The organism is Paenibacillus sp. yr247 (assembly GCF_900103825.1).
GTDB lineage: Bacteria > Bacillota > Bacilli > Paenibacillales > NBRC-103111 > Paenibacillus_E.
The window spans coordinates 57,672-107,827 of sequence record NZ_FNIF01000016.1 but is presented as its reverse complement, the minus strand read 5'-3'; the positions used below and the strand labels follow the sequence as shown (position 1 = coordinate 107,827).

The 50,156-nt window shown below is 45.2% G+C and carries 42 protein-coding genes, 2 pseudogenes and 1 riboswitch; of the genes and pseudogenes, 14 read left to right on the top strand and 30 right to left on the bottom strand.

Annotation, left to right across the window (positions count from 1 at the left end):
- A partial coding sequence (locus BLT91_RS21555; protein WP_141225053.1) for an RHS repeat protein occupies positions 1-5,607 on the bottom strand: 5,607 nt, incomplete at its 3' end.
- 96 nt (positions 5,608-5,703) lie between these two features.
- Positions 5,704-5,794: riboswitch (cyclic di-GMP riboswitch) on the bottom strand.
- A gap of 243 nt (positions 5,795-6,037) precedes the next feature.
- On the opposite strand from BLT91_RS21555, the gene BLT91_RS21550 reads away from it, so the two are divergent.
- The gene (locus BLT91_RS21550; RefSeq protein ID WP_090824754.1) at positions 6,038-7,198 is read left to right on the top strand and encodes a stalk domain-containing protein; all 1,161 of its coding nucleotides are present in this window, start codon (positions 6,038-6,040) and stop codon (positions 7,196-7,198) included.
- Between the two features lie 82 nt (positions 7,199-7,280).
- Here the strand turns inward: BLT91_RS21550 and BLT91_RS21545 are convergent, their stop codons facing one another.
- The 16 genes from BLT91_RS21545 to BLT91_RS21470 form a co-directional block, all read right to left on the bottom strand.
- Positions 7,281-9,584 (bottom strand): DUF4962 domain-containing protein, encoded by a 2,304-nt coding sequence (locus tag BLT91_RS21545; RefSeq protein ID WP_175532449.1) that lies wholly within the window; start codon positions 9,582-9,584, stop codon positions 7,281-7,283.
- A 23-nt stretch (positions 9,585-9,607) separates the two neighbouring features.
- On the bottom strand, positions 9,608-11,677 hold the full coding sequence (locus BLT91_RS21540; RefSeq protein WP_090824752.1) for a heparinase II/III domain-containing protein: 2,070 nt from the start codon (positions 11,675-11,677) through the stop codon (positions 9,608-9,610).
- Positions 11,674-12,441, bottom strand: coding sequence for an SDR family NAD(P)-dependent oxidoreductase (locus BLT91_RS21535; RefSeq protein WP_090824750.1), 768 nt, complete (start codon positions 12,439-12,441; stop codon positions 11,674-11,676). The genes BLT91_RS21540 and BLT91_RS21535 overlap by 4 nt, the downstream gene beginning before the upstream one ends.
- A gap of 294 nt (positions 12,442-12,735) precedes the next feature.
- Positions 12,736-14,568 (bottom strand): cache domain-containing sensor histidine kinase, encoded by a 1,833-nt coding sequence (locus BLT91_RS21530; protein ID WP_368086840.1) that lies wholly within the window; start codon positions 14,566-14,568, stop codon positions 12,736-12,738.
- An 11-nt stretch (positions 14,569-14,579) separates the two neighbouring features.
- Positions 14,580-15,620, bottom strand: a complete 1,041-nt coding sequence (locus BLT91_RS21525; protein WP_090824747.1) for a response regulator transcription factor — start codon at positions 15,618-15,620, stop codon at positions 14,580-14,582.
- Positions 15,621-15,706: 86 nt separating this feature from the next.
- Positions 15,707-17,290, bottom strand: coding sequence for an extracellular solute-binding protein (locus tag BLT91_RS21520; protein WP_090824744.1), 1,584 nt, complete (start codon positions 17,288-17,290; stop codon positions 15,707-15,709).
- A 123-nt stretch (positions 17,291-17,413) separates the two neighbouring features.
- Complete coding sequence (locus BLT91_RS21515) at positions 17,414-18,295, bottom strand: carbohydrate ABC transporter permease (protein ID WP_090824742.1); 882 nt, start codon at positions 18,293-18,295, stop codon at positions 17,414-17,416.
- Positions 18,296-18,313: 18 nt separating this feature from the next.
- Positions 18,314-19,246 carry an ABC transporter permease gene (locus tag BLT91_RS21510; RefSeq protein WP_254777055.1) on the bottom strand — a complete coding sequence of 311 codons (933 nt, stop codon included), beginning with the start codon at positions 19,244-19,246 and terminating at the stop codon, positions 18,314-18,316.
- 200 nt (positions 19,247-19,446) lie between these two features.
- On the bottom strand, positions 19,447-20,475 hold the full coding sequence (locus BLT91_RS21505; RefSeq protein ID WP_090824737.1) for a Delta(5) desaturase DesA: 1,029 nt from the start codon (positions 20,473-20,475) through the stop codon (positions 19,447-19,449).
- A gap of 373 nt (positions 20,476-20,848) precedes the next feature.
- Entirely contained in the window at positions 20,849-21,460 is a 612-nt protein-coding gene (locus BLT91_RS21500) for a flavin reductase family protein (protein ID WP_090824736.1), read from the bottom strand.
- Positions 21,461-21,498: 38 nt separating this feature from the next.
- Entirely contained in the window at positions 21,499-22,107 is a 609-nt protein-coding gene (locus BLT91_RS21495) for an alpha/beta hydrolase (protein ID WP_090824733.1), read from the bottom strand.
- Positions 22,104-23,057, bottom strand: coding sequence for a ring-cleaving dioxygenase (locus BLT91_RS21490; protein ID WP_090824731.1), 954 nt, complete (start codon positions 23,055-23,057; stop codon positions 22,104-22,106). Before BLT91_RS21490 ends, BLT91_RS21495 begins: the two co-directional genes overlap by 4 nt.
- A gap of 63 nt (positions 23,058-23,120) precedes the next feature.
- Positions 23,121-23,522, bottom strand: a complete 402-nt coding sequence (locus BLT91_RS21485; protein ID WP_090824729.1) for a DoxX family protein — start codon at positions 23,520-23,522, stop codon at positions 23,121-23,123.
- A gap of 84 nt (positions 23,523-23,606) precedes the next feature.
- The gene (locus tag BLT91_RS21480; RefSeq protein WP_090824727.1) at positions 23,607-24,050 is read right to left on the bottom strand and encodes a MarR family winged helix-turn-helix transcriptional regulator; all 444 of its coding nucleotides are present in this window, start codon (positions 24,048-24,050) and stop codon (positions 23,607-23,609) included.
- 218 nt (positions 24,051-24,268) lie between these two features.
- The gene (locus BLT91_RS21475; protein WP_090824724.1) at positions 24,269-26,023 is read right to left on the bottom strand and encodes an ABC transporter ATP-binding protein; all 1,755 of its coding nucleotides are present in this window, start codon (positions 26,021-26,023) and stop codon (positions 24,269-24,271) included.
- 23 nt (positions 26,024-26,046) lie between these two features.
- A complete protein-coding gene (locus tag BLT91_RS21470; RefSeq protein WP_254777052.1) occupies positions 26,047-27,777 on the bottom strand; it encodes an ABC transporter ATP-binding protein in 1,731 nt (576 codons plus the stop codon).
- 274 nt (positions 27,778-28,051) lie between these two features.
- Here BLT91_RS21470 and BLT91_RS21465 point away from each other — a divergent pair, with 274 nt between their 5' ends.
- The 3 genes from BLT91_RS21465 to thrC all read left to right on the top strand — a co-directional run bounded on the left by BLT91_RS21465 (position 28,052) and on the right by thrC (position 30,018).
- The gene (locus BLT91_RS21465) at positions 28,052-28,246 is read left to right on the top strand and encodes a hypothetical protein (protein WP_090824720.1); all 195 of its coding nucleotides are present in this window, start codon (positions 28,052-28,054) and stop codon (positions 28,244-28,246) included.
- Positions 28,239-28,502 (top strand): hypothetical protein, encoded by a 264-nt coding sequence (locus BLT91_RS21460; RefSeq protein ID WP_090824718.1) that lies wholly within the window; start codon positions 28,239-28,241, stop codon positions 28,500-28,502. The genes BLT91_RS21465 and BLT91_RS21460 overlap by 8 nt, the downstream gene beginning before the upstream one ends.
- 127 nt (positions 28,503-28,629) lie before the next feature.
- Complete coding sequence (thrC, locus tag BLT91_RS21455; protein ID WP_090824716.1) at positions 28,630-30,018, top strand: threonine synthase; 1,389 nt, start codon at positions 28,630-28,632, stop codon at positions 30,016-30,018.
- Positions 30,019-30,095: 77 nt separating this feature from the next.
- Here thrC and BLT91_RS21450 read toward each other — a convergent pair whose 3' ends face one another.
- Positions 30,096-30,752, bottom strand: a complete 657-nt coding sequence (locus BLT91_RS21450; RefSeq protein ID WP_175532447.1) for a glycosyltransferase — start codon at positions 30,750-30,752, stop codon at positions 30,096-30,098.
- A 206-nt stretch (positions 30,753-30,958) separates the two neighbouring features.
- Between BLT91_RS21450 and BLT91_RS21445 the strand changes: the two genes are divergently transcribed.
- Positions 30,959-31,462 (top strand): hypothetical protein, encoded by a 504-nt coding sequence (locus tag BLT91_RS21445; RefSeq protein WP_090824770.1) that lies wholly within the window; start codon positions 30,959-30,961, stop codon positions 31,460-31,462.
- Positions 31,463-31,501: 39 nt separating this feature from the next.
- Here BLT91_RS21445 and BLT91_RS21440 read toward each other — a convergent pair whose 3' ends face one another.
- Both BLT91_RS21440 and rlmN read right to left on the bottom strand, forming a co-directional pair.
- Positions 31,502-32,089 (bottom strand): DNA-3-methyladenine glycosylase, encoded by a 588-nt coding sequence (locus BLT91_RS21440; RefSeq protein ID WP_090824768.1) that lies wholly within the window; start codon positions 32,087-32,089, stop codon positions 31,502-31,504.
- A gap of 72 nt (positions 32,090-32,161) precedes the next feature.
- The gene (gene rlmN, locus BLT91_RS21435; RefSeq protein WP_090824712.1) at positions 32,162-33,259 is read right to left on the bottom strand and encodes a dual-specificity RNA methyltransferase RlmN; all 1,098 of its coding nucleotides are present in this window, start codon (positions 33,257-33,259) and stop codon (positions 32,162-32,164) included.
- Positions 33,260-33,487: 228 nt separating this feature from the next.
- On the opposite strand from rlmN, the gene BLT91_RS21430 reads away from it, so the two are divergent.
- A complete protein-coding gene (locus tag BLT91_RS21430; RefSeq protein WP_090824710.1) occupies positions 33,488-33,667 on the top strand; it encodes a small acid-soluble spore protein H in 180 nt (59 codons plus the stop codon).
- 273 nt (positions 33,668-33,940) lie between these two features.
- Here the strand turns inward: BLT91_RS21430 and BLT91_RS21425 are convergent, their stop codons facing one another.
- The gene (locus BLT91_RS21425; RefSeq protein WP_090824708.1) at positions 33,941-34,276 is read right to left on the bottom strand and encodes a hypothetical protein; all 336 of its coding nucleotides are present in this window, start codon (positions 34,274-34,276) and stop codon (positions 33,941-33,943) included.
- 249 nt (positions 34,277-34,525) lie between these two features.
- Between BLT91_RS21425 and BLT91_RS21420 the strand changes: the two genes are divergently transcribed.
- Positions 34,526-34,765 carry a DoxX family protein gene (locus BLT91_RS21420; protein ID WP_141225052.1) on the top strand — a complete coding sequence of 80 codons (240 nt, stop codon included), beginning with the start codon at positions 34,526-34,528 and terminating at the stop codon, positions 34,763-34,765.
- Positions 34,766-34,824: 59 nt separating this feature from the next.
- On the opposite strand, the gene BLT91_RS21415 is transcribed toward BLT91_RS21420, so the two are convergent.
- A complete protein-coding gene (locus tag BLT91_RS21415; RefSeq protein ID WP_090824703.1) occupies positions 34,825-35,460 on the bottom strand; it encodes a MarC family protein in 636 nt (211 codons plus the stop codon).
- A 220-nt stretch (positions 35,461-35,680) separates the two neighbouring features.
- Here BLT91_RS21415 and BLT91_RS21410 point away from each other — a divergent pair, with 220 nt between their 5' ends.
- Complete coding sequence (locus BLT91_RS21410) at positions 35,681-36,235, top strand: DUF3231 family protein (RefSeq protein WP_217635263.1); 555 nt, start codon at positions 35,681-35,683, stop codon at positions 36,233-36,235.
- Positions 36,236-36,342: 107 nt separating this feature from the next.
- Here BLT91_RS21410 and BLT91_RS21405 read toward each other — a convergent pair whose 3' ends face one another.
- The 3 genes from BLT91_RS21405 to BLT91_RS21395 are packed head-to-tail and all read right to left on the bottom strand — an operon-like array spanning position 36,343 to position 38,438.
- Positions 36,343-36,801 carry a hypothetical protein gene (locus tag BLT91_RS21405; protein ID WP_090824699.1) on the bottom strand — a complete coding sequence of 153 codons (459 nt, stop codon included), beginning with the start codon at positions 36,799-36,801 and terminating at the stop codon, positions 36,343-36,345.
- A 45-nt stretch (positions 36,802-36,846) separates the two neighbouring features.
- The gene (locus BLT91_RS21400) at positions 36,847-37,245 is read right to left on the bottom strand and encodes a hypothetical protein (RefSeq protein ID WP_090824697.1); all 399 of its coding nucleotides are present in this window, start codon (positions 37,243-37,245) and stop codon (positions 36,847-36,849) included.
- A complete protein-coding gene (locus BLT91_RS21395; RefSeq protein ID WP_090824695.1) occupies positions 37,242-38,438 on the bottom strand; it encodes a ParM/StbA family protein in 1,197 nt (398 codons plus the stop codon). Before BLT91_RS21395 ends, BLT91_RS21400 begins: the two co-directional genes overlap by 4 nt.
- A gap of 702 nt (positions 38,439-39,140) precedes the next feature.
- Between BLT91_RS21395 and BLT91_RS21390 the strand changes: the two genes are divergently transcribed.
- The gene (locus tag BLT91_RS21390) at positions 39,141-39,863 is read left to right on the top strand and encodes a lipocalin family protein (protein ID WP_368086839.1); all 723 of its coding nucleotides are present in this window, start codon (positions 39,141-39,143) and stop codon (positions 39,861-39,863) included.
- A gap of 121 nt (positions 39,864-39,984) precedes the next feature.
- On the opposite strand, the gene BLT91_RS21385 is transcribed toward BLT91_RS21390, so the two are convergent.
- Positions 39,985-40,419, bottom strand: a complete 435-nt coding sequence (locus tag BLT91_RS21385) for a DUF488 domain-containing protein (RefSeq protein WP_090824766.1) — start codon at positions 40,417-40,419, stop codon at positions 39,985-39,987.
- A 544-nt stretch (positions 40,420-40,963) separates the two neighbouring features.
- Here BLT91_RS21385 and BLT91_RS21380 point away from each other — a divergent pair.
- Together BLT91_RS21380 and BLT91_RS33620 are read left to right on the top strand one after the other, a co-directional pair.
- Positions 40,964-42,166 carry a quaternary amine ABC transporter ATP-binding protein gene (locus BLT91_RS21380; protein WP_090824691.1) on the top strand — a complete coding sequence of 401 codons (1,203 nt, stop codon included), beginning with the start codon at positions 40,964-40,966 and terminating at the stop codon, positions 42,164-42,166.
- Complete coding sequence (locus BLT91_RS33620) at positions 42,167-43,906, top strand: glycine betaine ABC transporter substrate-binding protein (RefSeq protein WP_090824689.1); 1,740 nt, start codon at positions 42,167-42,169, stop codon at positions 43,904-43,906.
- Positions 43,907-43,976: 70 nt separating this feature from the next.
- Here BLT91_RS33620 and BLT91_RS21370 read toward each other — a convergent pair.
- Positions 43,977-44,243 (bottom strand): annotated as a pseudogene (locus BLT91_RS21370) (sigma factor); the annotation flags it as partial.
- A gap of 293 nt (positions 44,244-44,536) precedes the next feature.
- Here BLT91_RS21370 and BLT91_RS33615 point away from each other — a divergent pair.
- Complete coding sequence (locus BLT91_RS33615; RefSeq protein WP_090824685.1) at positions 44,537-44,632, top strand: transposase; 96 nt, start codon at positions 44,537-44,539, stop codon at positions 44,630-44,632.
- A 2-nt stretch (positions 44,633-44,634) separates the two neighbouring features.
- On the opposite strand, the gene BLT91_RS21360 is transcribed toward BLT91_RS33615, so the two are convergent.
- Positions 44,635-45,144, bottom strand: coding sequence for an RrF2 family transcriptional regulator (locus BLT91_RS21360; RefSeq protein ID WP_090824683.1), 510 nt, complete (start codon positions 45,142-45,144; stop codon positions 44,635-44,637).
- Positions 45,145-45,333: 189 nt separating this feature from the next.
- On the opposite strand from BLT91_RS21360, the gene BLT91_RS21355 reads away from it, so the two are divergent.
- Positions 45,334-45,993 (top strand): FMN-dependent NADH-azoreductase, encoded by a 660-nt coding sequence (locus BLT91_RS21355; protein WP_090824681.1) that lies wholly within the window; start codon positions 45,334-45,336, stop codon positions 45,991-45,993.
- Positions 45,994-46,249: 256 nt separating this feature from the next.
- Here the strand turns inward: BLT91_RS21355 and BLT91_RS21350 are convergent, their stop codons facing one another.
- Both BLT91_RS21350 and BLT91_RS21345 read right to left on the bottom strand, forming a co-directional pair.
- Positions 46,250-47,545, bottom strand: a complete 1,296-nt coding sequence (locus BLT91_RS21350; RefSeq protein ID WP_090824678.1) for a hypothetical protein — start codon at positions 47,543-47,545, stop codon at positions 46,250-46,252.
- A 4-nt stretch (positions 47,546-47,549) separates the two neighbouring features.
- A complete protein-coding gene (locus tag BLT91_RS21345) occupies positions 47,550-47,729 on the bottom strand; it encodes a hypothetical protein (protein WP_090824675.1) in 180 nt (59 codons plus the stop codon).
- A 518-nt stretch (positions 47,730-48,247) separates the two neighbouring features.
- Between BLT91_RS21345 and BLT91_RS21340 the strand changes: the two are divergent.
- Positions 48,248-49,999 (top strand): annotated as a pseudogene (locus BLT91_RS21340) (sulfatase-like hydrolase/transferase).
- The last annotated feature ends 157 nt before the right edge of the window (positions 50,000-50,156 follow it).

The following is a 50,156-nucleotide window of genomic DNA, read 5'->3' as shown; positions in this document are numbered from 1 at the left end:
GTTCGTCACATCCCGTACACTGCCCAGCGCATCGGTCAGCCCATACACGATATTCCCATCCACATGCTCATCGCCGTCAAACCAGCCATGTCCGCCAAACCATCCGTTGTGATTACCGTTTTTGCCGTTATTGCCGTGATCGTCATCATCGCCAATAAAGCGCGTATTTCCGAACAGCCTTTGCGCCACGGTCTGATTTCCGGCTCGGTAGTACTCCACCATTGGATTCCCGTTCTTTCCATACTCCTTCAGAACGTCCATTCCATCGTACAGGTATTGAGTCGTTCTTTCGCCGAAAAAGTCTTTCCATTCATCCGGCAACTTAATTCCGTTCCAGTTATAGTCGTTTCCATGGTTTCCATTATTGTTTCCATGGTTTCCATTATCACCATTGCCATTGCCATTGCCATTGCCATTGCCTTTACCATTTCCATTTCCATTACCGTTGTCATCATCATTTTTATTACCTTGCGAAGTCAGTTTCCCAAGTAGACCAGAAAGATCGACGTACGTTTCGGTCCGACTCACTTTCCGTCTGAAAGCATCGTACTCAAACTCCACTCCTGTGCCGCCGAGAACCTGCACCCCTTTCAGGAGATTGTCTCCTGTATAGTTATAACTTACTTTCTGTGCAGGACCGCCTTTTTTCTCGGTTAAATTCCCGTTCGTATCGTATATATACGAAACCTCGCCTGCCGACAAAAGCCGATTCGCACCGTCATACGCGTACGCCGTCACTTTGCCGTCCGCTGTCATTCGAGTACGATTGCCAACTCCGTCATATTCGTACTGCGCGTTCTTCACCGGATTCGTGACGTAATCGGGGCGAACATAGTGCCCGCTGTCTTCCTCTTCCGCCAGTTCCTTTAACCTTGCCCAATCATCGAGGTTAAAATCTCTGCCATTTGGGTTTGGGTTGCTTATTCCATACACAGCGCCGGTGACTCCTAGTTGATTAGCGTTGTACGTTGCGTTATAGACGCTGCTGGATACTGCTTTTGGAAATAGTGATTGAAGCAAGGCAGAAAGCCTAAGATCACTATGATTGCCGTTACCATTATTACCGTTATTGTCACTGTCATCGCCTTGATCACCGATTCGCATGTCCTTATCGAAAGGATACGTGACATTAACCAAGCGATTCAACGCATCATAGGCATACGTCGTCGCCGCTCCGTCTTCTTCCGCCATGGCTAATCGGTTGCCGGCTTTATCGTACGTATACGCATAAGATCGGTGCAGATCCTCGCCACGGTGCTCCAGCTTCGTCACCCAGTTGTTCTCGTTGTACGTATACGTCGTAGTAATTCCGTTTGGTCGTTGTTCTCTTGCTAATTTCCCCAGCGCGTTATAGGTAAAACTCGTCTTTTTGCCTTCCGGGTCCGTCATTTCCGTCAAATGGCGAGCGGCATCGTATTGATACGCGAACATCCGGTCTTCGCCGTCTTTCAATCCGATTCGATTACCCGTTTCGTCGTAGGTGAAATTGAGGGTCTTACTCAATTGTGTGTTCGTGACGGACACTAATTGATCCGCTGCGTCATAAGCATACTGCTCCTTGGATGCGGGAGATGCAGCATAGGTGAGATTCCCTTCCGGATCGTACTGATACGTCAGTGCTTCTCCTCCGGGAAGCTGTTTCTGCAGCAACTGATGCTTGCGGTCATATTGATACGAGATGGCCGTGCCGTCAGGCTTCGACATTTGGCTGACATTACCTGCTCCATCGTATCGATACGCTGTCACTTGGCCAAGCGCATTTTTCTCAGAGATTAATCTTCCTAGCGGATCGTATGTCCAATCCGTTTCGTGCTGATTGGCGTCCATCATTTGCGTACGCCTGCCTAGGGTGTCATACGCATATGATGTCTTATTGCCAAGCGCATCGGTTACCTGTGTCATTCTGCCCATGGGGTCGTAGGCATACTGTGTTTGATTCCCATTCGCGTCGGTTTCCGCCGTTTTTCGGTTCAAGCCATCGAACGTATAAGCCGTCACGCCTCCTAACGGATCTGCTTTGGCTACCATTCGGCCCAGCGCATCGTATTGATAGGCTGTCTTATGGCCTAATGCATCTGTTTGAGCCACGAGATTGCTGGTGGCGTCGTAATCGAAGGTTTGCTTGGCTCCCAAAGCGTCCGTCTTAACTGACAAACGACCTAGCGCATCGTAATCGTAAGCTGTTTTCGCACCGCGTGCGTCTGTAGCTGTGATCAGATGATCTAATGCATCATACGCCATGGACTTGCTATGTCCGATGGGATCGGTCATGTGTATAAGACGATTCAATGCGTCGTATTGGTAACCCCAATTGCTGCCTCTTCGATCTTGTTGCGAGATGAGATTGCCATTCGCATCGTACTGATAAGTAGTTAGAAAACCTTCTTCGTCTTGGACGCTAATCGTCCGTCCTGCAGCGTCATAGCCGAACTTCTTTGACGAACCGAGCGGGTCGGTCTTCGTGAGCATACGACCCAGCGCATCGTAAGTATAGCTTGTCTTTCCGCCAAGCGGATCGGTCAAGCTCGCTAATTGGCCTGTCTGGGTATAAGCGTAGTCGGTTTCCTGCTTAAGAGCGTCTATTTTCGCGATGACTTGACCGATTGCGTCATACCGATATTGGGTAATTGCACCGTTCTTATCCGTAGCTTGCGAGAGTCGTCCCAATATATCGTAAGCACGCGCAGTTCGATTGCCGAGTGGATCCGTCACGGTGGTCAGACGACCAGCCTCATCATAAGCGTAGCTCGTGACCTGGCCTAAAGCATTCGTCATGGCAGATAACCTTCCCATGGCATCATACGCCCATTTGGTCGTCCTGCCGAGCTCATCCGTCAGCTCGGACATACGGAACTGATCATCGTACTGAACCATTTTGCGATTTCCTAGCACATCTGTCGTAGTCACTTGACGATGATCTTGATCATAGGCGATCGTGGTTGTATGATGCAGCGCATCCGCCATCTTCACGATTCTGCCAAGCGAGTCATAATCATATGTGGTCTGTCCGCCTAAAGGATCAATGACGGACACCATCCTGCTTGCGGTGTCATACGCATAAGATGTCACTTTTCCATTTTTGTCGGTTTTGGCAATAAGTCGGCCTAAAGCATCGTATTGATACTTTTCCAACTTTCCATTTGCATCCGTACCTTGCGCTAGATTCCCGTTCAAATCGTAAGTAAAGGTTCTTACATGACCAAGCGCATCCACGATTTTGGTTACATGTCCAAGGGTATCGTACGAATACGCGGTCACTTGATTAGCTGCATCCTGCACCTGCGTAACTCGTCCCAACTCGTCGTAAGTCAGTGAACTGCTATGACCTAACGCATCGGTTACTTGGATGACATGACCCGCTTCATCATAAGCCCAAACCGTTTTGTTTCCTAAGGCATCGATCATTTCAACCAACTGTCCTAACGAGTCATAGGTGCGGGTAACGCTGTTGCCCGCAGGCAAAGCAGTATGGTTGTTATTTCCCCACTCATCATAATCTTGGTGAGTTATTTTGGAGCCTGTAACGATATCTGTAACACGTCCGACCGTATCGTATGTATAAGCCGTTGTCTGATTCCCGGTGGTCACGTTAGCAACGCGGCCCGCCGCATTGTAAGAAGTCGCTTGTGCCGAAAGTAAAGAACCGGACTTGTGAACAACTCTCCCTAAGGCATCGTACTCGATTTGAAGCGTTGCATCGTTAGCCCCTCTTACGCTGACGACACGATCCAATGCGTCATAGCCGAACGTGGTGGTTGAGCCTGTAGCATCTATTGACTGAACGAATCTCCCTTTATCGTCGTAGCCGAATGTTGTCACCGCTTGATCGGGAGTCGTAATCTGCGACAATCTGCCCTGAGGGTCATAGGCGCGGGTGAGGACATGACCGAGTGCATCAGTTACGCTCGTCAAACGATCTCCCGAATCATACGTGAACGAACGTTTGCCGCCATCGGGAAGCGTCACTTGCTGCAAACGGTTCATCGCATCGTAAACATAGGTCGTTAAGCTGCCTGAAGGATCTGTCACCGTTATGAGCTGGCCGACATCGTTATAAGCAAAGGACGTCGTTTTGCCACGCTGATCGGTCTGGGTAAGCTTCTGTCCGTGAGCATTATAGGTAAACGATTGTGTATGCCCGAGCGGATCGGTGATCTGCAGCAAATTGCTATGATCATCGTAAAGATAAGCCCATGTCTTCGGCGCCGTTTGAGCGTTCGGAGATTGAATTTTCACTTGTGTCGGTTTATTCCACTGATTGTAAGAGGTGAGTGTTGTCATGCCGCGCGGATCAATCCGCTGCACAGCTCTCCCTAACCCGTCATAAAAGCTTGTGCTTGTGCCGTCAGGACCTTGGGTTGTCTGCAGCCTTCCTGTATCCGTATACGTATACTGATACGTTCGTCCGGATGCATCCGCCTTTTGCACAATGCGGTGTTTGGCATCATATTGGTAACGGGTGACGCCGCCCTGAGCATCTGTGCGCAGCACCGTCTGATTGGGATCATCGTAGCTGTAACTATATATAATATCGGCTTGATGGGTGTATGTAACGACTCTGCCTTTGTCATCATAAGCAAAAGAGTCGATGCCTGTTGCAGGTCGAGCAGCGGATAGCAAATGTTTTTTTGAATCATAGGTAAAAGAAAGGGTACGCCCGTCCGGATTGATCACATCCGTCAAATTGTGGACATCATCATATTGATAAGTAGTTACCCTGCCTAAAGGGTCTGTTAAGGATGCAATTTGATCACCTGTATAACTCAGTGTATACGGACGACCAACCGTGTCCGTTATTGTCTGAATATGTCCATTAGCATCATAACTTAGTGAAATTTGATTGCCGTTCTGATCCTGTATGGATAAAAGTTTACCGGCTGCAGGATCTTCGTCTTTACGCCATTTGGCGTAGTAGCCTTTGAACGTATAGACAAGACCTGATGGCTCTGTAATACGATACTCATTGGCCGAGATCCGCTGTAATTTTGATCCATATGGCTGATCTGAAGAGTAACTGCCTTGATCGAGATTATAATAGATTAGACGATCTCCATCGTATGAATCCTCATATTGAGAGGCATTCTGGGGATGGAACGAATATCGAATCTGCGACCCGCTAGGTTGCGACTCGACGATATGAAATCCAGCGTACATCTGCAAGCGATGCTCATAGGGGAAAAACCAACCATTCCCATATGCCCCTTGTTTATTATTACGGTCTCCCAAGAAAGAACGCTCAAAGTTTACTGAAAGTCCAGGCGATTGAACCTTTAAATCAGTTTGCTTGATTGTCAACATTCCGCTAGGAAGGACAATGGGATCTTCGGGCATGCCGTTATTCTGCGCTTGATCTTCTTCGAACCGCCCAAGTGTAGGCATTTCTCCCCCTGGAAGTGATGCCGTGCTGCTTATCCCTGTCTTCTCTGGACTGAATGGCGATTCCGACGATGCGGATCCAGGTTGCGGCAGCCAGTTAGCTAGCCAATCGTCTCCTGAAAAGCTATGAGAGGCATTAGCTTTTCCTATTAACCCTGGAACACTGCCACAAACAATAAACAGAATCATAGTAACCATCCATATTTTTCTTCGCCATCTTCTTGTTGACATACCAAAAAACCCCTTTCCCTGACAATAGCAAGCCCATTAAAAGCGTGACGCAAATGTGCTTACTACTACTAATCCAGGAAAAGGAGTTGCACATATTTCGGCAGCTTGGCGATCATAGTCTTGTTCACAAGACTTTAGACCCATAGCTTTGCGTCTTCGTCTTTCAACGAATTTGCTATTGTCGATACGTGTTCTATTTTGTTTTTATTTGAGAGATTACAACAATAGCCATTTATACCCATTCTTAAGTGGATCATATCATTCAATCCATGTATTTTCCACACAAAAATTGGTAAATTTGATTTATTTTCTTCTTTTTACTTTTTTATTGCTAGGAATATGTACCTATGGTACAATACGTGCCGAGAGAGATTTACAACATTTTCCTACAATATTCTCCATTCATCCACGACCCAACAGGAGGATAACTATGAAAAAAATAAGTGCTTTCCTATTTTTCCTAACCCTATTATTCTGCCTCAGCAGTCAAGTTTTCGCCGATGACTCGGTTCCGGTCTATCTGGACGGCGAACAACTCATTTTCGATGTGCCTGCCATGATTGATAATGGAGCGACGATTGTTCCTTTCCGCGCTATCTTCGAAAAGCTTGGAATTGCTGTTCAATGGGATCCTAGCACTCAGACTGTCAAAGGAACTAAAGATAAGCTCTCCGTTCAAATGCAAATCGGGAGTACATCTGCCCAGATCAATACTTCTACCTTAAAGCTTTCTACTGCTCCGAAAATTATAGATGGAAGCACCTTTATCCCTTTGCGAGTGATAAGTGAAGCCTCTGGTAAAATTGTGTATTGGGATGACAAAGTTCGCTCTGTCTACATTCGTACAAAGCCTGGAGACTATATACAAAGCAGCCTAAACGATACTAACCTAACTGTTACATACGATGGAGAAACTGTGAATGGCATTCGCCAGGGTCTAGGAAAACTCATTGTAAATGGTAAATTGCTGTTTGAAGGTGACTTTAAGAACAATTTGATCGATGGTAACGGCACGCTCTATTACAAAGGCGGGCAGAAATATTATGTCGGTGAGTGGAGTCAAGGAAAAATGAATGGCCATGGTATGCTGTATCGGGAAAACGGTTCCGTCTGGTACGACGCCACATTCGTCGATAGCAAAATTACCGGACAAGGCAAAAAAGTGTATGAAAATGGCGATTATTACATTGGTTCCTTGAATGACGGATCGTACGAAGGGGAAGGAAAAACATACCGAGCAAATGGCACTTTGAACCACGAAGGACAGTTCCACAACAACTTGTACTCTGGAAATGGTAAAGCCTACTATGACAATGGAAAATTACAGTTCGAAGGCACATTCAAAGACGGCAAAGCTGAAGGACCTGGTAAATTGTACTATCAAAGCGGAAAGTTGAAATTCGAGGGTGAGTACCATAACGGGCTTCTCAATGGAAATGCTAAGGTGTACGCCGAAAATGGAAAGCTTATTTACGAGGGTCAGTGGAAAGGTAATAAATGGGATGGCCAAGGAACGCAATATAATTCCGACGGTTCCGTGAAATTTAAAGGCATGTTCCAAAATGGTAAACCTGTAAACCAACAAAATTAATTACGCCAACATAAAAGAAATCAAACAGCCCCCTTGCCAATGCCAGGGGGCTGCTTTGAAGATGAGTGCATGTTGCGAGAGACTAGTAGGCCTTCGGAACCTCGACTTTGTTGGTGACGCCGTCTTCGGTGAAATAAATATGCGTGTCGAATCCTTGATCGTCCATGAAGTAGGACACATATTTCGGCTCGCCGTGCTTAATCGGCACGAGGAGTGTAGCCATACGGTGGCTGCGCGCCGGCCTGGTCGTTGCCTTGAGGTGCCAATGCAGCGGCAATCCCTCGATTTCGGCCGGATCAACGTCCGTAAAGCCTTGATGCTGGGACAGTTCCAGGTCACCAGAGGAGCAATAGACGAAACGACCGTCCATATCAGCCTTTTGGCCCTGGACTTTGAAGGTCTGTCCATTCAGCTTCATTTCATAAAGCGTCTGGAACAGCCAGTCGACAGAGCCAGTCTGCGACAGGTCGATGTGGTCAACAACAACGACGTAAGTGCCAAAAAAGTAAAGCTCGCGAACGTAACGATCCAGATAAGGAACGTGCTCCTTGTATGCTGCGGTTGCATTGCTGCGGGAATAACCGCAGCCCTTACGCTGCTCGGCAATCTCGACGACGCCTGACGCAGCCATGTTCAGCACTTTATTTTTCTCCGCATATTGACCATGACCATCGATCAGGATGTTGTTCGTTGAGCGCGTCTGTCTGCGCCAGTTCATGTGCATTGTGCTGCTGAATGCCACGTAATAACCGCTCTCAATGGCAAGCGGCTCCCCGTAAGCGTGCAGCAGGAAGGCGTTTTGGTCACCGTGGCTGTGGCTGACGGAGCCGTATTTGCTGCTCTTCGTCAGCAGCATGATGTGACGCTCCGGATCGGCCATTTGCGAGTGAAAGGCCACCCAACCAATGTCGCGGAACCATTTGACCGGCTCGATATTCGCATCGGTTGGAGCAATCGCTTCTACCTGCGTATAATCATGGCGGTACACCATTTCATCGAAACGAAAATCCCACCAACCGTAGTTGTAAAATTTCATTTCGGAATCGGTATCTGTCTCACGAACCCGCTCAAAATACCACTGGTACAATCCATTACCCGTCACGCCTGCGAATTGGCGGATGTTGAAGCCCGTTTTCAAGCTAACCGGATCGCCAAGCGTTGACTGATCACCAAAGCTTGCGCGAAGGGTATCCGGACTGAATGCATAGAGCGGGAAATCGCCGGTTTTGGCGAAAAAGGGTCTTTTATAAAAGTTGATGCCCGTATATTTCTTCAGCAAATTCATCGCTTCCGTGACAAAAGCCATCCCGGTCGTCCAATACATCGGACCCTCCGCCCAGCCTCCGTCCGGTCCGCCCCATGGTGAATATAAACACGCATAGTATTCAAGGGTATAATCGAGCCACTCGCGGACTTCCGGCTCTTCCTCTAACAAGGCGATGCAGCACGGTACAAGAACGCTCGAAAGAGAGCGAACGGCGTGGCTGTCGAACGGCACGTGATGAATCTTCGAATGCTGGGTGACGTGCCCAGCAATTTGACGCGTACGTGAGAGTAGAACTTGCTGTACCAGCTTACGTTCATTCTTGGTTAACAGAGCGTGGAGCCAGTCATAGCCCCATGCGATAGCTCCAGCCATACGGAAGGAGGCCTCATCGTTGTAATCACGGCTTGTCGTACCGTTCAAGTCCCATGTGCAGATGTGAAGCAGCCACGTTTTCGCGCGGTCCAGCAGCGCTTGGTCTGCCAAAATCACTCCAGCCACCGCTAGGTGACGAACTGCGTAAAGGACTTCTTGCGTGTCCATGTACATTTGGCGCCATAGATTGGCTACGCGCTTATTTCCGGGATACGGCAGGGGCTCAGCGATCAGTTCCCGATTGATCCATGGCTTAACGGACTTTTCATAGAAGACATCGAATCCACAATAAGCGGGATCTTCAGCCAGTTGGCTGCGGAAAGCATCAAGCTCAGCGGACTGCAGCCATAATCTAGGATGCTGGGCGGTTGCTTCAGCGTAGCGGCGCTCTCTGCTAGGAAGTGGAGTCTCCGGTAAATCGGCTGGCACTTCGAAGCGCCGTACGAGGCTCCAAGCGGTTTGAGATCCATCTTCTTGGATAAGTGCGTATCGCCAGAAGTAAGTACCTGGCTTTAGCGCGTCATCGGGTGTATATAAGTTATAAGGAATCGGCCCAATCGTCTGCGTGTCAGGCTTAGCGAAAGCATCCGAATGCGAGATTTGCAGCACATAGCGATCATGCTCCAGTTGTGCCGGAATCCAAGTGAAGCGAGGTGGGTTTTCCAGCAATACAGTTTGCTCATTCGGTTCATATTGTACGGTTAGTACGCCGCTCTGCGGTTCGTATAATGGCGACAGTGTAGTCATATCCATTCTCCTCCCGGGGTTCCCTAAGTGAAAAGCAAGCCTTTATCTTTCGTTAATTGAATGCGTATGGAGCTATTTGACTGTCCGGGTACCGAAACGACAATTTCCTGAGCGGAAACGCGAGTTAACTCCGCTTGGCTGCCTGCACGGTAAGCGTGTATGAAGTCAGCACAACGGTCGTTCCGACGATGGAGTATCGCCGTGAGCGACTTACTCGGGTCAACGGAGTCACCCGGTGTTCGCACAGCGAGAAACTCGTCGTCCGGCTGTACAAGCGCCGTATGGAACACGAATGCGTCTGACCCTAACGCGTAAGACATGTGCAGCTGAGCAGCACCGCTTTTGTCGACGGCATCACCCGGCACAAATTGACCGGTGATGGGCAGTTCTTGCTCAGAGACAGTGGCTGCATCCTTCTCTTGGATGAGAAGTTTGTAAACTGCTTCTTTCCCTTGCATCTGCTGCTGGGATTGAAGTGAGACGGCAGGATGCATCCACCACTCGATGCTCTTTGGCTCATCGCCTGTAAGCTCGACCTGGAACCAATCCAACAGCCAATCGCCGGTCAGCAGCAAATGGCGATTCATCGTGCAGCCCTCGTAGGCTTCTGTAGACTGCAGCCATGTGTACACGGTCGTATCTGTAGCCTCATAGCGGACACAGCGCCCTTCATGCGGCGCTTGTGATCTGCCATCCAGCGACACGGTATTGTGGCTGGCGGTTTCGGCAAACCACGATTTCCGCATGGGCGAGCCGTAAGGCACCATCCCGAAATCGGGCGTCAGGGTTTGGTCCGGGTGCATCACCGTCAGATGCAGCTTGTCGTAATGGCCGTGGGAACCGCCGTGCTCGCCGAAATCGGCGAGGAACGATAGCGGGTTCCCGGCAACGCGGCCAATGACGAAGCCGGCGTTCGGCCAGAGCCGCGAGCGACGCGGCTCAAGGGCAGGCGCGCGGTCAGCGGCCTCGCCAGCGCCGTAGAGCAGCGCCTCCAGCTGCTCGCCACCGGCAGCGTCTAGCTGCCGGTACGCTTCGCGCAGGACCGGCGCGAGGCCGGCGATGCCATAGATCGCGAGCCCCTGCTCGGCGATCTCGGCGATCTCGCGGGCGTAGGGATCACGTGCGAGCGGTCCGTCATGAAGCGCGGGCAAGGCGCCCTGGTCGTCGGCCAGATCGGCCAGCGCCTCAAGCATGCCGCGCATGGATTGGCCGTCTGCGCCAACGGTGGCGTAGAGATCGATGCCGAATCGCTGCGCCATCTCAGCAGAGATCAAGTACGCACGAAGCACGAATACGTGATAGTACGTGCTTCCCTCAAACTCCACTTGATCCGCTTTCACGCCGATCGATAGGTGGTGCTTGAAGCCGCCTTGGCCTTCAATTAGCGCTTCCAGCGTCGCTTGCTCTCCGCGAGCGGCATAGACACAAGATAATGACGCGTTCAGCCATGCGGTGTAATTGTTCTCCGCATTGTTCCGCTCATGAATCAGGATGTGGCGGTATTCTTCCATACTCCCTGCGAGCAGACCCAGGAAGGCGTCGATCGCCGCTTGCTCCTTCGCCTCGAACACGACACCCTCATCGCGCAATAACAGATAAGCGCGAATTAACGTTGTGGACCAGATCGCCTCCGTCAGCGCCTGGTGAAAAGCACGCCCCTTTAGCATCCAGCTCTGTGCTTCCGGATGCACGGGATAAAGCGGAAACTGCTCGGCATATTCAACGAGCAGCCTTTTACTAATCAACGCGTACGACTCATCGCCAAGCGTTGCATAAACAGCCGCTGACTGCAGAGCCACCCGTGCAAGCGACTGGTGTTTGAACACGAGCCAAGCGCCGCGATAAGCTTCGCCCTCCATTTTGCAGCCGTGCGGACAAAGGAATTCGGATGCATCTGCCTGCATATGATCGAACATCAGTTCGGTATGATGGCGCGAACAAACATACTGGTGCCACCAACCCCCAGGTTCCTTCGGAACGGAAAGGCTGCCTGTTTGCTGCAGCCTATCGATTTCCTCTTTCAATATATGTGCTGTCCGACCTGCCCAAGTCAATTTTCCCAGCTTTTCGCCTAGCCTCAGCGCGGTACTCATCGCATCATCATCCCGCCGTTGATTTCGATCGTTTCACCCGTTACATAGGCTGCCAGATCGGAAACAAGATAAAGAACAGCGCCAGCCACATCATCCGGTGTTCCTTCACGCTGCAGCGGAATGCCGTTCACGGTTGCTTGACGTGCTATGTCTGTCGTGAATGTCGCGTGGAACATGGTATTGCCGATAAAGCCAGGAGATACGTTATTGACGGTAATTCCACTTGCCGCTACTTCTTTCGCTAAGCCCTTGGTGAATGTTTGTACCGCTGCTTTACTAGCTGCATATATGCTTGAACCAGGTCCGCCGCCGTTATGCGCAGCAACCGATGTCATATTTACGATACGGCCATAACCCTTCGCTTTCATGCCGGCAAGGACTCTTTTGGACATGAAAACGGTGCTCTTCAAATTAACGTCCATAATTCGATTGTACATGTCTTCAAACATCTCTGAGTTGGCAACGCGCTGTACGAGATGGCCAGCATTGTTCACCAGAATATCAATCGTACCGCCAAGGGCCTGCTCTACTTCACTAACGAGTCTGTCGATTTGCTCCAAATTCGTTACATCCGCTTGCACCAAAACGGCTTCGCCGCCCGCTGCTTGAATGGCTGCTACAACTTCTTGCCCTTGTGCAACGTTATTCAAGCAGTTCACGCCAACCTTCGCTCCATTGCTTGCCAAAGCTAGTGCAATCGAGCGTCCTATCCCTGCATTAGATCCTGTAACCAGTGCAATTTTCCCCGTCAAATTGATATTCAAATGAATTCCTCCCATGAGTGTGTTTCGTTATCTGCCTTTTTATGTGGAATAAGGGTCTTTAGCAGCTTCTATTAGCCACGATTCCGCAGATATCACTTAAATAAGAGGTGCTAGCGACTGCTATTTTCTCTCAAAATACAATTTCAACGATCTTTGAGTCGAATAAGAGTCCCTAGCAGCTTCTATTTGCCATTTCCCTGCTGATATCGCTCAAATAAGAGGTGCTGGAATCTGCTATTCTAGCGTTCAGCACGCCTTCCCCTCACACGCTTATCCTCGCTAATCTCCGTATTCTCACCCACGCAGCTTAGGCCTCGCCGTCTCCGGCATCGTCATCGTTACACAGGTGCCGCGTCCCCATTCGCTGTCTACAGACAGCCCGTAGGCCTCGCCGAACACCATTTGAATCCGTCGATGGACGTTCATCAACCCAATGCCGCCTCGCCGAGAACCGCCTGTCTCTTCAGGTTCGGCCAAGCGGTTTTCCTCTAGCTTCGTACGCAGCTCTGCGAGCTTCTCCGGCTTCATGCCTGTGCCATTATCCTCGATGAACACTTGGAATAACCCGCCTTCTTTCCGAGCATCAATGCGAATGTAGTGGTGTGATTCAACACCATCCGGGAACGCATGTTGAAAAATATTTTCGATCAACGGCTGCAAAGTCAGCCGGACCATTTTCTCCAGCAGCAGGCTTGGCGGGATCGCTACATCAATTTCGAACTCTTTTCCGGTGCGATGCTGCAAAACAATCATATAATTGCGTACATGATTCAACTCATTCGCTACCGTAATTTCTTCCAAATTCGTCTGTACAGCGTAGCGAAGCATGAAGGCCATCGCTTCTACAATCTCTGTAATTTCACTGGAATCCTGAACAATCGCATAACAATTGATCGTTTCCAAAGTGTTATATAAAAAGTGTGGATTGATTTGCAGCTGCAATGACTGAAATTCAGCCCGCTGGCGTTCAAGCTTCGATTCACCTAGCTCTAGTAGGTTCTTCTGCTGCTCCAGCTCGGCCTCATATACCCGTTCAATCATTTCGGATAGGCGCGTCACCATCAGGTTGTAGCTGTGAATAAGTCCACCGATCTCGTCCGTTCGGTCAATCTCATCGATGTACTGCCAGTTTCCTTTTTCCGTTTCCCGCATGCTGTCTTTCAGCCCTCGTATCGGAGCAATAATTGAACGGCCGAAACGGTAGGCGAGCCAAAGTGCAACAGCCAACGTAAGCAAACCAACGATAATGGTCGTTGTACGAATGGTATCGGCGGGACGGCGCAGCTCCTTAACTGGCATTGAGGCGACAAGATTCCAATCTGAGTAACCGGATTTCCGCGATACAAACATACGTTCTCCACCGTTGTATTTATGAAGAAACGTCTGATTGCCGCTTGCCAGGACGAGTGTCGCCAATTCATCATTGGGCTTACGCTGCCCCATGGAAGGAGGGTAGATGTAGTTGCCTGTATCATCGACGATAAAGAAAAATCCATCTTTACCCAAGCTGACACGATCCCACGTTTTCGCCAATTCAGTAAGCTTGATCTCAATGGCGACTACTCCGCGATTCTCATCTCCGTAAGAAGGTCCTCTCACTTTACGAGCCATCGTCACGACCGATCCCTGATCGACAGCACGTATGCTCATATTCAGCAGCGCAATCTTGCCATCACTAGGCGTCATTTTCATCAAATTATCATACTTCTCCTGCACTAGCACAGGATCAAAATTAAATAAATTTTGGTTCTCATAGATGACGGAACGTCCATGCTGGCCCACCACATAAATCATGTTTAACTGCTTATACAACGTGACGATGGACTCCACCGATGCGAGTGCAAACTTCTTGATTTTATCCGAATACACATAATACTCATACGCATCATCGGGCTTAATTTCCATGAAAGCGCGAACATCGGAGTTGGACGAAAATGCATTGCTAAGCAGCTCATACGCCTGTAAGTAGCTATCTGTTTGATAGTTCGCGCTGTCGATCATTTGCTCCATATACTGTTTTACCTGGCCGTCCAGCGCTTGCGAAGATTGCACATAAGAAAAGGCACCTACGGATACAAGTGACAGCACGATTACAATTAGAAAGTACGTATAAATTTGACCTGACAACGTCTTCCTTCTCATGAGCGGATGCCCATTTGTTGGCGGTATTCCGAAGGGAGACAACCTTCATACTTCTTGAATGTTTTCGTAAAATGGGGATGATCGGCATAACCGACCTCTCCAGAAATATCTGTTATACGCCAATGCGGCTGCTCAAGCAGCTTCTTTGCCTTCTCCATTCGTCTGCGCGTACGATACTGCACAAACGTTTCACCCGTACTTAGTTTGAAAAGTTGGCTAAAATAAGAAGGATTGAGCCCAATAAAGTCGGCCACTTCTTCTAGGGAGACTTCCTCAGCGAGGTGTGTCTCTATATACTGCTTGGCCTCCTCAACTGGGTCCTTGAGCTTGCCTTTGCGCTTGGTTCTCAACTCATCCAGATGCCCGTGAACCACGGTCGTAAAGCGCAGCCACGCTTCCTCCTCGCTCACTGCGCCGGTTAACTCGAGTTCACCCTGCATGAGATACACATCACGAACATTTAACCTCTGGTGTAAAAGGGTATGAATCTCTCGCAAAATATCGATAATTCGGTTCAGCTTCAGCTTATAATCCTTAAGCTCCCCATGAATTTCGTCTAATAAGCTGTTTAATTCAACTTGCTGCAGCATCCAGACTGCATGCTCCATGCGGCTCGCCCATTGCTCTAGCTTCGTTACCGCAACAAAAGTCTCGGAACTTACTTTCGTTTTCGTGCGAATCAACTTCTCTAACACGTTCTGGAAGCCCTTGATGTTAACGGGTTTCAGTAAGTACTCTTTAACGCCATATGAAACACATTTCTGTGCATATGCGAAATCACCATAACCAGAAATGACGACGACTTGAATGTCCGCATCCATTTCTGCCACACGAGCACACAGCTCCAGCCCATCCATCTTAGGCATCCGAATATCGGTGAACAGGAAGTCCGGTCGATCCTCTTGAATCCGCTGCAGCGCGACAACACCATTCTCAGCCGTTCGCAGGCTTTCGATTGGCAGTTCCGATTGTTCCACGAGCTTTTGTAATCCTTTGCGTATCATCGGTTCGTCATCGACAATGAGTATGCGGTACATGAGGAGCTCCTTTCTTACCCTTATGAAATGCCCGCTCCCCACGTGCAATGGGCACGTGAGGAGATGGTCATGCTCAGTTTCTGAGCTTATTTACGCGGCATCGACACCGTCGTACCGGAATCTTTACTATTGAATTTCTCTGTGGCTTCCTTAATAACCTCGTTACCACCTTTGGACTTCCACTCTTCTAATACTTTCGGCCAATCGGAGATTGGCTCTTTGCCATACACCATCTTCACCATGTGCTGCAAAATAACCGGAGGCGCTTGGTCAGAAAGCGGTGAGATGTCCACGTTCTTCGTCAACGAGTCCAAACGAGGCTCAAAGCTGATACCATCGCGTCCTTCATTCTTTAACGTTGTATCATAAACATTCATTAATTTCTTGCCTTCATCTGTCAAACTTAGTGTCCCTTTATTATAAGTCGTATCTTGGACAAGCCACAAGAAAGATTGACGATAACGCTCTTCATCTACACCCGCACTATCTGTAGGTGCTTTGTAGTCAATTTTGCCATTTACCGTTTTGTAGGTATCGCCTTCAATACCGAAAGTGAAGAATTTCTCCGCTTCATCGGACATCATCCAATCGAAGAACTGGATAATTTGCGCGGCATTTTTGACGTTCTTGTTAATGAAATAAGCCCGTGGCGCAGGTCCATACAGGTAGTGACCGCCTTTGCCATCCGGTCCAGTTGGGGAAGGAATAATTTCAATATCGCCCGCTGGAACGGTTGTTCTCAGCTGTGTTTCCCATTGCAGCATTTCATTCGCGTTCATGGACCACATACCTGCTTTACCAGCAAGGATCGTATTTTTCCAAACAGTCGCATTGATCGTTGCAAATTCTTTATTGATCAAGCCTTCGTCAAACATGGTTTTATACGTTTGCAGCGCCTTGGTCATGTTCTCGGTATCAAAGAATTTCGGTAAAATTTGATCGCCTTGCTTCTCGAACATGGACAGGTACGGGAATACGTCATAGGAACCGAAGAAGGAATCGGAATATTTGAAGTTTTCACGGCCCATATAAGGATTCTCTACGCCCATTTCCTTAAACTTGCGCAGCACTTTCATATACTCATCAACCGTTTTCGGTACGCCTAGGCCCGCTTTATCCAGCAAGTCTTTACGAACGAAGATCGAGCGGCGGGAAGGGTTGGATAAGTATTCAGGAATTGCGAAGATTTTACCTTGGTAGCTTACGTTATCCCAAGCATCTTTTGGCACTTTTTTCAGCAAATTCGGGCCGTACTTCTTCAGCAAGTCATCAAGCGGCATGAAAACGCCTGCTTTTACGGATCCTGCCATTTCTTTGCCGTTCACGCCGCCACTGCCCTGTACAACATCAGGAATGTCGTTGGTTGCGAACATTTGGATCATTTTTTGCTCATATTCTTTGTGCGGAACAAGCACGATATTCATATCGGTATTCGTTAATTCTTCTAGCTTCTTCACCCATTTATCTTGATTAATATCCGGCGATTTCTCCACGTGTCCGAATGCTAGTGTTCGTAAGGAGATGGAGAATTTTGTTTTTTCAGCTGGCTTCGTACTTGCCGTGCCAGCCGCGCTTGATGCAACTGGTTGATCAGCGGTCTTAGAAGAGCAAGCAGCCAACATACTGGCCATTAAAACAGCTGCCATCGTGGCGGGAATCCATTTTTTCATTTCAAACCCTCTTTTCATTTCGCTAAGATAGGAACGCTTCACATCTCATTGTAAAAGCGTTTACAAATTACGGATATGGAATGTCTTTAGTTCGATTTGTCTTTTTTTTAGAATACTGTAAATTTATGATTTTACCGAGCCAACCATCATCCCTTTAACGAAATGACGCTGCAAGAACGGATAAATCAGAATAATCGGGATCGTTGCAATGATAATCGTCGCCATCTTGATGCCTTCCGGATCCATATGAGCAAGTCCGCTAAATTGCGAGGAGTTTGGGTCAATAGTAATATCGTCTGATGCAATTAATTGACGCAGCTTCACCTGAAGCGGCCATAGCGCCGGCTTACTGATGTAGTACAACGCACTTTGGTACGTGTTCCAGTGGCCTACGGCATAGAAAATTCCTAGAGAGGCCATAACGGGTTTGGACAGAGGCAGTACAATATTCCAGATCATTCTGAGCTCAGAGCAACCGTCGATGCGACCGGAATCAATCAACTCACTCGGAATTTGCAGAAAGAATGACCGCATTACGAAGAAGTTGAAGGCACTGATGGCACCTGGAATCATTAGCGCCCAGAGAGAATTCGTAAGGTGCAAATTTTTCATCAGAATAAAGTTTGGAATGAGCGGTGCACTGAATACCATCGTGATAAGGACCATAATGACAATTGCATTACGCCCCGCGTACTCTGGTCTGGACACGGGGTAAGCAAGCGACGCAGTTGCAATCAAGTTAATAAGCGTACCCGCTACTGTAATATACACCGTTACCCCGAAGGACCGCCAGATTGCCGCGTCATTAAACACATACGCATAATTGATTGTAGTAAAATGAACCGGCAGGAATAGAACGCTGCCATTTACTATAGCTTCAGAAGAGCTGAACGATTGGGCCAGCACGTTTAAGAACGGCAGGAGCATCGCTAGCGATAAGAGTGTCAGAAAGAGCACATTAAAGATGTTAAAAACTTGCCAGCCAGCAGTCGGCTTGCGATTCATACAGCGTTCACCTCCGTCTTAATACAAGCTTTCACCCGTCGTTTTTTTGCTAAAGATATTACCAATGACGATAAGAGTCAGTCCGACTAGGGCTTTGAAAAGTCCAATCGCCGTCGTATAGCTAAACTGTTGACCTAATAAACCTGCCGTATAAATATAAGTATCTAATATTTCACCATTCTCTTTATTTAGCGGATTTAGAAAAACGTAAACACGTTCGAAACCGAAGTCCAAGAATTTCCCGATTTGAAGCAAGAATAAAATCATGATCGTCGGCAGCAGCGATGGAAGCGTAATCGAAATGGTTTGTCTCCAACGGCTCGCGCCATCCACCTCTGAAGCTTCATAAAGATCAGGATTAATTCCTGCCAGCGCAGCCAAATAAATGATCGTTCCGTAACCGGAATCCCGCCAAATGCCTGAACTGATCAGCACAGTACGAATCCATGATTCTTCGCCCAAGAAATAAATAGGCTCAAAGCCGAGCCATGTGATGAAATGGTTCACAGCTCCCGTAGACGGAGAGAGGATACCAATCGCAATCCCGCTTACAATGACCCAAGATAAGAAGTGAGGCATGTATACGACGGTCTGAAGTACCCGCTTGTACAATACCACTCTTAGCTCATTAAGCAGCAGAGCCAGTATAATCGGCGCCGGAAAAGCTAGGACTAGATCATAAATACCAATCAACAGCGTATTCTTCAAAATTTTGAGAAAATCATAATGCGCGAACATTCGGGTGAACTGGTCCAGCCCGACCCACTTACTGCCCGTAAAGCTATCAAAGATGTTGTAATCTTGAAACGCAATGACTGATCCTAAAAGCGGTACATACTTGAAAACAATAAAATATACAATCCCCGGCAGCGATATGAGATACAGCGCCTTATACTTCCAAAGCGTTCGCAGAAAGGATTTGCCCTTACTCATCTGCGTACGCTGACTCATCTGTTTCACTGCTTGTGCGTTGACCGCCATCTCCTGGCCCCCCTCACTATTCTTCGTCGATGTTATACCTACATCGTACCTTCCTGAAGCGCTTCCAACAATGGAATGTCTTTTCACTCACTTGTGTTTTTTTTAGGTGAAAAAAAGCCGTCAGCCCAAGTAGATATTCCTACTTGAGGCAGACGGCTCTCATTTAAGCATTAGTCAACTTCAACAGCCTTTATCAGTCGCTTCGCTCTGAAACGCTTTAGATCTTTGAACTGTATGAACTTCTTCGTTTCCTCGTTCCATATACGGAACTTAAGGGATTGTAAGCTGGTTATCAGGGTTATGGTCTGCACATTACGCAGCGCCGCGTTCTTATTATGAACCTTTTCCAAATAATAATTAGGAACTCGCGGGCTTAAATGATGAATATGGTGGAAACCAATATTGCCTGTAATCCAGTGCAAAATTCGCGGCAATTTATAAAAAGAACTGCCATGCATGGCTGCCTTCATATAATCCCATTCTGCTTCATTTTCATAATACGTGTCTTCGTAGTTATGCTGAACATAGAAAAGCCAAATCCCAGCCATACCTGAAATCAAAAACATTGGACCTTGAACAAGAAGGAATGATTGCCAGCCGAGCCCCCAGCAAAGCAATGCGATGCTGCCAAAAATACCTAAGTTCGTGATGTACGTATTGATACGCTCTTTCATTCCCGCACGCTTGCGATTAAAACGATAATCAATCAGAAAGATGAAAATGGGTCCGACAATAAACATGACTAGCGGATTGCGGTATGCCCGATAAAAAAGTCTTCTTGGCATAGAAGATGCCATATATTCGTCAACCGTTAGCGTCCAAATATCACCGACACCTCTGCGATCCAAATTACCGCTGGATGCGTGGTGAACAGAGTGGGTATAGCGCCACTGATGATAAGGGACAAACGTCAAAATGCCTGTTAGCGTACCGATAATTTCATTCGCTATTTTATTTTTGAAAAATGATTTGTGACAGCAATCATGGAAAATAATAAAAATCCGGATCAAAAACCCTGCTGCAATAATGTCTAACACGAACGTAAGCCAGATGGAAACTTCAAGACTTAAGAATGCGAGATACCATAGTACAAAAAAGGGTCCCAGTGTATTGATGATCTGCCACACACTATGTTTAATATGCGGTCTTTCGTAAGGTGCGATGTCAGATCGCCACCCACTTTTATCTTGATGAATCATTCTGTTAGAACTCCTTCTCTCCGCGTCGTGTCGGATGTGATTTGTTGCCACCTGTAGTAGTACGTTGCGAATTAAATAAAGTTCCCGTAATAAGATAATAAATATTACATTGCTTTCTTAGCATAAGTCCCAAAACGCTTTTTGTAAAATGCAATATAAGACATATGCAAAGTATAATTCAATCTTAACTCCATTATAACATAGAAAAGAGCGCAGCCGTTAGACGGGCGCCCTCTCCTACTCATTCACAACGAACCACTCATCAGCTCGCCAGAGGATACCCCTGTATCTGGGGTACTCTCTAAACAAATAAAGACCATTTGTGCCCGTGTTCAAAGAACGGGTACAAATGGTCTTGAAGCAATCGCCTCATTCAAACGGGACGATCCATTATAAATTGCTCTCCTAATTTTGCATAAGCGCTGCCGGCCAGCCGACTTACGGGCTTAAGTCCAAGCGGATCGATATGACCATCCTCATATAAGGATTCTGCAATATGAAAGTGTACGACTCTTCCGATTAATAAATCGGCAGCAGGAGCACCATCTGTTCCTCCGAGCGGTATAGCTTGCTCTAGGACACACTCCATCCGTATACTCGCTTCAGCGATACCGGGTACGGCTACCTTCTCACTCTTGACGGGTGTAAGTCCGGCTAAAGCAACTTCACTCTCATCAGGCGGCAGCGCAGCGGCGGTTTGGTTAATCTGACTGATGTAAGACTCGTCGGAAATATGAACCACGAAAGCTCCTATATCAATGGCGTTTCGCGAAGTGTCCTTGCGCACACCCTGCTTCCTCTGCACCGAGACAGCGACCATCGGCGGATTCGACGTCACAATCGTGAAATAACTATAAGGAGCAGCATTCAACACACCCTCACCTGAGAGAGATGTTACAAACGCAATCGGTCTTGGAATAATGCTGCCTATCAACAACTTATAGTTCTCTCGTTCGCTTTGACTCGTGGGATCAATCGATATCACAAGTATCTCCCGCCTTTACACTTTTACTAGGCTCTTCCTTATGCAAAATTTGCCTTAAACCAAGTTCCTGCTGCTTCCACTTCAGAACGCGTCAATTGATGTCCCGCTTGTTCCCAGTGAACATCAACCGCCGATCCCGCCTCACTTAGCAGTTTCTGCAACTCTTCCGTCTCCTGCGGGGAGCAGATCGGATCATTCCGGCCCGCTCCAATAAAGACGGGAATACCGGAGAGATTAGGGAGCTGAACGCCTCGCCGCGGCACCATTGGATGATGGAGAATGGCTCCTCGCAGCGCATCCGGATAGTGGAATAAGAGACTTCCTGCGATGTTTGCGCCGTTGGAATAGCCGATGGCTACAAGATTCTGACGATCAAAGCCATGTTCCACGGCTGCTTCATCGAGGAAATCGTACAATTCCTTGGTACGGAAGATCAGATCCTCCTCATCAAAGATGCCCTCGGCCAGTCGGCGAAAAAATCGCGGCATGCCATTTTCAAGCACGTTGCCTCTAACGCTAAGCACCGACGATTTCGGTGAAACTGCTTGAGCCAGCGGAAGAAGATCATTCTCTGTGCCACCTGTGCCATGGAAGAGCACGAGTACCGGTGCCGTTATATCCGTTCCCTGTTGAAAGATATGTCTCATTGTTTTTTCGCCTCCAATACCCGTACTTGAATCGGTGGCAGATTACCTTCGATTTGTGAACGGCTCTCCTCGAACCATTCCGGCAGCATCAGCTTCTCGCCCAGCACCTCAGGCTGCTCATCCCGTGCAAAGCCCGGAGGATCTGTCGCAATCTCGAACAGAATGCCGCCTTCTTCACGGAAGTAGATCGCGTTAAAATACTGACGATCCACAATCGGTGTAGGATGGAATCCGTTATTTTGAACGTGGCTTCTCCATAGTGCATGCTCGGCATCATCTTTGGCACGCCATGCAATATGATGGACGGTACCCGCTCCACCCACTCCGTAGTCCATCGGAGTAACATTAATGTCAATCAGGTTGCCTAAATCTCCGAAGGATTTAAACCGAGCATAAGCTCCCTCTTGCCCTACTTTCTCAAGCCCCATCACATTCTGTAGCAGTTGAGAAGTTTGGTCAGGTGCTGTGCTGTAAAGAACAGCACCACCGAACCCCTTTATCGCTTTATCAGCGGGAATACCACCGAATGACCATTGACTAGGCGCTCCTTGCTCGCGCTCTACGATTTCAAGTTTAAGACCATCCCGATCCTTGAATTGAAGGTAGGTTTCGTTGAATCTTTCTGTTTTCTCGAAAGGAATACCGAATTGCGCCAGACGCTCTGCCCAGAATGGCAGACTGCCGGTAGGCACCGCGTACGTTGTGATGCCGACTTGACCGCCGCCGACACGCCCTTTGCGGGAGTGCGCCCACGGGAAGAACGTGATGATTGTCCCAGGACTTCCAATTTCATTGCCAAAGTACAGATGGTACACTTCGGGCGCATCAAAATTAATCGTCTTTTTGATCATCCGAAGTCCAAGGATCCCTGCATAGAAATCTACGGTTTCTTGTGCATTTTGTACGAAAGATGTTATATGGTGAATGCCTGCTGTTTGTTGTTGTGTCATTTCATCCAACTCCTTTGATTGTTTATTTAGTTATGTCCAGACCTTAATGCAAAGTATCCATGATTAATTGAATAAAGCGTCGATGGAATAAGTCCCAGCACCCATGAATGCCACGCCTACTGCAATAGCAATCAGCAGCAAATTGTATTCATAGCCGCCTGCAGTAGCCCAATAGCCGTTCTTTGCGTGTACTTTAACAATCGATACAACCATCGTTATGGTAATGAGCAGCGCCGCTATTACGGTACCTAATCCAGCGGTAAATAAAGCACCGCCTACGAACTCCATAAGTCCGGCCATCACGGCCATAGCAACACCGGGTTTAATGCCGATGGACTCCATCCAGCCGCCTGTACCTTTTGGACCATAGCCACCAAACCAGCCAAACAACTTCTGTGCACCATGTGCTACAAAGCTTAATCCAACAACCAATCGAATAATTAATAATCCTAATGCCATACTCATGATTTGTCTCCTCCAAATTAAGAATCTTTGTTTTAAGATATATGTTAGAATGTTAAGTAGTTAACTCCTCTGAGAGAGGGCAAACTACTTAAAACCTTCCTGCGCGAACCTACCAAGCTTCTTCAACAATTGACTAGTAACTTTCTTCTCTTCTGCTGTAAGTCCAGCCACCGCTTTCTCAATCACCTCGGTATGCTTAGGAAATACCTCTTCGATAAATTGCTTACCTTTTTCCGTTATTTCCGCAAATATGAGCCTGCGATCTCCGGTTGATGTTTTGCGCTTCACAAATTCTTTCTTCTCCAGCTTATCTACGACATAGGTGATGTTTCCACTGCTCATCAGCACCTTGCTGCCAATTTGTTGAATCGCCTGTGCACCTTTATGATAAAGCAGCTCGAGAACACCGAATTCGGTTCGATTCAAGCCATGCTTTCGAATATCTCGATCCCCATGCGCATTAACCCATTCACTGGCTCTTGAAAGTGCGATGTAGAGATCTAATGAATCATTTCTTGAATCACTCATTTAAGTTCACCTCATTTCTGTGCTCATTAATCTCACTTGTAATTTCTTAATTTAAAGATAATTCATTTTGAGATACATGTCAACGTCTTTTTTCAAAAAAAAAGATGGTGTGCTCCTTTCCAATAAATAAGAAAGGAGCAGCACCGTTAACGTCATCTCATGTTAACCTCTTAAAAGTACCCAGGATAGAGCATCAATTCCATTGCATGTTCGATAGGTCAGCTCACGACTGCCGACCCCTCGCCTTTTTGCAGCTGATACATTTTCGCGTATCTGCCTCCAAGCGCCATCAATGTTTCGTGATTGCCGCGCTCGGCAATTTCGCCTCGGTGCAGCACGAGAATCTGGTCCGCATCGCGTATCGTAGACAGTCTATGCGCGATGACCAAGGTCGTGCGGCCCTCGCTGACAACCTGAAGCGCTTGCTGGATCATCCCTTCCGTTTCGCTGTCGATGCTGGCTGTCGCTTCGTCCAAGATAAGGATCGACGGGTCGAATGCCAAGGCCCGGGCGAAAGAAATAAGCTGTCTTTGACCAGAAGACAGGGTGCTGCCCCGCTCCACAACCTGCTCATCGTAGCCATTCGGCAGCTGCTCGATGAATGGGGCTGCGCCGACGTCTTTCAGCGCGCTTTTGACACGATCCAAGGAAATATCCTCATTATAGAGGCTCACATTGAATTTGATATCTCCTGCAAACAAGAACGGATCCTGCAAAACAATGCCCATATGCTTGCGCAGCGCTTGCTTGGACATCGTCCGGATGTCGCGTCCATCAATGGTAATGCTGCCTTCGCCCGGTTCGTAGAAACCGAGCAGCAGGTTTAGGATGGAGCTTTTGCCTGAGCCTGTATGACCGACCAATGCTACCGTTTCCCCCTTGCGAGCTTCAAACGTTATGTGCTTCAGCACGTTTTCCCCTTCTTTATAAGCAAAGGTTACGTTATCGAACTTCACGATACCTTCCGGGCGGCTCACCTGATCCGTCTTCTCAACATCTTGACCTTCCATGTCCATGATCGTAAACACCTTATCCGCGGAAACGAACGCTCTTTGCGCATTCGTCAGCTGATCGAAGATCCCGATAATCGGCTGAAAAATCCGCCCCAAATAATCGATGAATGCGTAAAACACTCCAAAAGAAATAACGGCTTGCAGCGATTCCCGACCAAAATACCAAATGACCATAGCCGTCACCAAGCTGCCAATGGTTCCTACAATATTACGAGAGGATAAGGAAAAGATGCGGAACTGCTTAAGCTGGTTCACATAGCGATCCTTATTCAGTACTTCGAATTCTTCAAGCGTCACTTTTTCCCGGCGAAAAGCTTGAATAATCGGCATAACCACGATCGATTCATTAATCATCGCGTTCATGTCACTGAGCCGGGCGCGCATGATGGTGATGAAGATTTTCGAATATTTCAAGTGAATCGTCATTATCAGCGCAAAGATCGGCGGCAGCACCAGGCAAAAAAGTGCAAGATGCCAATCTAAAATGAATAGGGCAACGAATATACCCGCCAACTGCATCATGCTTACGACGAAAGTTGCCATAAAGCTCATGAATAGGTCACGGACTGCTTCGGTATCGTTCGCAATTCTCGATACAACCTGCCCGATTGGCGTGTTATCGAAATAGCGCAGCGAGATGCGCTGAATATGTTGCATTAAGTCCATACGCATGTTTTTGATGATTTGCAGCGCCGTGGATTGGAGCAAATAGGATTGCGCGAAATTACAGATGCTTGCTGTAAGAAGCAGTCCCATATACAATCCAAGCAGCTTAAGTACCGGCGCCATTTCGCGTGTTCCGGTTGATAAGTGCTGATCGATGATGGTTTTGGTGATGTAAGGTCCGCCCAGCTCGGCGCCAACCGCACAACAAAGAATGAGCAGCGCTCCGATAATCCTGAACTTATAGACGAGGGCATAGGAGATGAGTCTTCTCGTCGTGGATGGTTTATTGATCATGTCGTCCTCCTTTCTTCCGCTTTTCATTCTTCCAAGCTCGCTTCCATCTGTTGACGATCCCACTGCTCACGGTACCAGCCGCCAAACAGCATTAGTTCTTCGTGGGTCCCCTCTTCGACAACCCGTCCCTCGTCCAGGACGAGGATCCAATTCGCATGGCTCACGGCCGATAGTCGGTGCGTGGTGATCAATGTTGTTTTACCCGCGCGTTCCTTGCGGATATGTTGGAGGATGCGGCTTTCCGTCCGCGCATCTACAGCAGATAGCGAGTCATCAAGCAGCAGTATTTCTGAATTGATAAGAAGGGCTCTAGCAATGGCCAGGCGCTGCTTCTGCCCACCGGACAGCATGACGCCATTTTCGCCGACAATTGTCGCTAAGCCCTCTGGCATTTGCTCGATATCTTGGGTAAAAGAAGCCATCTCAATGGCCCGCGCGATCTCTTCCGGTGATGCATCGTGCTTACCCAGCGCGACATTGTCGCGTATGGACTTTGACAGCAGCAAATGCTCCTGCGGGACGTAAGCAACCCAGCTCTTCACCTGATCCAAGGTGATGCGCTCAATCGGCACGCCTGCGATCAGCAGCTTCTCTGGTTCGACCGGGAATTGCCGCAGCAGCTGCTTGAGCAGCGTGCTTTTGCCACTACCCGTTCGACCTACAATTCCTAGCGTCTGTCCACGCTCTAGTTGGAAAGAAACGTTAACGAGACTAGGATGGTTAGCGGTCGGATACGTAAAGCTGAGCCCCTTCATCTCGATACGTTCCGGCACACTCACGGTAATTGGCGCATCGGCATCCACTATATCGGCTTTCTGTGTTAGTGCTTTATCCAAACGGTCCGCTGAGGCACTTCCGCGCTGCAGAACATTAATAAACTCACCGAAGGAAATCATCGGCCAGATCAGCATACCTAGGTAAATGTTAAACGAAATCAGCTGACCCAGCGTAATCTCTTGATGAAACACCAGATAGGAACCATATCCGATACCGATGGAATAGCTCAACCCCACAATTAAAGTTGTGAGCGGCTGAAAAAGCGCATTTAACATGGATACACGTCTATTTTTATTCATCACGTCCGACGTCACTTTATCGAAAGCCGTTAGATCATGATCTTCCTGCACATAAGAACGTATGACGCGAATGCCAGAGATGGACTCCAGCGCATGATCATTCATTTGGCCAAAAGAAGCCTGCGCAGCGAGGAAACGTGTTCTTACTTTTTGACCTAGCTTATTAATCACTAGCGCCAGAAAAGGCAATGGAATCAACGCCGCAAGCATTAATTTGTAGCTAATGAAGGAAACCATCGTGATAATGACGACTGACGCTCCAACGAGCGTGTGGACGAGTGTCATCACGCCATAGCCAGCGGTCTGGCCAATGGCGAGCACATCATTCGTTGCCAGTGCCATCAACTGACCCGTGCTGTTGCGCTGAAAGAAAGCCGGTGTCATTTTCGTCAGATGAGCCAGTAGACGTCCTCGAAGCACCTTCTCAACTAGCGCCGAGTTGCCGAACAAGGTCGTGATCCAAACATAAGTAATGACATATAAAAGAAGAGAAAGGCCTACAAGCAGGATGACGGTCTGATTTAAGCCAGATGCCGTTAAATTCCCGCTTCTAATAAGATCAATCGTATTTCCTATCATTTTAGGCGGAACGGTTGCCAATAAGTTCACGCAAATCATTAAGCCAATAGCAAGCACGTAGTATTTCCATCTTTCTTTGAAAAACCACCGCAGTTTCATTACAAAAGACACAACTTCACCCCTCTCCATTTTCCAGTACGTATTGATTTTATCGGTTCGCCCTACCGAAGTCCACTCCCTAACCCGTTTTAATCAAACTTTCCGTTCGTTAACGGCCAATTAGTACTTATGCATATTTCCCCATACAATGACGCAAGGTAAACATATCTCCATCTTCCTACAAAAACTGCAACTTTCTCGAAGCCAACTTTGTTAAAGATAACAGAAAATCATCCATATCTTACCTTGCATACAGGAAGGAAGAATTACAACCATGAAACCCCTTGTGAAAAAGAGCCTAGCTGTTCTATCCTTATCTGCCATGATGACGACAGGTGCGGCTCATGCTGCAACGAAAGCGCCTGAATGGTTTCAACTCTTAGCTTGCCGCCACAAACGCCTACTTCCAAGATTACGGTTCTGGACTCGAACAAACATGCGGGTACCATTGGTACAGCTGGGTGATTGAAGAAGTTCGCAATGATGATAAAAGGGATATCAGCATTCTCATTAAAGGTGCCGGTTTAACGGATGCAGCACCGAATGAAGTGGTTCTACAGCTTACGAAGGAAACTTCTATTGTTGATAAAAATGGTGACAAAGTGGAGAAAGCTGCGCTCGTTAAGGGTGCCGATGTCATCGGATTTTATGGACCTGCGCTGACGAAGAGCCTTCCTCCTATCGGCACAGCATGGAAAATCGTTGTAGGTGCTAAGGAAGAATAAGTTAAATTACGTAAGAAACCTTCCAAAACCTTGGAAGGTTTCTTTGTGTATTGTGATGGATCACACTGTCCAAATGAATTGATTTTTGATACAATAACTGAAAATTCATTCGAATAAGGGGACTCATATGGAATACATTAGCACTCGTGGAAAAGTAAAACCCATCGGCTTTATCGATGCCATCCTGATGGGATTGGCAGACGACGGCGGTTTGCTTGTTCCTAAGACGATCCCACAACTGTCGGCAGACACGCTTCAAGAGTGGCAGAAGCTCTCCTACTCGGAGTTAGCGCTTGAAATCTTCTCGCTATACGTGAACAACGAAATTCCGAGGGGCGAGCTAAAGCAGCTGGTTGACGATAGCTATTCCACGTTTCGGGATGAAGCTGTTACACCCGTCAAACGCCTGAATGACGGCATATATGTATTGGAATTGTTTCACGGACCAACGTTTGCTTTCAAGGATATCGCTCTGCAATTCTTGGGTAACCTCTATGCCTACGTTTCTCGCAAAACGAATTCAATCATCCATATTCTTGGGGCAACTTCAGGAGACACAGGGGCTTCAGCTATTGAGGGTGTTCGCGGCAAAGAAGGCATTCGGATTTGTATCCTTCATCCTCACCAGAAGGTGAGCAAGGTGCAAGAACTGCAGATGACTACGGTAGATGACACGAACGTGCTGAATCTCTCCGTTGAAGGCACCTTCGATGACTGCCAGCGCATCATCAAGGAGCTGTTCGCTGATATTGAGTTCAAGCATCGCTACCATTTGCGTGCGATTAACTCGATCAACATAGCCCGCATTTTGGCGCAAACGGTGTATTACTTCTATGCCTATTTCCAATTAGTTAAGAACGATCAAGCTGAGAAGGTCAACTTTAGCGTGCCGACCGGCAACTTCGGCGATATCTTTGCCGGCTATCTGGCTCAGAAGATGGGGCTTCCCATTCATAAGCTCATTCTCGCTACGAACGAAAACAATATTCTTGAGCGATTCGTACAGGAAGGTGTGTATCAGCCAGGCGAGTTCCGTGGAACATATAGTCCTTCCATGGATATTCAAGTGGCTAGCAACTTCGAGCGCTACTTGTTCTACCTCTACGGCGAAGACGCACAAGCTGTCTCGGCTATCATGGATCAATTCAAGGCCGAAGGCCGTGTCGTTATTCCTGCCGACAAGCTGCAAGCCGTGCAAGCTGACTTTGCTGCCTATGGCGTGCAGAACGACGAGTGCCTGGATACAATCAGCGAATACTATGAGAAATACGCGTATCTGCTCGATCCGCACACAGCTTGCGGAGTAGCTGCTGCCGACAAGCTTGCCGTAGCCGGCGAAGTGACGGTTGCCCTTTCGACCGCTCATCCGGCCAAATTCGATGAGTCGATCCGTTTGCGCAACATTGAGCAGGCTTACCCGCAGCAAATCCAAGCCCTTTTCGACATGCCACAGTTCCAAACGGTTGTGGGTGGGTCGAACGACGAGATTAAGGATCAGTTGGTGAAGTTTTTCTAAAATAGCATGTAAAAAAGCCTCGAAGACTAATGTCTTTGAGGCTTTTTGTGTCAAGTTTCACTACGTTTCGAACACTACTACTTAAACTTCTTAGGGAATTGTTTGATGATCCCGTCCGAAAGAAAATCGGCCAGCATAAAAATATGGTCCTCGTATTGTTCGAACGTAGCTATGTCCGCTTCCCAATCCTTTTTGTGCCTAGCTAACACATTGTTTGTGAGCAATTGCAAGTGCCCATACATTAGATCTTGCGCGGTTTTCATGGGCCAATTCGGGTTCGCTTTGCTGAGAAATGCGGCGATATCATCGGCATTCCGATACCACTCTTTGTTGTACTTCTCGAAATCAGCTGAATTACCGCTTTTGACTGCGGCTATCACTTTGCTTGCAAGAACGATATGCTCAGTTAACAGGTCACCTAGTTGATTACCAGCGGCCTCTCCGTAATACGGTTTTATCGCATTTCCGATGTCCTTCTGATTCTTGAGCAGTCTAGCCAGCACCTTTTCTTGATCTTCTAAGCCAGCAAGGGCGCTTACAAGGTAGCTTCTGGTCCAAAAAACATGATCAATCCATAACTTTCTTAAATCGCCTTTCAGCTTTACCATCGATTGGGTGTAACATTGCATTTTGACGACGGCGTGGTCGTCCACCTTTGCCTCTGCACTGAGCGGAACAACACTTAAAGCAATAGACAAATATAACAGCGTTAACTTAAGGAACTTGCCTTTCATCAACATCTTCTCCTTTTTGGTATATATGGATGAACAGTCCGTTTATTATGTGCTATTGGACTGAATTCATTCATGAAAGGAGATCGACGGCCGATTCAAAAATCAGACCTCCGACCGATACCCATTCTCCCCTAAGTCGGAAGACACTTTTCCTTCGCCATGATATCCTTAATCGACTATAGTTATTAGGAGTGAGCATGTTGAATATGAATCGCAGCGCCTTTCTCGGCCCTATCTTGATTTTCTTAGGTATTTTTATGTTTCTGAAAGGTGAAATTACGTTCAATACCGGCACGATTTTCGAATATTTCTGGCCAACCTTGTTCGTCATTCCCGTAGGTGTTTTTTTCCACTGGTTATACTTCATTATCCTGCAGCGGCGGGGTGTTGGTATTCTTGTCCCTGGGGGGATTCTTTTAACGGCCGGTGTCATTTGCCAAATGTCCATGCTGTTTGACATCTGGCACCTCATGTGGCCTGGATTTATTCTGGCTGTCGCCGTTGGTTTATTCGAACTGTATTGGTTCGGAGGACGTAACAAATGGTTACTCATTCCGATTAACATACTGACCGTCATGTCCCTGTTGTTCTTTGCAATCTTCTCCATAGGCTTTATCTTCGGCCGCTTTTTCCACAACCAACCGATCATTGCCATCGTGCTCATAATAGCAGGCGTCTTGATGATGTTTATGCGCAATCGCGAATCATGATAATACGTAAAAGGAGATAGGTGCCTGACTGGCTCCTAGCTATTTAGATACATAAGGGTTATCCTTTACCCAAAATCGCCACGGATAATCCTTGGCTTCCCCACTATTCTCTATGCCGATTCTCGGGCCCGCGGCAATGTTCTCTACTTGTTTTCCTTCGGAGATGTAAAGTGGACGCTCAAAGAACGGCCTTCCGTAATCCTCCCTATCAATGCCTAGCGCTTTAGTTAGTTTACCAGGACCATTTGTGAGCTTTTTTAGCTTTTTATCCTTGCCGCGTCGCTCATACATCTGATCAATACCTGTACAGGGTTCCACCGCTCGAATCAATACAGCCTCTGGATGGCCAGGCTCTCCACTAACTACGTTTACCAGGCAATGGGTATGCATTACATAGGTGTACGCAAAACCAGGAGGGCCAAACATGACTTCCGTTCTTGGTGTCCTGCGATTACCAAAGCTGTGTGCAGCACGGTCCCCTGGACCTATGTAGGCTTCTGTTTCAACGATCCAACCTGAGGTCACGCCTACCTCTGTTACCTTCACAAGCAGCATGCCGAGCAGCGAACGTGCCAAAACGAGTGTGGGCTGTTCAAAAAAAGAAACCGCAATGGGTTGGAAAAACAGCACATTCACCTCCTATGAGAATTAAAATTAAAGAAACCCGCTCAGCAGACTGATGGGTTCCTTTCGCACTCTTTATCCGACAACCAAACTATCCCGACCTAGGTTATCCCCTGTGGATTGTTTGATCTGTTTGCTTCTTAATTGTCCACAAGCGGCATCAATATCCGTCCCATGCTCAAGGCGGACACTGCAGCTTATGCCCTGCTTTTTCAACGTATCATAGAAAGCCCGCACCGACTCCCGCTCACTCCTTTGATATTGACTATGTTCATCCACAGGATTATACGGAATTAAGTTCACATTAGCGAGTTGTCGGATGTGCTGGATAAGCTCTGCCAGTTGAAGTGCATGCTCTCTGCCGTCATTAACATCCTTCAGCAAAATATACTCCAATGTAATTCTTCGATTCGTTTTGTCCAAATAGTACTCAATGGCCTGCATTAATTTCTCTATAGGAATCGCTTTGTTTATTTTCATGATCCGCGTACGAAGCTCGTTCGTCGGGGCATGCAAAGAAATGGCTAAGTTTACCTTCAAGTCAGAGTCCGCGAATTCGATGATTTTATCAGCAAGACCGCTGGTGGATACCGTAATATGTCTGGCGGCGATGTCTAGCCCTTTCTGATCTTTCACGACGCGGATAAAATCCACCATGTTTTTGAAATTATCAAATGGCTCGCCAATCCCCATCACGACAATGTGGCTGACATTTTCATCTTCGGCCTTTTTGTCCAAATGAAACTGAACCTTCATAATTTGTTCCACGATTTCTGCACTGGATAGATCACGGCTTTTGGCCAATAAACCACTCGCGCAGAATGAGCACCCAATATTACAACCGACTTGCGTTGTTACACAGACGGATAAGCCGAATTTATGCCTCATCAACACTGTTTCGATTAAATTACCATCCTGCAGCTTAAACAGAAACTTCATGGTTCCATCCGCTGATTCTTGCCTCATGTGTTCATTCAAGGTTTGGATGACAAAATGCTCGCCTAACCGATGAATACAGTCTTTATTTACATCTGTCATCTCTGAGAAGTCGGTTACCCGCTTCCGATATAGCCAATCCCAGACTTGTAAGGCCCGCGACTTTTTATGCCCATTTTCCTCAAGCCATGCAACCAATTGATCAAAAGTTAATCCATATATGGATTGTTTATTCATTTTTGTTATCCTCTTTTCAAGACTTTCACAAACAGTCTTATTCTACTAAGCAGCCGAAGCATACCATCTGTCTTTTATTGTGCCAAAAATCCTTCATTAAAACAAGGGGAGTGAGCTGCCATACCCGGCTTTCCCAGCTACCTCCTATTTCCAATAAGCCCTCTTTCTTATGCATACATCGGTTCACATTCGCAAACAATGTAACTAAAAAGCAAGGAGGTCAACAAAATGAACAATCAACGAGCTCAGGAGATTGCTGTTTCACCGATCATGGCCAATGTGACCTATAATGGGACTCCAGTCTACATCCAAAATGTGGATGACAAGAACGAAACAGCCCGAATCTACCCTTTGGATCAGCCAGAAAGCGAACAAGAGGTGCCTTTGAGCAGTCTGATCGAAAATTAGTCAAATGACATGTGCATTAACATGGATTGAAAAAGAAAAGGGATACCCATGAGGTATCCTCTTTTACATGCACAGTTAGGCATAATGCCTGGTCCATGCCACTGATAATCATGGTGATAGCTTGTATGCTTTTACTCTCTGTGGGATTGGGTGCAGGACGCAATGCTTATCTGAGTTCTAGTGGTCAAAACAAAGTCGCGTGAAAAAAGGAAAAAGCCTTCATTCCACCTCTAAAGTGGTTTGAAGGCTTTTTAGGTACAACTTAGATACTCCTTATCGAACTATTTTCTCTAAAACTTTCATAGGAATCATTTCTTTATTTTCATCAGATGTAGTCTGATTCGTTTGATTCGACTCATGAAAGTAATTATTCATATACATTTTTTTAATTTGGCCGTAAAAATTTGTAGTACGTAAGTATGTAATGATCCTACAAACAAGCTGCATATGCGTAGTATCCTCAATGCCGGAGGAAACGTTGAAAAGTGTATTTAAACTGCCTATTGCTTGATCTTTTTTAATGATCCCACTTTCCAAATCCCTTAAAACTCGCTCAATCTCATTATTAATGAACCATACTGCTCTACTCTTAATATTTTTATCAATCAAGAACTGCACCTCCTAGATGTATGTATGTACCAAAATAGTACAACACCCTGCTTGTAATATCTGTCGAAGTAAGGGAAGTGTGAAGTTAGTATTTTTTCGGGGAATAATAGGAATAATGTCGTCTTTTGTTGGTGGAAAGCTTCATCAAGCCTATCTCCACATGTTTTCCCGGGAAATATCAGGATTTATGATCCCCCTTGATCCGGTTCGTAACTTGAAGAAGTTATTTCCGATCGTACACACTTATTTATGTTCCATCCCTACGTTCCCCGGCGGAACGCTGCATTGATTATCGATTTTTGGGAACCAAGCTGGACAGCGTTTGGGGCACTTGTGCTTGGTATTACAGCCATTGGAGGAATTCTGACTCACGTTCGGGTTAAGGATTCTTTCAAACAAACGTTCCCAATCGTACTTATCGGTATTTTATCTTTTGTTTTATTTTTTATCCGTTTATCCGATTTATCTGATTTTCCAGGGTTTAATTAAACAGCGAATTTAAGGGCACCCGTTTGGGTGCCCTTGTGAATTTTAAAGGAGTTGCTTATTTAAAGTTTTAGAATTTGCCGGATAATCGGCGTTATTCCACTTACCATAAACTCTATGGCAATTACCATAACAATTAATCCCATTAAACGCATGAGTACATTATTGCCTGTTGGCCCAATCCATCGATAAATGGTAGTTGAGTTAACAAGAACAATGTAGGTAAGCATGAGTACGACAGCAATCACAAATATTAATATAACCTTCTCCATAATATTTGTCGTTGATTCCATAAGAACAATTCCATTCGTAATAGCACCTGGACCACATATCATTGGAATAGCTAGTGGTGTAATGGAAATATCATTTACATATGTATCGACATCCGCTTTATCAACCTTTGTACGAACAAGTCGAGCCTGAAGCATATCCTGTCCCATTAAAATGAAAATAATCCCACCGACAATCTTTAAACTGTTAATAGAAATGTTGAAAAAGTGAAACAACCATTCGCCTGTAGTTGAAAAAATGAGCAATAGAAAAAATGAAACAACTACTGCTTTTCGAGCAGTATGGACTTTCTTCTGTGATTCAAGATCGGCTGTCATCGACATAAAAATTGGCATGATGGCAAGTGGATTAATGAGTGTAAAAAATGAAGTAAGGCTCAGTAATAAAAATGATGTATACAGTTCCATTTAGTATCTCCTAGTGCTCAATTTCCTTGTTTCTGTTGACTATTCTCTTCAAGTGGATTTTCTATCGATGATTATATCACATATCTATGTTTAACTTTTGGAAAAATCGGACTCTACTGACTTTCATTATTATACTTCTTTCAGACATTACCAACCTATGAATAAAAAAGATTTCATAGTAAAGAATATGCAAATAAATGACAACATCGGAGGAATCACAATGACAGGCATTTTAGAAGTTGCAATTACAACAATTAAATCTTTGACAGATGAAGAGAAACCCAAACCACTTCATGTAGGAGAGGTGATGGCTTGTTGGATTTACTTGGCAGGACTTGAAGTAGCGAAAGTAACTGTTCAAGCTGGTATACACACCACCAATGATGAGGAACTAAAAACAATGCTTAAGGAAGATTTGGAACTCAACCTTAGTCAGCGGGAGCAGCTCTATGATTTCATGCTTAAAGAAGGGATTAGTTTACCACCTGCTCATGAAGATATGCCTCATTCAGATTCTAACAGTATTCCGCTTGGCGTTAAATTGACGGATGAAGTGCTTGCCAATGAATTATCTTTTAAAATTGTTAGTTTGATTATCCATGCCGCAAGTGCCAATGCAGAATCGATTCGGACAGATTTTGGTTTATTGTTTCTTAAGTTCCAAGCGGAAAAAGTAATTTTGGGAGCAAAATTAAAACAATTAATGGTGAAACGCGGGTGGATTAAAATACCGCCTTATTTCATACCACCTGGTTCCCAACAACTACTAAGTTAAAACTTTCATTGGACCTTCCTTTATGTTTTCATTGACAGTTGTCTATAATCGCAAGTTAAAAGGCATCCAGCGAAGCGGATGCCTTTTTTGAAGCATAATTCGTCATTTCAGTTTGCAATTTGTCGCCACTCTGGGTATTCTTCCAGGTAGCCATATTGGCTCAACTCTTTTAGCGCCTTTCTTATACTATGTTCGTCCTCGCCCGATTCGCTCGCTAATTCCAGCAGGTCGTGCAAATTAATGTGCGGGTTCTCTTTGCAAAAGATAAGCAATCCCTTTGCCGCCCATGAGAGGCGGTCATCTTGGAAATCGCCGACCATCCGTCGAAACAATTTATGCGGAAGAATTTTCAGTTCTACGAGGCTTTGCAATGCCTTCATCGTCTGCTTGTCATTCATTCGGCCAAGTTTGGAAATAACCGATAACTCAGGAAAATTTGATTCGGAGGCAAAGCCTTTCAAAATAATGTATACCATTTGAGAAAATATATCTAATCCCGGTTGACGAAAAATATCATCAGAAATTGAAAAACTACGCGTACCCTCATTTGCTTGTCCGTTAGACATTCGATGTCCCCCTTTTCATTATGATCGGAGTTCACCCCACCCGTTTTATTTCCTTCCTTCATTATCTATATCATGCATAAGCTTACCGGCATTCCGGCTGGCTTGTCGAAATATTTCTTCCAGACTGAAGTTCTTCTGGCTTTTAGAATCCGGGGCAACCATAAATTCATGGTCTTCCTGATCTTCCATAGGTTCTGTTATGAAAACAGCATCATCTATGAACGATTCGATGACATTATTTGGAGCGTTTTCCTTAACCGGTGTCGCAATTGATTGTTCATGGAGAATATGCCTTATCAAAATATCCATAATGCCATGACTAAACATACCTTCTGCTTTCAACTGGTTCATATAATCAATGACCTCAGGCGGTGTTTCAGTCGGGATATAAAGAGTCACATCCTTACCTGGACAAACCAACACAGTAGATCTCCGTTTCTTCAATCCGATCCGCTCCCACCCTCGGATCCTCTCTCGGATTCAATGCTTGCCGCTGCTTCGTCATCAGTATGTTTCAGGGCATGCTCCAGCAGAAAGAAGGTTCCGCGGGCATTGCGGAATTGGCTGTACTCTGCATTATCAAAACGAATCGGCAAACCCAATTCGGCATTTAATTTCTCAATCCAAGGTTGAAGCACGATCGCCCCGCCGCCGATAAACCAAAACTCATTGGCATAACGGACATGCTTCCAAGAGTTACGGGCGTATTTTAGCACCTTTTCCGCCAAGATGCGCATGTGACGGTTTACAAGGTTAGTCATGTCAAACGCAACTTTACCCTCTGCGTAGATTTCATATTCCTTGTTGACGAGCATTAACGTCAGTTCTGCTGTGCTTGAGATTAACTCCTCGCCTTGGGAGTTGATCTCATTTCGTATACTTTCCAATGCATCGTTTAGGTAGATTTTAGCACCTGTTGAATGCCGCTGATCCAGATCAAGCCCCGGTCTAAAAAACGCGATATCCATATCTACACCGCCAACATCCGCTATACCGAAGCCTTTATGTGACAACTGTGACTTTGAAGTGGCCTCCATGTCATAAACACCGGACACATCGTCAATGCTAATATCCGTTGGTAACGTGAACTCCATTTCTACCGTTACTCCTTTAAATACCGGGGTCGTAACAAAAGTAATGGAATGAACGCCTCCCGTTATTTTTTGTGCAAATTCTTCGCTGAATTTAGTAATCTCTCTTATCGGCAATCCCGTTCCTAAGTTTACCGTAGCCTTAATGCGATTCTTACCGCGCTTAACAGCATCCTCGTGTTTCTTGGCAATAGCATATGCCGCAGCCGTTAGGAGGGTAACCATTGTTTCAGGTCTCTGCGCCTTTTTTTGTACCGCTTTATCTCCTACGATTTCATGAACGATACCTTCGTCGCCGATTGCCAAGTTTCCTACGTAGACATGACGGTACTGTTCCGTATCAATTGCAGGTGATGTGATCTGAACATCTAAGAAATCCAAGGGATCTCCTTGTTCCATCAATAAAAAGCGTTCTCCAAATGGTTGTGCCACAACATTAGGGAAAATAAAACAATTGTTCAAATCGTCATATATGCCTTTAATATGACTGCTGCCGTTATCAATGGATAAATGAATGGTTGTGGTAAGAATATCGTGCTTGGCCATGTCTATTTCCTCTCCCAACCTAAATGGATAGTATAATAGATTCGAATTGTAGAAGAGATTTGGGAGGGTTACTAGGAATTTCTAACATTTTTGATTTAAATGAGCCAATAAAGTTTAGGGTTTAAATTTTAGAGTTCAGAGTTCAGACTTTAAACTTTAAAGTTTAAAGTTTAAAAGTTAAAGTTTGAACTTTATTTATTTCCGATTAACGCAACCTCTAAAATAAATGCCGTTAGGTATGGTTTGCCGCTTCTCAGTAACGACAAGCAGATTCTACAAAACAAGTTGCCTCTTTGGGCAAAAGCGCATATCCTGTTAAAAAAGTTAGGTGTGTGGCTTGTGAATTACGGAGAACGCATAATCTCTCTCCCTAAAGACGCTACAAAACATCTTTCCTCGAATGTGGAATGGTGGTACTGTTATGCTTTTCTCACGGGGAACCAGGGAAACCGTTATGCTTTGGTGGCGTCATTTTTTCAGGTTGGAGAATTGACCGCTCCCAAAGGACATTATATAATCTATTCCTTCATCCGGTTAGATGAGCGAAAATACGAATGCCGATCGCATTTGGATCGAATGCTCACCTATCAAATGGCTGGTTTTTATCTTCCCCTATATCTCCTCATAAACCCCACCGACTGGAGCACTTGGAAGCAGTACAAGAATCTATTACAGGGAAACCTTCCATCTCCCCACCTTCTAATGGACCATGGTTCGGTACAGTCTAAACCGACCCGGCTGAAGTACGGGAATTCCATCATGTTATTTCCGGATGATCGAAATCCGAATTTCCATCTTCAGATCACCGACAAATCAACCCGTATCCGCCTAAATTTTAATCCTGTAAAACCGGCTTCCATTATTGATGAACAAGGAACACTGAACGGACTTCGTTACTTTTCTGTGACCCGAAATCAAGTGTTTGGAGAGCTCTATACGGACGGCATGACAGAAACATTATCCGGTGAAGGGTGGTTCGACCATCAGTGGGGGCGCAATTATGGTCTCCTCCAGGGGGGAGGCTGGGACTGGTTTGGACTACAGCTGGATGACGGGCGTGATCTGTTGATCAACCGGCTGCACACCGCAGACTCCGCATCCCCGGATCTCCCTATAGCTAAGTTGATCAGTACAGACAGCGTTATTACAACGACGGAAAATGTCTTTCTAAAACCGTTGAAATTTTGGAAAAGCCTTCATACGGGCGCTAAGTACCCGGTGGAATGGCAAATCGAACTTCCTGATTTTTCAATGGTCTTGCATGTGATACCGCTTTTAAATCATCAAGAAATACCTATCATCGGACCTCTCAAAGCAATCTGGGAAGGTGCCTGTATACTAAAAGGTGAGAGCTATTCCCTCCAAAGGATTCAAACACCGATTAAAGGGAAAGGTTTTGTTGAACTAGTTGGGTATGTTAAGTAATCATAAAATAACTTTGATTTCTAATCTACAATAGTAAGAGGCACCGTTTCTTCAAGAATGAAGGAAGCAGTGCCTCGCTATTCCAATATTAGCTTACTTATGATCGGTTCCCCTGAATGTCTTAGTACAAATGATTAATTAGAATGTCTTTTTTATACTCCCTTAAATATTCAACAATCAAACGTCTATGGCATTGATGCGGCTTATGTTCACTACATAAGAAGCATACTGTCTCTTCTTCCCCCAATAAATCATCAATCTTTTCTTCTATCTTTCGTTTTGCTATTAGGTCAATAAAGATTTTTTCAAATTCATCCCATGAAATTTGCTTTTTCTTAATGGCTTCTAGCATGTCCTTAGTCGGTGCTAATTCAATCTCGTGAGCATATTTAATATTTACTAATTCCAAAACATATTGTAAATCTTCTTTTTTTGCATAACCCGCAAGTTGTGACACATTATTAAGACGTGTGTCTACAATCTTAGTTACTTGGTTATCAAGCAAATGATGTACAAAGGTTTTTAATGATTTCTGAGCAAATCCGATCGTGTACATGCTTTTCACTAAGTTTGGCGCTCCTTACCATATTAAATTTGTTTTCTTGAATGGCTATAAAATCAGCAACGACATCAAACTCCATGTTTTCAATAAGCTTAGATACATATAATTCATCATTAACCTATTCAATGTATTATTAAGATATAGCAATTAAACAAAACCATGATTTTTCATTGCAAAAAAAACCCCCTCCAACAGCAGTTGATTAAGACCCATATTACACGATCTCTTTCTTAATGTCTGCCTAAAGGGAAAAATGTTAGTTATGGTTAACAGAGAGTTCTTTGCTCAGTTGTTTGCTTTTTGATCCCATTAATTGTTGTTTTGTTAAGATCAAAGCCTCCTCCCTTCATGGTTAGTATCTCCCTTTAACTTGGTCGTCACTTCTTCGTAGAGGCTACTATGTTAGATGCGAGTTTCAGGACTTGGTGTTTCATTTCCCACTTTTATGTCTATAAATATTACTATGGCTTTTATCGATCGGAGAGGAAATTGTCGATTTAAGGAAAGGTTTGTTTCAACTAAACAACAGGAGGAAACTATGCACATTGTTGAAGTCAATAATTTGACGAAGGTATTCGGACAAGATCCTCAAAAGGCCCTCTTACTTCTTGATAAAGGATGGTCCAAAAAGAAAATATACGAAGAAACGAAGCATACTGTTGGAGTCAACAAGGTCAATTTAGCCATACAGGCGGGAGAAATCTTCGTGATTATGGGACTGTCGGGAAGCGGTAAATCTACTCTAGTCCGTCTATTGAATCGTCTTATAGAACCCACCTCTGGAACGATTCTCATTGATGGGGAGAACATTGTATCGATGAACCATGAACAACTTCGTCAAGTTAGGCGCAGCAAGATCAGCATGGTTTTCCAGAAATTTGCTTTGTTTCCGCATAAAACAATCATTGAGAATGTGGAGTTTGGACTGGAGATTCAAGGGGGATCCAAACAAGCCAATCGGCAGAAGGCAATGGAATCTTTGGAGCTTGTTGGTTTAAAAGGATTAGAGGACAGCAGTCCCGATCAACTGAGCGGAGGCATGCAGCAGCGAGTTGGACTGGCACGCGCTTTAGCGAACGATCCAGATGTTCTACTCATGGACGAGGCGTTCAGCGCGCTAGATCCTTTAATTCGTAAGGATATGCAGGATGAACTGCTGGAGCTCCAGGATAAAATGAAAAAAACAATCATTTTCATTACTCATGATTTGGATGAAGCCTTGCGAATCGGTGACAGAATCGCTCTCATGCGGGACGGTTCTATTGTCCAAATTGGAACACCGGAAGAAATATTAATGAATCCAGCGAACAAGTATGTAGAACGATTCGTAGAGGATGTCGATCTGTCAAAAGTACTAACGGCAGCATACGTGATGCGCAGGCCAGAAACCATCACTCTGGAACGAGGACCAAGGGTCGCCTTGCAGTTGATGCAGGATAGTGGGATTTCGAACCTGTACATCGTGGACAAAGCAAAACGGCTCATTGGCGCTATTACTGCAGAAGATGCAGCTATTGCTGTTCAAAGTGGTAAAACGATTGGGGATATCGTCATCCGTGATGTTCCTACAGTCCCGCCTGACATCCATTTGAATGAATGCTTCGAGCTTATTAGCAGTGCGAAAATTCCGGTTACAGTAGTCGATGAAAAAGGCCGTCTATTAGGCATTATAGTTCGCGGCGCAGTCCTAGCGGCTATTGCTGGCACCCACGATATTACTCATAAGGAGGTGAATCCCTAAATGCTCCCTAAAATCCCTTTGGACCATTGGGTGGAATTCATTATCCGTTGGTTGAATACTAACTTAGCATTCCTGTTTAATTTCTTCTCAGCCATCATTAGTGGGATCGTAGGTGGATTTACTTTCCTATTTCATGCCTTCCCCGCTATTGTTGTTATCGTACTCCTAACGCTCCTTGCTTATTATTTCGGAAAGTGGCGTCTGGCGCTATTTGCTGTGCTCGGATTGCTTCTTATCCTTAACCTCGGATACTGGGACCCCACAATGGACACATTGGCTTTGGTATTAACCTCCGCCCTTATTTCCATCATTCTTGGGCTGCCACTCGGGATCTGGTGTGCTAGAAACCGCTCTGTGAGGAGTACACTGACCCCGGTGCTGGATTTTATGCAGACGATGCCGGCGTTTGTGTACCTCATTCCAGCGGTTACTTTTTTCGGACTTGGCGTGGTTCCAGGCGTTATCGCCTCGGTTATTTTCTCTATCCCGCCGACCATTCGTTTAACGAACCTTGGTATTCTGCAGGTACCTGCCGATTTAGTGGAAGCTGCGGATGCTTTCGGGTCAACCCCGGCTCAGAAGCTTTTTAAAGTACAGTTCCCACTGGCACTACCGACTATATTAGCTGGGATCAATCAGACTATCATGCTGTCTCTCTCAATGGTGGTCATTGCTTCAATGATCGGAGCGCAGGGCGTCGGAGCAGACGTTTACCGGGCGGTGACTCAATTGAAGACGGGACAGGGGTTTGAGGCAGGACTTGCTGTTGTAGTTTTGGCTATCCTACTGGACCGATTAACACAGAGCGTTATTGGTAAGAAAAGAAAGGGGAAAAAGTCTTTTGCATTAAAGAAGCCACTGGTAATCGCAGCCGTAGCCGCTTTCTGCATCGTTGCTATCTTTATAGGTATAAGGAAGAAGTCTCCTGTTTCGACGAGCACTTTCGTTGGAGACCAGGTGGGTTACAGCATTATTGGCATTGACCCCGGTTCCGGCTTAATGAATGCTGCGGAAAAAGCAATTAAGGCCTATAATCTTACCTCATGGAAACTAATTGAAGGTTCCAGTACGGCTATGACTATTGCCTTGGACAGAGCCTATAAGGAAGGCAAGCCCATCATTGTGACCGGCTGGACACCACACTGGATGTTTTCCAAGTACGATCTGAAATATTTGGCGGATACGAAAAACGTATTCGGCGGAGATGAGGAGATTCACTCAATTGTACGTCTCCATTTGCAATCAGATCAGCCTTCAGCATATCAATTCCTCGATAATTTTCAGTGGAAACCTGCAGATATGGAACAGGTGATGGTAAAAATCCAAGAGGGTCAGAAACCGGAGGAAGCTGCTTCACAGTGGGTGGAAGCTAACCTGGATAAAGTGAATGCATGGATTAGTGGTATTCCCAAAGTGGCAGGAAAGAAGTTAAAGCTTGCCTATGTAGCGTGGGATTCAGAAATAGCGAGTACGAATGTGGTTAAATACGTGCTGGAGAGCAAGCTGGGCTACCAAGTGGATATGCTTCAGGTGGAGGCTGGACCCATGTGGGCTGGCATTTCTAGCGGAGACGCTGATGCTATGGTGGCAGGTTGGCTGCCAACCACGCATAAAGATTATTATGAGAAGTTTACAGGTAAATACGAGGACTTGGGACCCAACCTGATTGGAACCAAGCTCGGTCTAGTCGTTCCGAAATATATGAACCTTACTTCCATTGAGGATTTGATTAAAAAGTAGCAAGCTAAAATATGCCTCCGGATAGCAGGGCAGAGTCAAAAACCGGTTCGTCCTGAGCGTTCAACTCATAACTAAGCTCTTCATATTTGCGATCTCTCAACTTATTTCTACGCAGCAGATCGATAGCCCTACGTTTTGCAGTTGCCATCAGCCATGCGCCCGGATTATCTGGGATGCCTGATAACGGCCATCGCTCGAGAGCGATGAGGAGAGCATCTTGCGCAAGATCTTCGGCAAGTCCGATATCTCGTACGATCCGTGTTAGACCTCCAATGATCCTAGCCGACTCGCTCTTCCATATCGCATCGACGGAACGATTAATCGACATGTTAGTCATGAAAACTCCTCCCTTACACTGCACAAGAGCACATTCAGCCATCCTATTTCAGGCTCTAACCCGGCAAACCGCCGGTTTCTGAAATACAATAATTTCGTGGCCATATCGTAAGAACCCTTTTTTATGGGACCCCTGTCAAAAACTTGCCGTTACTTATGATACGGTTCACCTTAACGGGTCTAACGGCGAAAAGAGGACGGTCACTTGCGAAATAGTCAGACGTACCCGATTGTGTTCTGGAAAATAAAAATACATCCCCCGTGAAGTAGGATGCATGTGACTTCGATTAAAGTTTGCGAAATTTTCCAACTGCTGCCCATTTAGCTTCATGGGCCGGTGTTTGCCCCGGGAATCATGAAAGTACGGGTAAAAAAAGCGATTCGTATTAAGTTCAGTTTGAGCTTTTATTCATAAAATAGTTTCGACTACCCGTTCGTACTTTCTCAGGTAGAACTTGATTCAGCTCCCTATTTAACCAAGCAAGAGTTTTATTGCGTAAAGCCTTACGCATATGCTCTTCTGCTTCTAGCATTGCCAAGTTAATTGTACATATTGGATTGTTTTGAGTACATGACGTACATTCTTCATTATCTCTATACATTAAATTCGTTTTTAATATATTTTTACATTGAAAAATAGGTTTCTTCCCTTCAACTGCTTCAATTACGTCCCAAAACGAAATTTCCTCGGGAAGTTTAGCTAATTTATATCCCCCATTTACTCCAGGTGTTGAACGAACAATGCCAGCCTTAGACAATTTACCGAGAACTTTCGAGAGATACGTTTCTGAAAGACCTTGAAAATCTGAAAGGTCTTTTATTCCTATACTTTCCTCTTCTGGTATATCTATTAAATAAACAAGGCTATGCAAAGCATATTCAACCATTACGCTGTACTGCATATAAATCACCTACTTTCATGTTACGAGTACAAAAAACATACTATAGCATCTATTTCATTTTGTAAATTTCCAGAGATTACATGGCTGAATAAATTGACAGGCCATTGGGAAAACTATATTATGGATTATGTTAATCGTCGATTAAATTAGTCGACAATAACGAACTTTTCATCTTAGGAGGAAACATACATGGGTAAATTACTTATCATCAATGCTCACCCCAATCTTGATTCTAAAACCTCTGCAAGTCTAGATGTGTTTAATTACTTTCTAAAAATATACAAAGAGAAGCATTCAAATGACGAGGTTATTGAACAAATTAATCTATACAACGATGAAGTACCTATGTTAGATAAAAATGTTTTCAGTGCATGGGCGAAACAAGCAGAAGGAAAAGAATTAACAAGTCAAGAAAAAAAAGCAACAGACCACATGAGTGAGATATTAAAACAATTCAAAAGTGCTCGTAAGTATGTAATTGTATTTCCAATGCATAACTTTAGTATCCCCTCAAAACTAAAAGATTATATAGATAATGTTATGATTCCAAGGGAAACGTTTAGATATATCGATACTCCAATGAGTAATGGAAGAGCATCCGTCGGACTTCTCGATGATGGAAGAAGTATACTTACAATTCAAGCCAGTGGATCCATTTACACCAATAATGACTTTTATACCGAACTGGAGTACTCAAATAAATTTTTGAAGTCCATGTTTGATGTAATGGGAATCGAGGATTTTGAAACCATTCGAGTACAAGGAACAGCAATTCTAGACAGAAATGAAGTATTACAAAAAGGATATAAAGATGCTGAAGAGCAAGCTTCAAAATTAGCAGCTAAATAGGAAAATATGGAGGCAGCCGATCTGTATGATCGGCTGTTTTAATCGTGTGTACCATCACTTGTGATACGGTTCCCCTTAACGGGTCTAACGGCGAAATTAAAAGGCACCTGCAACAGGTGCCTAGTTCTTGTGACAGGGGTTCAACACGGCGAGCCGTGGTGTACTAAATCCACAATTCGCCGCCACGTGATGTTGAGGATGTTTGGGGAAGTTGCCTAAAACATTATTACGCACACAGAGTTTCTAAATTGAAAAGTTAATCCTCACATGCAATTGATCTGAAGACGTAGCGCTCTACAATTTTATTTTCTTCAGTGGCTGGAATAAATCTTATGTTAATCGATTCACCATCCTCCATCAAAGACACCTTTTTCCTCAATTTCTCAATATCATTTGGAATTGCATTGCTTATCTCTCGTTTAACTTCCTCAAATAATACCTCTGCACCTAATACGCTAACCCGGTGATTATATTCAGAAACTACCATCAAAAGGCCATTAGGCTGGTTTTCATAGGCAGCTATCGTATTCTCTATAGTTTGTCTGTCACTAAATTTACAATCAAACCAGTCATAAGTTCCTTCCAAAGGTTTGTCTTCTGCTACAAGCTTTAATATTGTTAGTTTCTCTTGATCATCTTCTGTTATTACTTCTTTTAATAGAAACTTCACCTTATAGTGCTCTTCCATTTTGTATAAGTCGTGAAGGCATTCAATTTTGTTATCTATATCTTCGGGAATATCAACATCAAGGGAAAATTCTCTAGAAACAAATAGGTTTGTACCTTTATTTAAGACCTTTAATACGAATCTACTTCCATCTCGACAACTTTTCATAAATTGAAGCAAGAGCAAATTAGCCTCTACATCGTAGTAATACTCAGGAGCAATTTTAATACTAAATCCAGATGATTTATCGATTAAATTTATCCGAAACTGTATGCGCATTTTGACATTTCTTTGGGCATGATTCTCCAATGTAACGGTGTTGTTGTAAATTTCAGTAACTCCTACCTCTAAATAATCTAGGGTAAAGGAATTATCCAACATATACAATTTCATTGGGAGTGGTTTAGGAAATTCCTGCGGTTTTATATTAATCTTAATACTATGAGCGTCGCTTGATTGATCATCCGTAATAATTTCTTCGCCTATCCAAGCTTTAAAAGAAATAACATCAAGCTCAATTTCTTCTTGTTTTCCATAAGAGTGCAACAGAAGTTCATTCATACTAGGAAAGTTTCTATATTTTTCAGGCATATCAAATTTTATATTTATTTTAAATGGATGTGACTCCGCTACTTCCTGATTAGCTGGAACATGGCCAATAATCACTTTTCCAGACTCGTCCATTTTCAAATCGTATCGCCAATGCGGAAAAACAGGATGTTGTGCTGAGGCAGCTTTCATCATTCGTTGAAAAAGAGCTGCAGCTTCTATAAGTCGACCTTCAGATAAAAATCTTTGTAGTTCTGCACTCTCCTCAATAATTGAAACAGAGGAGTTTACAAGTGCCAAATTCCTGTCTCCTTTTTGCACAATTTTTTCAGACATAAGGCTAATCTCTCCCTATAGTTGAATCTTGAATGATGACATTGTTGCTTCCCTTCTGTTTTATAATATTCTTTTTCTCATATGTCCTTCCGCTGAAAAAACCAATTATTGCTCCGCTAATTAATCCTGCTAATACTCCAAGAATCAAAGTACCTAACGGTGTTGAAGGATCTAGTAGTTTCATATTTTTATGGCCCCTTAAAAATTGTTTTTCAACATCTTAGAAAGTTTACTGAAACCATAGGAAAACTGTCTTTTGTTGCAAAGTGCTTAGTTTCATTTTTTGCTAAGGTTTTTATAGTTGGAGAGCATTACTTTCAACATTCTAATTCTCGATAGTTCCTTAAAACTAACTATACCAGAAAAACCCAATTTGTGATATAAAGCGCAGAACTTTCCATATAAATGAATTGCTTTGTTTTTCAATTTGCCCAACGATACCTTCCTTAAGTAAAGCGAAAGTACAGACAAAAGCATCGTCAAGACACAATTGACGGTACTGATGTAAAATGAAGCGTGATTTGGACTAGAAGCTTACCGAACCCCTGTCCCTTAATAGCGCTGGGAAAGGGATTCCGAGTCGTGACGTGGCAAATCCATAATTCGCCGCCGCGTGATGCTTAGAAATTTTGTAGATTACTACTCTCTTAAGACCACATTGCATATTCTAGGATAAAGAGCGCTAAGTTAGGATGTGATGTCATGGAGCATTCTTATTCCACTCCTCAAAATCTTGAAAGACCTAATTTTCTCGTTTTCCTCGTAGACGAGGAACGTTATCCTCCTGTATACGAAAATACGGAAATAAAAGAATGGCGCAAAAAAAATCTCGTCACACAAGAGCTTTTGAAGCGTCACGGATTAGAATTCCACCAGCATTACATCGGAAGTGCCGCATGCTGCCCTAGCAGAGCTACCTTGTTTACCGGGCACTATCCGTCACTCCATGGTGTCAGTCAGACGGACGGAATCGCAAAGGAAGCCTTCGATTCCGATATGTTTTGGCTCGGCAGAAACACTGTGCCTACGATGGGTAATTATTTTCGTGAGGCCGGTTACCAAACCTATTATAAAGGAAAGTGGCATATCTCTTTTGAAGATATTATCATTCCCGGCACGCACAGAGATTTCCCCAGCTATAATCCCTTGAACGGTGTGCCTGACCGAAAAAAAGAAGAATTGTACTTACATGCTGACCACCTGAACAGTTTCGGTTTTTCCGGTTGGATTGGACCGGAACCTCACGGAAAAAATCCTCGAAATTCCGCTTCTTCCGCTTCATTTGGAGTACGCGGAAGAGACGTTATTTATTCCTCTGAAGTCGTTGAACTCATTGTGTCCCTGGAACATGAGAAAAGTATTAGCAAAAATACGAACCCATGGCTCTTCGTAGCTTCATTCGTAAACCCGCACGATATTGTTTTATATGGTGCGCTCACCGAACACCTTCCTGCATTTCATTTTGCAGTGGAAGCCATACCTACAATACCTCCCCCACCCACAATAAACGAACCACTAGACACGAAACCGCGCTGTCAAGCAAGCTACCGGCATATATATCCGCGAGCGCTTCAGCCTATTACGAATCAGTCGTTTTATCGTAAGCTCTATTACCAGCTGCAAAAAAATGCCGATCAACAAATGTTCAGAGTATTTGAGGCTCTTACCCGCTCTTCTTTTTATGACAATACAATCGTTATTTTTACATCGGATCATGGAGATCTGCTTGGCTCTCACGGCTACCTTCACCAAAAATGGTACTGTTCATATGAAGAGGTCTTGCACGTCCCTTTCCTCATTCACAATAAAAAGCTCTTTTCACAAAATAAAAACTTTCATAAGCTCACTAGCCATGTCGATCTCCTTCCCACCATGCTGGGGTTAGCAAATGTCGATATAGAAGAAATTCAAGACCGGTTGCGAACGAAATTTTGTGAAGTTCACCCATTTGCAGGTCGTAATTTAACCCCTTCTCTCTTTGGACAGAATGAGTCCACTCCAGTTGATGAGCCGATTTATTTCATGACCGACGACGATGTTACGCGAGGACAACACCAAATCAATCCTTTGGGAGCGGCATATCCTTCTGTTATCCAGCCCAACCATATCGAAACTGTGATCGCCACTTTACAAATAAACCATCGGCAAGAGACGTGGAAACTCTCCCGTTACTTTGATAACGTCAACTTCTGGAGCCATCCAGGGATCAAGGATGAAACATTCCAACTTGGGGGTCATCCTGCCTGAGCACAATTCAAGTCAATTAAAACAATACCTGTCCAAGACGAATATGAATTGTATAACTTAACACTGGACCCCCTCGAAATACGAAATCTCGCACATCCTGCTTACGCATCGCCGCAAACAAAAAAAATACAGCAGTTGATGATTCACATGTTGGATGAGCAACGGAAAAAGAAGCGTTTAACTCCAGTTCAACCAAGAATGCAATGAAGCCCATAAATCACTTTGCGGTTAACTTATCCTCATATAAGCATAATCATATGCTTATATGTAACCCTGTGGATATAAATGTTGTGGATATGTTTATATCCTTACAGAAAATTATACATTACAAGGCTTTGGTACTTATGAGCATTGTGTATAAACA

Excerpts from the sequence above, each read along its gene's own strand:
- BLT91_RS21550 (WP_090824754.1), top strand. The coding sequence starts at position 6,038 with ATGAAAAAAATAAGTGCTTTCCTATTTTTCCTAACCCTATTATTCTGC.
- BLT91_RS21545 (WP_175532449.1), bottom strand. The coding sequence starts at position 9,584 with ATGACTACACTGTCGCCATTATACGAACCGCAGAGCGGCGTACTAACC.
- BLT91_RS21540 (WP_090824752.1), bottom strand. The coding sequence starts at position 11,677 with ATGAGTACCGCGCTGAGGCTAGGCGAAAAGCTGGGAAAATTGACTTGG.
- BLT91_RS21525 (WP_090824747.1), bottom strand. The coding sequence starts at position 15,620 with ATGTACCGCATACTCATTGTCGATGACGAACCGATGATACGCAAAGGA.
- BLT91_RS21520 (WP_090824744.1), bottom strand. The coding sequence starts at position 17,290 with ATGAAAAAATGGATTCCCGCCACGATGGCAGCTGTTTTAATGGCCAGT.
- BLT91_RS21515 (WP_090824742.1), bottom strand. The coding sequence starts at position 18,295 with ATGAATCGCAAGCCGACTGCTGGCTGGCAAGTTTTTAACATCTTTAAT.
- BLT91_RS21510 (WP_254777055.1), bottom strand. The coding sequence starts at position 19,246 with ATGAGTCAGCGTACGCAGATGAGTAAGGGCAAATCCTTTCTGCGAACG.
- BLT91_RS21505 (WP_090824737.1), bottom strand. The coding sequence starts at position 20,475 with ATGATTCATCAAGATAAAAGTGGGTGGCGATCTGACATCGCACCTTAC.
- BLT91_RS21495 (WP_090824733.1), bottom strand. The coding sequence starts at position 22,107 with ATGAGACATATCTTTCAACAGGGAACGGATATAACGGCACCGGTACTC.
- BLT91_RS21490 (WP_090824731.1), bottom strand. The coding sequence starts at position 23,057 with ATGACACAACAACAAACAGCAGGCATTCACCATATAACATCTTTCGTA.
- BLT91_RS21485 (WP_090824729.1), bottom strand. The coding sequence starts at position 23,522 with ATGAGTATGGCATTAGGATTATTAATTATTCGATTGGTTGTTGGATTA.
- BLT91_RS21480 (WP_090824727.1), bottom strand. The coding sequence starts at position 24,050 with ATGAGTGATTCAAGAAATGATTCATTAGATCTCTACATCGCACTTTCA.
- BLT91_RS21475 (WP_090824724.1), bottom strand. The coding sequence starts at position 26,023 with ATGATCAATAAACCATCCACGACGAGAAGACTCATCTCCTATGCCCTC.
- BLT91_RS21470 (WP_254777052.1), bottom strand. The coding sequence starts at position 27,777 with ATGAAACTGCGGTGGTTTTTCAAAGAAAGATGGAAATACTACGTGCTT.
- BLT91_RS21465 (WP_090824720.1), top strand. The coding sequence starts at position 28,052 with ATGAAACCCCTTGTGAAAAAGAGCCTAGCTGTTCTATCCTTATCTGCC.
- thrC (WP_090824716.1), top strand. The coding sequence starts at position 28,630 with ATGGAATACATTAGCACTCGTGGAAAAGTAAAACCCATCGGCTTTATC.
- BLT91_RS21450 (WP_175532447.1), bottom strand. The coding sequence starts at position 30,752 with ATGAAAGGCAAGTTCCTTAAGTTAACGCTGTTATATTTGTCTATTGCT.
- BLT91_RS21445 (WP_090824770.1), top strand. The coding sequence starts at position 30,959 with ATGAATCGCAGCGCCTTTCTCGGCCCTATCTTGATTTTCTTAGGTATT.
- rlmN (WP_090824712.1), bottom strand. The coding sequence starts at position 33,259 with ATGAATAAACAATCCATATATGGATTAACTTTTGATCAATTGGTTGCA.
- BLT91_RS21430 (WP_090824710.1), top strand. The coding sequence starts at position 33,488 with ATGAACAATCAACGAGCTCAGGAGATTGCTGTTTCACCGATCATGGCC.
- BLT91_RS21420 (WP_141225052.1), top strand. The coding sequence starts at position 34,526 with ATGTTCCATCCCTACGTTCCCCGGCGGAACGCTGCATTGATTATCGAT.
- BLT91_RS21415 (WP_090824703.1), bottom strand. The coding sequence starts at position 35,460 with ATGGAACTGTATACATCATTTTTATTACTGAGCCTTACTTCATTTTTT.
- BLT91_RS21410 (WP_217635263.1), top strand. The coding sequence starts at position 35,681 with ATGACAGGCATTTTAGAAGTTGCAATTACAACAATTAAATCTTTGACA.
- BLT91_RS21405 (WP_090824699.1), bottom strand. The coding sequence starts at position 36,801 with ATGTCTAACGGACAAGCAAATGAGGGTACGCGTAGTTTTTCAATTTCT.
- BLT91_RS21395 (WP_090824695.1), bottom strand. The coding sequence starts at position 38,438 with ATGGCCAAGCACGATATTCTTACCACAACCATTCATTTATCCATTGAT.
- BLT91_RS21390 (WP_368086839.1), top strand. The coding sequence starts at position 39,141 with ATGGACCATGGTTCGGTACAGTCTAAACCGACCCGGCTGAAGTACGGG.
- BLT91_RS21385 (WP_090824766.1), bottom strand. The coding sequence starts at position 40,419 with ATGTACACGATCGGATTTGCTCAGAAATCATTAAAAACCTTTGTACAT.
- BLT91_RS21380 (WP_090824691.1), top strand. The coding sequence starts at position 40,964 with ATGCACATTGTTGAAGTCAATAATTTGACGAAGGTATTCGGACAAGAT.
- BLT91_RS33620 (WP_090824689.1), top strand. The coding sequence starts at position 42,167 with ATGCTCCCTAAAATCCCTTTGGACCATTGGGTGGAATTCATTATCCGT.
- BLT91_RS21360 (WP_090824683.1), bottom strand. The coding sequence starts at position 45,144 with ATGCAGTACAGCGTAATGGTTGAATATGCTTTGCATAGCCTTGTTTAT.
- BLT91_RS21355 (WP_090824681.1), top strand. The coding sequence starts at position 45,334 with ATGGGTAAATTACTTATCATCAATGCTCACCCCAATCTTGATTCTAAA.
- BLT91_RS21350 (WP_090824678.1), bottom strand. The coding sequence starts at position 47,545 with ATGTCTGAAAAAATTGTGCAAAAAGGAGACAGGAATTTGGCACTTGTA.
- BLT91_RS21345 (WP_090824675.1), bottom strand. The coding sequence starts at position 47,729 with ATGAAACTACTAGATCCTTCAACACCGTTAGGTACTTTGATTCTTGGA.